This is a genomic window from Candidatus Bathyanammoxibius amoris, assembly GCA_024451685.1.
GTDB classification, from domain to species: domain Bacteria; phylum Planctomycetota; class Brocadiia; order Brocadiales; family Bathyanammoxibiaceae; genus Bathyanammoxibius; species Bathyanammoxibius amoris.
Genome location: JAMXCW010000009.1, coordinates 1 through 57,671, shown reverse-complemented (window position 1 = coordinate 57,671; position 57,671 = coordinate 1). Strand labels below are relative to the sequence as shown.

The following is a 57,671-nucleotide window of genomic DNA, read 5'->3' as shown; positions in this document are numbered from 1 at the left end:
CCTGCTTCTGTTGTTTCGCTTGCTGACGGGCCGCCTGCTTCTGTTGTTTCGCTTGCTGACGGGCCGCCTTTTTCTGCTGTCTCGTTTGCTGGTGAGCCGCCTGCTCCTGTTGTTTCGCTTGCTGACGGGCCGCCTTTTTCTGCTGCATACGCTGCTGACGTTCCGCCTTTTTTTGCTGCTTGTGCTGCTGACGGACCTTTTTTTGTTCCTGTCTAAATCGCCGGCCTGCTTGCTGTTGTGTCCGAGGACCTTGCGCAACAAGGTAAGGAGATTCTTTTTCTGCAATTGCGAGATGTGCTTGTGCATCTTGCAGCAATGTGCCTGCTTTACTCTTAGCGACAGGACCTAGACCTATGAAAAATAATATCGTTACGCTTGCTATAAAAAGGAGGTGTCTTGTTTTCTGTCTTGCTTGATTTCGTTTCATGTCCCTGCTCCTTCCGTTTGAGAATCACTGAGACCCTCAACGAAAAACAAAATCGGTTAACAAATCTTGCATCTTTCGTGTGGCATCTACAGGGCGTATCAAATCTGCTGAGAATGCCGAATCTATTTGGGTGTGTCAAGCCTGCAGGGTGTGCCGAATCTTTGTAGACTGCCTGGTGTGGCTGCATCCTATACTGCCATACAGTTTTATTCCTTGTAAAAGTCTATCTTCTAATAAAAGCTGTTGTCAAGAAGCATTATTTTATCAGCGTTATTCCCCGGCCGGTTTATTAGCTGGATTCGTATGGCGCGTTAAGATGCGCTATACAAACTACAAAAATCCTCTCCAAGGGAACGTTTAATCGGGAAGATTTTTTGCAGGCCGTGCAGTAGCAAATCACATCTTTCCGGGTAGATGCAGACAACAACCTTTACGGTCGTTGACTCAGGTGTTAAACATTCACTGTTCAACGAGGTAAAACCTCTTTGTCTACCAGGATTCCATCCGCAGGAAGGAAATTGTCTCCGGTAGACAACGACCTTTACGGTCGTTGTCTTAATGGAAGTTTTTGTAGCGTCGGGTCTCCGTGCCCGACGTTACAGTCTAGATTGCTTCGCTTTGCTCGCAATGACAAAAAGTACGCCGCAACATGTTCCTACTCCGCGAGTCTGAGGCCCTTCTCCCGGGCGTAGGTGTAGGCGTCGTTAAACTCTTCGCGGGTGATGCGGCGGTCTATCTCGCCAAAAAACTCGCCGGCCTTGTAACAGGGATAATACTGGTCCATTATATTTATGTATGTACTCGGTGATATTTCTCCGGCGATAAAGTCTATGATTTCCCTGCTGCCGGCGACGTTGTTGGGCATGACAAGATGTCTTACCAGCAGACCCCTTACGGCGACGCCGTCCTCTATGACCAGGTCGCCCACCTGCCGGTGCATCTCTTTCAGCGCGGCCCTCATCACCTCCGGGTAGTCCCCGGCCCTTGAGAATTTCTCCGCCCAGCGGGGATGGGCGTATTTCGCGTCCGGCATGTAAATATCTATTGTGCCCTCAAGGAGTTTGAGTGTCTCTACCGACTCATAACCGCCGCAGTTATAGACGGTCGGCACACTCAGGCCCTTTTTGCGGGCAATCCGGGTGGCCTCCATAATCTGGGGGCTTACGTGGGTGGGTGTGACAAAGTTTACGTTATGGCATCCGCGTTCTTCCAGGGCCAGCATTGTAGAGGCGATATATTCGGTCGAGACCTCTTTGCCCGAGCGGAGGTGGCTTATGTCGTAGTTCTGGCAGAACAGGCAGCCGAGGTTGCAGCCCGCGAAGAATATAGTCCCGGAGCCGTGGCGGCCCACCAGGGGTCTTTCCTCCCCGAAGTGGGGCCCGTAGGAGGATACCACCGCCTCCCGTCCTATCCCGCAAAAGCCTGTTTGGCCCTCAAGCCGCATTACCTTGCAGTTCCTGGGGCAGAGCCTGCAGGGTGAGAGCAGTTTGTAGGCCTCCGCCAGACGTGTTGTAGTGGCGGATGAGTCCGTCATAATTGTCAACAACTCCACAGGGCCATCGGGGCAGCCCGGATGGCCGTCCCTACCGGTATTATCTTTATTTCTCTATTCCTTTGCAAACACCCTGAAGATGATCTCTATAGTTGGTTCGGGAAGCTTTCTGGTTATGGTGAGAGATTTTAACAATATAATCTTTTTTTCCTCGACACCGGTGAGGAAACAGCCAAGATTTTTAAGCTTTGAATAAAAGATTAGTTTTACCAAAGACATATCAGCCTCTATATCGGCATATGTTGCGACGTTTTCTTTCTTTTCTTCTCCTTCTTTTTCCGGCGGGGGTACGTAGTTAGGGTCGATTGATATACCGGTTATATTACAGCTTCTGGCTTTCTGCGTCACCCTCGCGTATATCTCATTTCTCGTAAGCAGCTTTTCCTTAAAGGCGTTGATACTCCTTTTTGTTACCTTTATCAGTCCCTGTTCTTCTTTGCTGAGGGGTGCAAAGGTTGCCAGTAGTTGACGTTCTGCCCTGACCATCGATTGTACCTGGCTTATGTCCCTTCGCATGTTTTCTATGTCTCCGGCCTTCGGCTTTACCACCATGAAATAGATTAAACCTGCGGCTACAATGATGGGAATTCCCAGCAGCCATATCCGAACGTGTCTGGAAAGCTTTCCCAGACCCCCCAGTCTATTCTTTAGTGCCACCTTTGGGCTCCTTAGACATTATTTGTGCGGCTACCGTAAATTCGAGTTTACTCGCTAGCGTTCCTCTCGCACCCCCTGCCACAGCGGTTGGACCTATCGTGAAAGATTCTACCACTCCATCGCTTAGAGACGGATTTGTCAGCAACCTGGAAAAGAATTCCCTAAATACCCTCTGCACGAAGGCGGCGTCTGAGCCGACGACCTCTCCACGGATTTCAAGTCTCCAGCCCTTTTCGTCCTCTTTTATGTCAACTGAATCAAGGAGCATCTCGTCAGATACGCATAGACTGATAGTCCTTAGAATCTCACTCCAGGGTGACACGGGACCCAGCATCTTGCCCAGAAAGACACGCCGGGTTCCCAGTAACCCTCTCTCTTTTTCTATTTCCTGCATGTCGCGAGTCTGAGGTCTGAGCGAGGCGATATCGCGGTTCAATCCCTGAAGCTCTTCTTTATATGGCTTCACCTTATGCCGTAACAGGAAGTAGTCTCCGGCAAGAAATATGATAAGCAGGATGCTGGCCGCAATTAAAATCTTCTTTGCCAGAGAGGATTTCCTTTGCTCGGTCAACTGCATCGACATCAAGTTCAGCGTGGAGTGTTCGTGTCCGTTCCATGCCAGCCCCAGCGGGATTGCCAGCGTGGAGAGTGACTCCCTGAACTCACCGACCCTGTCGCCAAGGGGCGAGAGATCGAGATCCAGGGGGGCATATATTTCAGTCTGTATGCCGGTCTCGGAGGATATCGCGTTCGCAAGGGCGTCGGGTTGGGCCCTCTCGCCCAGAAGCAGTATTTTTTCTACCGTAAGTCCTCTTGCCTGTTGTTTTGCAAACAGAAGAGAGCGTTTTAGTTCCGCCACCAGGCGACCGGTACGTTCTGCGGACACGTCGGCCTCCGAGCCGCGCCTTAGTGGAAACTCCCGGGGAAACCGTAGATTCCCCTGGTAGAAGATTACTATCGTTCCCTTTTCGCCACCGTCATGGACCATTGCCACCGTTTCGTCTCCCGCCCCTCCCCTCATCCAGAACAGGTTACGCAGCGCGGCAGGCACTACCGTTAAAGAGCTCAGCTTCAGGCGGGATTCACCGGCTATTGAAAACAGCTCCGCCATGTCCTTCGACTGTGCCCTGGCCACAACGAGCTCTATTTTTTGCAAGCCCTTCTCTTCAGATTCTCCCACTACTTCATAGTCAAAAACGAGTTCATCGGCGGGAAACTTCAGGTCCTTTCTGGCCTCCCTGTCTGCCGCCATCCGCGTGTCGCGTTTGGACATTGGCGGTAAGGAGACCTGGTGATAATCGATGGACGGATACGGTATGATGGCGTTAATGCTCTTTGCTTTGAACCCTCGTTCCTGCAATATTTTACTTAATCGTGGACCAACAAGCTTTAACCCCCCCTGTAGTTCCTCTATTACAAAGTCCGTTACTTCCAGCTTTTCCGCCGAGCTTGTCATCTCCACCAGCTTGATCTGTAGTGTCGACTGCCGCTGGACTACTTCCATTCCTATTACAGGGACGCTTTTTGCCATAAAACCTTCCCGAATAAAATCGAGGGTGCGAGACCGCCTTAATGTCCGAGCTTGCCCAGAGAGCTGTACAGGGGCAGATACATAGAAATGGCCACCAGGAGGACTATCCCGGCCAAAAACACTATCATAATGGGCTCAAAGGCGGCAAAAACCTTTTTGACCGTTTGTGGAATCTCCCGGTCGTAGAATTCGCTTACTTTTTGCAGGGTCTTGTCTAGCTGACCGCTTATCTCGCCGATTTCTACCATCCTTACCACCATGGGCGGGAACTCCTTGCTTGCCCTCAGCGGTTCAGAGAGCCGGTGGCCCGCCTTTACCTGCTCCCGCGCGTTGCGTATCACCCTGGCTATGACCTCGTTTCCAACGACCTTCTCCACCACTGCCAGGGCCTGAAGGATGTCTACACCGGCGGAATAAAGCAGGGCCAGGAAGTGAGCAAAACGCGAGAGGGCTATCTTGCGCAGCAATGTCCCGAAAATGGGTATACTCAATTTAAATCTATCAAAGGCGTATCTCCCCCATGGGAACCGTACGATGATGTTTATGGTGCCTATCACCCCTCCTATACCTATAAGGATTAAGTACCAGTAACTCTGTGTAAAGCTGCTTACGGCTATCACTATAACGGTGGGAAGCGGCAGGGGTACGTCTAACTGTTCAAGAATCTTGATGAACTTTGGAAAGACAAAGGCAAAAAGATATCCCACCAGCAGGACGATTGCAGCAAAAACGATGGCGGGGTAAATGGTTATTTGTTTAATGTTGGCCTTCATATCTTCCTGCCACTCCAGGAACGACGCTATTTCAGTGAGGACCCTGTCTACTTCACCGGAGGCCTCACCGGCCTTGAGGAGGTTTATGTAGAGTTCGGGAAAGGCCTTCGGGTGTTTTGCCATGGCGTTTGAGAGGCTGCTCCCCCCCTGCACGTCATCTCTCACTTCTGCAAGTATGTTTTTGAACCGTGCGTCCTGTGTTTGTTCAACCAGGTCATCAAGACCCTGGATGATGGGGATGCCTGCCGAGAGTACTGTGGAAAGGTGATGGGTGAAGGTTATTACTTCGCTTGACTTTACCCTGCCTATGTAGATTGCTCCCCTGGAGGTCTTTCGCTCCCTCGCCGCCTTCTTTTTTCCTTTTCCGGACTCGGTGGCAGTGAGGAGATAGTAGCCCATTTCGGACAGCTTCGTCGCAAGTTCTTCTTCGTCTCCTGCTCCAAGCGTCCCCTTTACGGTCTTCCCGTAGTCGTCTATGGCAGTGTAGTTGTAAGGTGGCATAGGGCTTTAGAACAACTTAAGGACCTCCTCTATCGTGGTAATACCCTGCGCAATCTTTTCGATACCGTCTTCCTTGAGGGTCTTGAGTCCCTCTTTTACGGCTGTCACCTTGATGGTGTTGCCGTCGGCACGTTTTATTATCAGATCGCTTATTGTGGAAGTTACGCTGAGCATTTCAATAACGGCGATCCTGCCCCGGTAGCCCGTGCCCCTGCAGTAAGCACAGCCCCTACCGTGATAGAATTTCATGCCGCGAGTTACTTCTTCGTCTCCCAGGAGGTCCACCAGTGACGGGTCCGCAGTTATTTCTTCCTTGCAACGCTTGCAGATGGTCCTGACGAGTCTTTGCGCTATAACGGCAACCAGCGAGGAGGACAGGAGGAACGGTTCAACCCCCATGTCCATTAATCTGGGTATGGCGCCAACCGCATCGTTGGTGTGAAGGGTGCTGAAGACCAGGTGGCCCGTCAGGGCAGCCCTCACGGCCATCTCCGCTGTCTCACCATCCCTTATCTCACCGACAAATATCACGTCAGGGTCCTGTCTCAATATTGACCTGAGCCCGACGGCAAAGGTGAGCCCGGCCTTCGGGTTAACCTGCGACTGACGTATTATGGGCAACTCATATTCTACAGGGTCTTCCACGGTGATTATCTTTCTCTCCAGACTGTTGAGATAGGTCAGGGTGGAGTACAGAGTGGTGGTCTTACCTGAGCCGGTAGGCCCCGTGGAAAGGATGATACCGTGGGGTCTGTCTATGGCCTTTTTGAATATTGCCAGATTGCTTTCAGAAAAGCCCAGGCTCTCGAGCCCCCTCACCAGCTTTTCTTTGTCAAGCAATCTCATGGCCATGGTCTCTCCAAACGTGGTGGGAAAGCTGGAGACCCTTAAGTCCATGACTTTGTCACCCATTTGGAATTTTATCCTGCCGTCCTGGGGGAGTCTGGCCTCCGAGATGTTCATGCCGGACATGATTTTTATTCTGACCGTGATCGGGGACAGCAGTTCCTTCGGAATGGACGGGCCCTGATGCAGGATGCCGTCTATCCTGTACCTGGTTCTAATTATCTTTTCGTCCGGTTCTATGTGCAGGTCCGTGGCATCCTGTTTGGCCGCGTAGGTTATAAGCAGGTCTATGAGATTTATAATCGGGGCAACGACGGTAAGGTCCGCCGCGTCTCCCTCTCTGCCTATTTGCGTCTCGGCCAGCCTTATGTTCTCTTCTATAAGGGACTCGATGGGTTGGCCGTCGACCTGGATATCCGAGGCCTCTACCGCCGCAGTCCCCCCGGTGCCGTAGCAACGGCTTATCGCCTCAGTGATATCGTTCTCTGTGCTTGCCGCAACCTCGACGTAATATTCAGTCAGGTCCTGCAGCTCGTCTATAACGGCGACGTCAAAAATGTTTGCCATGGCAACCTTGAGGGTCCCGTTATTTACCGACATCGGGACAAGCTTATGCCTGCGGGCGAAGGCCTCCGGTACAAGCCCTATAGCCTCATCGGAGAACTCATATTCTTTAAGTTTTATGCATTCCACCCCCGCGTCCCGGGCAAGGATTTCTGTAATAACCTCCTGGCTTACGAACCCCAAGGTGTGAAGCACCTCGCCAAGCAGCACACCGGTACTTTTCTGCTCTCTGAGGGCGACCTCGAGCTGTTCTTCCGTTACAAGGCCTTCCTTTATTAATTTTTCACCAAGAAGCACTTCTATCTAACCTCCAAACCGGACGGCACCATGAAAACCCTCACTCTATTGCCCCATCTTCAATGTGGCTCTTCGGGGGCATACGTGTTTTTAAGTCGGAAACGCCGTCTAAACCCCGAACGTGAAAGCCTCGTGTGGCAAAGCATGTTAGCTGGTTGAGGGTTATATGCGCAAAATTATACTATAACAGCGGCCCGCTTACTACAGGAAACACCTCCGGGGTTATCATTTGCCGTGTCCGGGTATCTTTATATTGTATTTTTTTATCCTGTGCCACAGGCTTCTTTCGGTAATGCCCAGGCGCCTGGCGGCCTTTGCCTGAACGCCACCGGACTGCGACAGTGCGTCGAGTATCAGTCTCTTTTCTGTAGAGCTCAGTATTTCTTCTATTGAGCCTTTACTTAACGATTCGGCCTTTTCTCCGGTAACTATGTAAAGCGGCAAACAGTCCTTGGTAATCCAGTCTCCGTTGGAGACCACGGCCGAGCGTTCAATGCAGTTCTCTAATTCTCTCACGTTTCCCGGCCAGTTATAGGCCGCAAGCATGTCAACGGCATCGGGGGTAACGCCGCTAATGTGTTTCTTTACCCTTTCGCCGACCCCTTTGAGGAAATGTTCCACCAGGAGGGGGATGTCCTCTTTTCTTTCTCTCAGTGGCGGGAGATAGATAGGCACTACGTTTAGCCTAAAGTACAGGTCTTCTCTAAATTGTTTCTGCTCCACGGCCTTTTGCAGGTCCTTGTTTGTTGCGGCGATTATCCTCACGTCAACCTGAACGGTCTTTGTGCCCCCGACCCTCTCAAACTCCCTCTCCTGGAGCACTCGCAGTATCTTTGCCTGGGTGGCAAGGGTCATGTCGCCGATTTCGTCCAGGAATATGGTGCCGCCGTTGGCCAGCTCGAATTTTCCTTTCTTTTGTGCAACGGCACCGGTGAAAGAACCCTTTTCATGCCCGAAGAGTTCACTCTCCAGCAGGCCCTCAGGTATGGCCACACAGTTAAGTTTCACGAACGGCTCTTCACGCCTTGTGCTTTGTGCGTGGATGGCCTGGGCGATGAGTTCCTTTCCCGTACCGCTCTCGCCGTATATGATGACGGACGAGTCGGTTCCAGCGACCTTGTGCACTATGGTGAAGACCTCTTGCATGACGCCGCTGGAACCTATGATGTTCTCATACTTGTACTTCTTCTCAATCCTTTCTTCCAGCCGGGAGATTTCCAGTTCGAGCCGTCTCTTTTCTAAGGCCCGCTTGAGGACTATCAGGAATTCGTCCAGTTTGATCGGCTTGGTAAAGAAGTCATACGCCCCCTCCCGGACTGCCCTTATCGCCAGGTCTCTGTTTCCATAGGCGGTCATAATAATTATGGGGACGTGGGGGTCCAGCCCGCGAAACTTCTTTATCGCATCTATACCGCTCATACCCGGCAGCCGTACGTCAAGCACAATGAGGCTGAACGCGTCCTGTTTTACCTTCGAGATGCCCGTCTCGGCGCTGGTGGCGGAGTCGACCTGATAGCCCTTCTTGGTCAAGGCCTCTTTCATAAAGAACAGTATTGACTGTTCGTCATCAACTATAAGTATCTTGTCTGTCATGTCTTAAAAACCTATGCGAAAGTTGGTAACTCGACTTCAAAGGTTGTGCCCTTGTCTCTGCCGCTTTCCACCCGTATCTTCCCCCCATGGGCGGATACGATACGGTGGGTTATAGGCAGCCCGAGGCCCGTGCCGTCGGACTTGGTGGTAAAAAACGGCAGGAATACCCTTTCTATATCTTCCGGTGGTATGAATGAACCGGTATTGGAAAAGCGGACTATGAGCCTTTTTGGCTGCACAGCCCCCTCGTTAAAACCCGGGGTGCCATCCTCCAGGGTGCTGCTTACGCGGACACTTCCGCCCTCAGGTGTCGCTGCTATCGCGTTAACAAGGAGGTTTCCAAAGGCCTGGGTTAGTTTCTCCGGCCGGGCGAGGACGAGTGGCAGTCCTTTCTCCAGGTCTTCTGACACGGTGACCTCTTTTTCCGGTATATGGTATTTGCTCACACTTATTGCCTGTCGGAGGAGGCTGTTTACGTCCACTGGTTCGGGCGCGGCAGACTCCGTCTGGGCGAAGTCCAGCACCTCTTCTACAAGCTTGTTCGCGCGGTCCACCTCGCCGATAATGGTGTCCGCGTATCTCCTCTTGGGGTCTGTCTCATCTAAATCCTCCCTGATAAGCTCCATCAGCCCACGGATAGATGCCAGTGGGTTTCTTATCTCGTGGGCAAAGCCCGCGGCCATTGTGCCAAGTCCTGCCATCTGGTCCGCCTGCCTTATCCAGTCCCGTATGTGTTCTGCCTCGGTCGGGTCCTGGAAGGTAATGACAAGCCCTGCGGGCCTGCCGGTATCGTCGGCTTTCGGGGTTATCCTGCCGTTTAGTTTTACAGAACCCTTTTTCTTGTTGACCTCCATGTCTTCAAAAATCTGGGTGCTGTTGTCTTTTACGGCGTTATCTATGAGGTTTAAGAATATCGTGTTTTCAGGGGTTTCCAGGAATATATCGCGGAAATGAGCGCCCTCGGCCTCTTCAAAACTCGTGTCCAGCGCCCTTTCCGCTACCCTGTTTATATGTGTGACCCTGCCTTCCCCGTCGAGTGTTACCGCTCCCTGGGAAAGCACCTCCATCAATTTGCCTTCCTCCATGTAATGGTCCAGCGAGGAGAACACCTCTTCTATTGTCTTGCTCAGGAGCGACAACTCGTCCGGGGCTTTGATGTCCCTGCCGGGCGCAAGCATTTCGGCCCTTTTACTCAGCTTCTTTAAGGGTTCGGTTATGGCGTAGGCTATCATCGCACCTGAGATTGCGGCGAGACCCGCCAGGGAAAATATCCCTAACAGTATCCATAATGTGCCGACACCCTCGTAGCTGGGACTCCTGGGTGGGAGGAAGAAGTATTTGCTGAAACTCAAGGCAAAATAACCCGATGCGATGGTAAAAAGTGCAAATGTCGCGGGAATTACCCACATCAGCCTGTACCTTACCGCTGTGGGGGGCTTTTGCTCCGGAGGATGAGATCCTTGATGGGAACTATTATTTTTCACAACCTTTTCCCCTCCCTGCCCTTAGGAAGAAAGAGCACGGACAATACAGGCATTATTACCCTTACCCGTCTTCAAGTCAAGTTGCAAATTTACCTTGACCTTTTCGCTATCAGGGGCGTAACTTAAGGCCCTGAAAAACCCACGACTCCAATCTTAAACTATTATAGCAGGTAAAGGCGGTTCTTTTCATGGAAGGAGGAGGACATGTACATTATCTCCAGCAGCTCAGAAAGATATCTGATGTCACTGTCGGTTCTACTGGGCATTTTCATGCTTTTCGGGGGCCGGCCCGCCCTGGGGTGTTCTAATGTCGGGGTTTCGGGTAACGGCTATACGGCCACGGCGCGCACAATGGATTTTCCACTTAGCTCGGGGGGTATTTTTGGCCTGGGGAAGGTGAGCGACAAGAATACCACCGACCTAACCGTACTTCATGGAGGCCAGAAAATCAAGGCATTGACCTGGACTACCGGGCACAACTTTCTGGGGCAGACGTGGCTGGGAAACTCGGCGATTTTCGACGGGGTCAATGACGAAGGTCTGTATACGGGCTATTTTTATCTCCCTCAGTTCACCGAATACCCCAGATACGACCCGGCAGACCCCAGGCCCGCACTAGGAATTATGGAGGTAACAAACTACCTGCTTGCCACGGCCGGCAGTGTTTCGGATGCGCTGGAAAGGCTTAAAAAGGTACAGGTTATAATAAATGCCATGCCGATGTACATGCCGGGTCATGACGGCTTATTCGTAATTTCTCCCCTTCATATAGTCTTGAGGGATAAAAAAGGTGATTCGGCCGTGGTTGAGTGGGTCAAGGGGAAACAGAACATTTATCCCGATTCCGGCCCGGTAATAACCAATTCGCCTCCTTTCGACTGGCAGGTACTCTACGCCCAACAGTTCGACTATGTTACTACGGAAGGTACGGCAGCTAAGTTCGACGGCGTCACTATGAACGGGACGGGCTTCGGCGGCATCCCCGGAGACTGGTCACCCCCAAGCCGGTTCGCGCGCGCATACCAGATAGCAAGGCTTTCACCAGAGCCGGACAGCATGAATGCCGCGCTTAGAACGGCCCTTTCTATACTTGAATCCATGCAGGTCCCATGGGGGACAAACCCCTCGATGACTGTTTGGAAGACCCTGGTAGACCTTAACAACTCGGTCTACTACTTCCAGCCAATGTTTAATGTGATTGATGTTGAGAAAAACAAAATAGTTTCATATAATCCGGCCACGTCCTGGGTGACGGCTGATTTAAATAAGATTGTGCTTGAAGGTGCGCTTCCAAAGGGATGGGTCAGGGTAAACGTCACTCCAACACCTGAAGGGGCTGCGAAAGAATTGGCAGACCTGATTAAGTACCCGGAAGGCGGCCCGGACGCGATTAAGAAATTGGACTAAACGGGCAAGCTCCCCTTGGGAGGGATAAAGTGAGATGAATAAAGCACCGTTTTTTATCACTGTTCTCTGTGTTGCCGTAGTTACGTCGATTATTTCAGCCGTCTCAGCTGAAGAGCCCGCGGGACCGGCTTCGGCCCCGACTAAGCCGCCGGGCAAGAGTGAGGCGTCCGCTGACGCCGGCTCCCCCGCAGCAACACAGCAAAATAAGTCTCTGACCGAAATTAACAAAGAAATGAACAATCCCGTCTCAGACCTGTGGTACCTTACGGTGCAGTACAACCACATCTGGAGCGAAGGAAAACTGGCAGACGGTACCAAGGACGCAGACATAATGGTATTCCAGCCCGTGCTCCCCCTCAAGTTAACAAAGGAGTGGAACCTGATCAATCGTCCAACCGCCTCTTTTGTACTCGGAGAGGCGGCCCCATCGGGCTTCTTAGACGAGGACGGCACCACGAAATTGGATTTCGACCATGTGGGTGGGATGGGTGATACGGTCATTTTGTCTCTCCTCGCTCCTTCTGCGGCACGTAGTTTTCTCTGGGGGTTTGGACCTATACTCACCCTTCCGACGGCCAGCGACAAACGTCTGGGAGCTGGAAAGTGGTCGGCAGGTCCCGCCGGCTTCCTTGGCTACATCGGAGACAGGGGGTTCATCGGCCTTCTTGCGCAACAGCAGTGGTCCTACGCCGGATGGGCCGATGAGCACGTCAGCTTGACAGACTTACAGTATTTCGTTCAGCTTTTCTTACCCGGAGAGTGGCAGGTCGGCCTGGGTAATCCAGATGTACTCATTGACTGGACTGTTGACGATGACGATAAGGTGACCTTTCCCGTTGGCCTTAACGTCGCAAAGATGATAAAGGTCGGTGAGACCCCCGTAAAGCTTTGGCTGAGTGGTTATTACACGCCTGTCAGACCGGACAGTTTCGGGGAGGAGTGGGCCGTTCGTTTCCAGATCAGCCCGACCATCCCGTCTCTTATCAAGGGATACCTGTTTGAGTAACAACGGGCCAGCTGAACGAAACAGCTTGTAATAATATGCGCGTGGGGATATAATTTTCCCATCGTAAGGTCGTCGCATAGCCGACACTTAGGTCTTGTCTTCAGAGCGGCGTTTATTAAATCTTTTGTAGATACTTGGGTCGTGCCACGGGCTAAAAAACCGAAAGATAATTCAAGAGGGGAGCAGAATAGATGGACAATAAGAAGATTATAGATATATTGAATAAGGCCCTTACCGAAGAGATGACAGCGCTCGTACAGTATATGCAGCACCATTACCTGTACAAGGGCTCCAACGCCGAGTGCGTCAAAGAGCTTCTCAAGAAGCTGAGCTTTACGGAGATGGACCACGCCTACAAACTGGGCGAGAGGATAGCCGCCCTGGGCGGTATGCCCACCACAAAACCCAATCCCCCTGATGTGCCGAAAAAGGGTGTGGATATGATAAAAGTGAATCTGAAGGCCGAGCAGGATGCCGTCGTGAGTTACAGGGAATGGATAAAGGTGGTTGACGCGGAAGGCGACCCCACAAGCCGGAACATATTGGAAGGTTTCCTGGCCGACGAGGAGGAGCACGTCGCCGACCTGGAGGCGCTTCTGGGAGATTAGCGCGCCCCCCCCGGTCATGTATAGGAAGAAATATGTCCTGTTACTTCAGACATATGCCCAACGTCCGAAAAGAGGCCTTATATGAAACCCACTAAAGAGGTCCTGGACATAATCGAGTCGGCCATCATTCAAGAGATAAAGGCCAGGGATCTCTACCGTTCCATCGCGTCACAGTTGCCCGATAAGGGCGCATGCCTGAAGCTCAGCGTCATGGCCGATACCGAAGAGGAGCACCGGAAGATCTTGACCAACTGGTACAAGCATCTGGTAGGGCACGAGCCTGACATATCGGAGTTGAACAAGAAGCGCGTAAAGAGGATGGTGAAAGAACCTCCCAAAGACGCCGCCCTTCAAGACGTTGTAAAGATCATATACGAGGCAGAGGAAAGGGCCTACCAGTTCTACAGGAAGGCGGAAGAAAAGACCGCCGACCCGGATTCCAAAAAGGTCTTTGAGAAGCTGGCCAAGATGGAGAAGAAACATGAGGACTTTTTCCGCGGCGAGTATGAGACGCTTGTCGAGGATGCGTCCATCAGGTTCGGCGATGAGGAAATTCCCTGGATGATTGAGGCCATGGAGTGAGCCAGGTCCGGTGAAGGGTGGCAAGGGCGGCGAGGGGGACTTAAAGGAGTACGGGAAACGACGGGATTTCTCAAAGTCTCCGGAACCTGATGGCGGGCATCTAAAAACCGGCAAAAAGAGATTCGTCGTACACGAGCACCACGCGAGGCGGCTGCACTGGGACCTGAGACTTGAGATAGGAGGAGTCCTCAGGAGCTGGGCAGTCCCCAAAGGCCCGCCGCAAGAACCCGGCGTAAAACGCCTGGCCGTCCAGACAGAAGACCATCCCATAGATTACATAGATTTTGAGGGCGAGATCCCCGTGGGGAACTACGGGGCCGGCACCGTTGAGATATGGGACGCGGGAGCCCTGGGGCTTCTGGAGGAAAAGAGAGACACGGAGCTAAAGTTCACGCTCAACGGCAAAAGGCTCCGCGGCACCTACTTCCTCATAAAGATTCACGGCGGTAAGATACCCGGCGAGAAGAACTGGCTGTTGTTTAAGGCCAAAGAGTGATATTGCATAGTGCGACCCGACGCAGTTTGCCGCATTCTGTAGCTGCCCTATTTATGGGGCTTGTGTACGTGGGCTTGACAAATCAAGCAACTACAAAATATATGGTAGAGGCACATGCCTAAAGAATATCCATTTATAAAAGTACCGCCGCCGGGGCCAAAGGCGAGAGAGCTGTTAAGGAAGGACCGGAAATACGTCTCGCCCTCATCCGGCAAGGTCTACCCCCTGATGGTAAAAGGGGCAAGCGGTGCCATGGTTGAGGACGTAGACGGCAACAGATACCTGGACTTTACCGCCGGGATAGCCGTTACCAGCACCGGACACTGCCACCCGGAGGTAGTAAAGGCCATTACCCGGCAGTCAAAGGAACTGCTCCACATGTCCGGGGCGGACTTTTACAACCCCCCGCAAATAGCGCTTGCCGAGAGGCTTGACGCCGTCTGTCCGGGGCCGTCTCCCAAGAAGGTGTTTTTCAGCAACTCGGGCGCGGAATCAATCGAGGCCGCCATAAAGCTCACGCGCCACCACACCCGACGTCCTTATCTTCTCGCCTTCTTAAACGCCTTCCACGGCAGGACCATGGGCGCGCTCTCGCTCACCAACAGTAAGCCCGTCCTGCGCAAGGGTTTCGCGCCGCTTATGCCGGGGGTGGTACACGTGCCCTATGCCGAGTGCTACCGCTGTGCCTACGGACTGACCTATCCCGGCTGCAAGATTGCCTGCGTCAAATGGATTGAAGAGGAATTCTTCGCAACCCACGTGCACCCGGAGGAGGTGGCGGCCGTATTCGTCGAACCCATACAGGGCGAGGGCGGTTACATCGTGCCGCCGAAGGAGTTCCACCAGGAACTCAAGAAGCTCTGCAAGAAGTACGGTATACTGTTCGTGGCCGACGAGGTCCAGTCGGGGATGGGGCGGACGGGCAAGATGCTGGCCATCGAACATTTCGGCGTGACGCCGGACGTAATATGCCTGGCCAAGGGTATCGCCTCCGGCATGCCGCTCGGGGCGACTGTGGCGGGCGGCAAGATAATGGACTGGCCGCCGGGCGCCCACGCGAGCACTTTTGGCGGCAATCCGGTAAGCTGCAGCGCGGCGCTCGCCACAATAGACCTCCTTAAAGGCGGCCTGATAAAAAACGCGGCACAGATGGGCGACTATATCATAAAAGCGTTGCACGTGATAAGCGCCACCAGCCGTCTTATCGGCGACGTGAGGGGCAAGGGGCTTATGATCGCCGTCGAGATGGTCACCGACAAAAATACAAAAAAACGGGCGATAGAAGAAAGGAACAAGGTCGTTGAAGGGGCCTTCCGGAAAGGTCTCCTGCTCCTGGACTGCGGGCGCAACTCAATCCGCTTCTCTCCCCCGCTGACCATCACAAAGAAGGATGCCGATAAGGCGCTGGCCATATTTGAGGAGACACTTCGAGAGGTGGAAAAAGGCATGCGCTGACTAAGCCTTGAGACCTCAGCGGAAGTGTCTTTTTTGTGAGAGTCCAACGACCAATTACCAGCATATATTTATTGGTCGCTTAACCTACACTTCATCTCTCAAAACCCAACAAAATGCCTTGCAAACTCGTAATCATACTGTTGCATTCTCTGGCCGTCAACGGCACCGGTACAGTGGTTATTCGCCCATGTACTGTCACACGGGTGGTCACGGTTTAATGACCAGCCTGACAAAAATTTAATTCCTTTGTCCTTAGACCACTCAACAATCGTGTCCGTGTCGTTTAGTGTAAATCGTTCAGGTGCTGGTGACGGCACGTTACTATAGTACCAAACATCATTCACACCAATCATTGGTGTAAGTCCTATTAACGACCAGATTTCACCATCAGCCTTGTTGGGATACAGCGTCCCTAAGTATTCAAACGTCTTTTGCGCCGAGTCCATGGCATGCTGCGCCATTTTATCCGGCTGATAATCGGTGTTCCATCCACCATAATCCATGGTCATTAAATTCACCAGGCCAAATCGCAGGCCCTTATTAACGGCGTCTCTCAGTACTGCCGCACCGGCCGGATTTAACCCGTCCTTTGGCGCAACCTGTAAGGTAAAACCGATTTTCAGATTCGGATACTCCCCTTGTATCAAGACGAGCGCATCAACCATCCTTTGCATTGCCACCACGTCGGCGACCTGCGTACCTTCAACGTCAAAATCGATATGCTGCGCATTGTACATGTTGATGACTTTTTTGTAGGCATTTACTAATTCCGGCACGTTCGTACACGCCTGAGACAAATACGTCCCAAGAAAGCCGCCAAATGAAATAATCACGTCCCCGCCTTGCACTCTTACGTCCTGGATCGTTTCCCTGCCGAATCCCTGGGCCACGGCGTACTCTGCATAACCACCCCAGGCCGGTTCATGTGACCCATCAGTTGACGCAACCACAAAGGCAAGAACTAAATGTTTTACACCAGACTCCGTCATAAGCCCTGCAAGATCAACCGGGGCCATCCCGCCTGTTGCCGGATCCCAGCGAACGTTTAACGTCAGATCAACATAAGGCGCATAGAAGTTTCCGTTTCCAGAGCCCTCGCCGCTTTTGTATTGAATGGGAATGGTAATACTCTCGCTGATGTTATAAGGATTCGTAATCGACGCACGGTATACCTCACCACCAGATTCATAATCACTGGCTGCCACATTGTATTGGCCCACCGCCACGTAATCAAAGGCGTGGGCACCTGACGAGACTTGATGAGTGTAAACGGTGCCGTCAGTCCCCGTTAACGTGACCGTGACCGCCGCTGAGCTATCCGGCAACCCGGTTACCTCTACGTTAACCGCAACGTCGGAGTATATCGCCTCCTCGTCATAGCTAAGCGTGGCGGTAGCGGGGTTATTTGATGAGGCCAAAAATTCAAGTGGATTCTTTTCCGTGTAATTCGGAGTGTACTCGATACCGTTCGCACTGAAGGACTGTGTCCACACCTTGTAGCCATCGCCCGATGTCAGGTCACTAACTCCCGTTGTCTCCCCCCACCCGGCCTGAACGTTCCTCTGAGCTTCGGTAGTCACGTTTTGTAAATAAATATCTCGTGCCGTTAACCCCGATAAAGGTGCCTCTGGCATCACAATGGATACTTCAGCCGGTATAGGCCTTACATATTGCCAGGTGACATCCGCCGTCTTCTGAGATGTACTGAGCGAGATGCGCTGCTCTGCCGGTTGAGCTTGATAGACGCCCACGTCATTAACATAGACTGTATAATCACCATAAACTAAATTGTCCACCGTCCTTCTTTCCTGCCAATTCAAACTAACGGATGTCTCATAACCGTTAGGACCTTTGATGTCTACGTTTGGACGCTTACCGCTGACATCGCCTGCGGGCATACCGGGCGCAACCAGGTTAATCATGCCGTCACTTCCCCCTGGTGGTAGCACATTACCTAAGAACACTTTGACATTCTTGAGATCCGAAGGACTAACTCCGGCTGAAAGGCCAAACTTTATGGTAATGCTACCGCCGGCCGGTAGCGTTGTATTCACCCAGGAACCGCTGGGAAAAGTCAACACCACAACATTATGAAAGTCGCCGCCGCCTTGTGCCGAATTTACCGCTATGTTAGACGGGTACGACAGGGGCTGGAAATCGCCCCAAACGCTGCCCACATGGGCAGGTGTATCAAATTCTATCGTGCCGTCTGTAAAATCCAGCGGATATACCGCGGCATTCTTTAGATTAATTTCTACGTTACTCCACCACCGGTCGCCCTGAGTCGCTACTGTCACCTCGACGTCAGGACTAGAATCCGGTGAGGTTAAACTTCCCTGGTAATCCGCTGCAAAAGCTGAAACGGCAAAAAGAAACGATACAACCATCACCCACACGTACTTTAGGTTGAACGTCATTGTTGTTTTCTCCCTTCTCCGAAATACAGCAACGGCATCATGAATGACGTACATCTCACAAAGTACACCCTTGCAAAAAACGTACCAAATGATATCGTGGATACAAATACGCTAAAAGCGCATTTATGACGCCACATCGGCAACCGTATCATACTGGCGCATCATTACTTACTTGTAACGCCCTGCCACCGGTAGAACGACCTGCTTTAAACCGGGACACCATGCATACTACAAATTCTGTAGATTTAGCTACAGGATTTGTAGCTGCAATCAGTAGCCCTGGAATGGCGATAGTCCCTTCAACACCTCTCCCCCCGTTCCGCCTCCGGATTATCTTCAAACTTCAGAAACACATTGTCCATGCCACCATCTCACCATTGATAACAATAGAAGTGTTACGTCTTTAGCGTATTTTATCAAGCTGAAATTACGTATATTACGTATGTCCCGGGGCAAGGATTTTCAGTGTAAAGGAAAGATTACAGGAATAGACGCTTTTATATTTTTCTCCCGGGTAGGTTTTAAAATGCAGGGCCTTTTCTAGAGGTCACACTACAACACGAGCAATTAAGAATGTCCGTTAAACGCCTTTGAGGCTATAATATCTTTTCATGACCCCCACGAGAGAGATTTACTGGAATGTCGGGCATCACACGCTGCTCTATGCGGTCTTTGCCCTCGCACTCGTCATCTTCTTATACGGCATGTACCGGCGCGTCAGGCTGTGGTCCGCGGGCCGGAAAGAAGACCCGTTCGGCCAGCTCTCCAGCCGCCTGACGTCCACTTTATGGACGATCTTCAGACACCGCAAAATACTCCGTGAGACCTTTCCCGGCGTGACCCACGCCCTTATGTTCTTCGGCTTCACCGTGCTGTTTATCGGCACGTGTCTTATCGCCCTGCAACTGCATCTGGGATGGAAGATACTCTACGGCAATTTCTATCTCTGCTACTCCTTCACCCTGGACGTCTTCGGGGCATTATTTCTCGTCGGCGTACTGCTTGCCGCCTACAGACACTATCTGTCCGAGGAAGAGTTTCTGGAAAACCGGCGGGACGACGCCATCGTCCTGGGCCTGCTGCTGGTTATACTTATCACAGGTTTCCTGGTCGAAGGGGCAAGGATAGCCGCCACTCAACCCGTGTGGGCCATATACTCCCCGGTGGGGTACGCCTATTCACTCCTCATTATTGCCGTCTTCTCAGGGGGCGACGGCCCCGCCGGCACGATTACGACGGACAAACTGCTTGCGATACACACCGCCCTCTGGTGGCTCCATATGACGCTTGCGATGGTCTTTCTCGCCTACATACCGTACTCAAAACTCCTGCATATATTCACGGCGCCGCTGAACATATTCCTACGTTCAGCTCAGCCGGAAGGCGCCCTCAAACCGCTTGACCTGCCGGATATTGAGACGGAGGCCGCCGGGGACGTAGAAACGGAAACGCAGGTCTTCGGCGTGCTGAGCCCGGAGGATTTTACATGGAAACAGCTACTGGACGTGGACGCCTGTATGAGATGCGGCAGGTGCGATGCCCAGTGCCCGGCCACACTGGCGGAGAAACCCCTGAAACCCCAGAAAATCATCCTGGACATCAGGTCGCAGATGGAAGAGGACATGGCCGGGCGGCTCCCCGGCGGGAAGATAAGCGACGCGGAGATATGGGCGTGCACGACGTGCCGTGCCTGCGTGCGGCACTGCCCGGTAAACATAGAACACCTGCAAAAGATAATAGACCTGCGCAGGGGACCCGGACTAATGGAGGGTAAATACCCCGCCGAGGTTACAGGGACTATCAAGAAGATATGCACCCGGAAAAACCCGTACGGTCTCGATAACGCTCGGAGAGAGGACTGGACGGAGGGGCTTTCTGGGATAAAACGGCTCTCGGAGGGCGGCGGGACAGAGACCCCATTATTATTCTGGGTAGGGTGCGCGGGTGCGTTTGACGACAGGAACAGCCGGACGACACAGGCTTTTGCCAGGGTTTTAAAAGAGATGAAGGTAGACTTTGGCATCCTGGGCGCGGAAGAAATATGCTGCGGCGACCCGCTCAGGAGGTTCGGCGACGAGATGGATTTCCAGCAGTTCGCAAGACAAAACATTGAACTCCTTGAGAAATACAACGTAAAAGACATAGTCACCTGCTGCCCCCACTGTTTCAACACCCTTAAGAACGAATACCCCCAGTTCGGCGGGGATTTTAATGTGCTGCACCACACCGAATTCATCGCTAAAAACCTTGCTCAGACTAAACACCTGCTCACCAAAAAAACCGAGGCTGGCCTCGCGGGCAAGACCGTCACGTACCACGATCCCTGCTATCTCGGCCGGCACAATATTATTTACGATGAGCCGAGAGAGATAATCAGCCATCTCGTCGACACGGGACATTTTAAGGAGATGGAACTCACGAGGTGCAGGAGTTTCTGCTGCGGGGGCGGCGGCGGGCATATGTGGATGGAACAGAAGATTGGCAAGAATCTTAACGAGATGCGCACCGACCAGGCGCTTGAGACCGGGGCCGATATCATAGCCACCGCCTGTCCCTACTGCCTGACCATGCTGTCAAACGGCCTTAAGACAAGAGACAGAGAGGACGTGAAGGTGGTAGACATAATAGAGCTGCTGTCTGGTAGTTAGGAAAATATATACACCCTTGTCATGAACAGCATTGCCGCACATCAGCCACTTGCAGAAGACAACCTGTATCTAAAATATCCTGTCCCGTCTTGAACAATACTGGATAAACATGACCAGGCCGGTCGCGACTATAAAAATAAGCCCCAGCGCCAGTATTATCCCTACATAGTTTGCGGCAATCTCTCAGTTGTGCATACCCTGCAACAGGTTTTTTGTCTCATCGCCGTAAAGTCCGGTCTTTCTGAAGAGCAGTATAATGCCGGTTATGGGAGTAATCAGCAGGAACGGGGTAAAGACTATCGCCACTATTCTGTGTAGTTTTCTTAACATGGAAGCTCGCTCCGTAAAAGAGTTATTTAAGGCCAATTACTCCTTATTATTCTTCTTCTTTAGCCCCTCTATCATCAGGGGAATTACATCAAACAGGTCCGCTACTACGCCGTAATCGGCCACCTTGAAGATGGGCGCGTCGGGGTCTTTGTTTACGGCGACTATACACCTGGACGACATCATCCCCGCCAGGTGCTGCGGGGAGCCGGAGATGCCGCAGGCTATGTATAGCTCAGGGGCAATCGTCTTACCTGTAAGGCCCACCTGTGTGTCCGCGGGTCTCCAGCCCGCATCCACCGCGGCCCTTGAGGCGCCCACCGCTCCGCCTAGAAGGCCCGCCAGCTCCTCGAGTATACCGTAGTTCTCAGGCCCCTTCATGCCCCTGCCGCCTGAGATGACCACCCTGGCCTCGGCGATGTCCATGCCGCGTTCTTTCTCGTACACAACCTCTTTAAGGACCGTCCGCAGGTTGGGCGGTGGTCCGGCCTTTATCCCGGTAACGGCGGTTTCTTTATCAGTAATAATCTCCGCCCTGTCGAAGGTATTTGGCCTGAGCGTGGCGACCTGTGATTCGGGACAGACACTCTTCACTGTGGCGATGACACTGCCACCATACACAAGACGCCTTGCCTCCAACAAATAATCGCCGTCTATATCGAGCGCGATACAGTCGGCGATATAGGCGCCTCCAAGCCGGGCCGCCAGCCGGGGGCCCAGGTCTTTGCCGGTTGCGGTGGCGGGAAGGAGGATGGCCGCGGGTTTTTTCTCACGCCCGGAGATTTCACCCGCCAGGACGTGCGTATAGACCTGGTTATTGTACTCCTTCAAAATCTCAGAATCCGCCACCAGAAGTTCACCGGCACCATAATTGAGCAGGGGCCCGGTTAGCTCATCAATCTTATGGCCCAACAAAAAGACGCTGAAACCCAGCCCGCAGGCATCTGAGAGGCGTTGCGCCTCCCCGATGACCTCAAGGTTTACGTTCTTAAACTCTCCGCCCCTCTGCTCTGTTATGACCAGGATTTCTTGTGGCATATTTTTATCTTCCAAACCTTCTAACAGGCATCCATGAGATTGCTTCGTCTACCTGAGGTGGACTCGCAATGACACAAAATAACATAGTGTGCCTCTGGATGCAGACTGGTTTTAGTTGCAAAGCTAATAAACAAAAGAGGCCCCCGTATACAATATCTCACCCACACAGTAAATCACCTTAACCTCAAACCGTCATTGCGAGCGAAGCGAAGCAATCTCATATTTCCTCGTACAAATCCCTCCATTCTCCGTTAACCCTGTTTATTAAAGCCACCTTCTTTTGTCTTGAGCCGCTTTTGATTTGTTTCTCCCTGCGTATTGCAGTTTCCACACTATCAAAGACCTCACAGTACGCCAATTTACCCACGTTGTACTTTTTGGTGAAGCCGTTAACCAACTTGTTTTTATGCACATAAGTCCGCTTTTTCAGGTTGTTCGTTACCCTGGTATAAAGAACAGTATTTCTTTTGTTGGTCATTATGTAGACGTAATATTGCTTGCTTCCCATTAGACAATTACCCAAAAAACCTCCGAGATTGCTTCGGGCCTTCGTCCCTCGCAATGACATTAAGCAATATTGCGTACCTCGAGACGCAAGCTATTAAACCTATTTATGAAGTTCTACGGTTCTCGTAGGGACAGACCTTTAGGTCTGTCCGCCCACGGACAGGCCCGCCCCACAAATGGGGGGTCTGCCTCAGGCACGATTCAAAAACCCGTCCCTGCACACCAATTCACCGTAAGAACTAAATCACCCTGGCCTCGTCGTGCAGCAGGCGCAGGAGCTCCCCGGTCACCTGCGGGACGTTCCCCTCCAGCTTCCTGCCTGCCTGTCTCCGGGGCAGATTTTCAAGTCTTGTGAGTAATAGTTTCGCCGCCGGCATTTTCGGGTCTGTTATGTCTTCATGCGGTTTCGCGCGCGCCTTCATAATTCCCGGCAGCGGCGGGTAGCGCGGGTCGTTCAGGCCCTTGTGACAGGTAATCACCGCGGGCAGTTGACACTCGACAATCTCCCACGCCGCTTCAATCTGCCTGCGGGCTGTGGCCCTTTTTGTCTCCAAATCTATGTCCAGCCCGGTCACCGCCGCCACGTGGGGCAGCCCCAGAAGCTCGGCCAGTTCTATCCCCACCGCGCCCTGCCGGTCGTCAACGGCCTCCTTCCCGCACAAGATGATATCAAACCCCTTCCCTTTCTCACTAATCGCATCCCTGAGCAGGGACGCGACCGTAAAAGAGTCCAGCCGGTGCGTAATTTCTTCTTTAACGTTTACATGCACGGCCCTGTCCGCGCCCATTGCGAGCGCGTTTAGCAGCATCTGGTCAGCATCCTCAGGCCCCACCGCCACCACGGTCAATTCACCCCCTCCCAGCCTCTCCTTTATCCGTATACCCTCCTCAACCGCGAACTCATCGAACGGGTTGGTCATATACGTCAGGCCGGAACTGTCAATAAACGGGGGAGAGGACTGTGGTTTGATAGTGGATTCAAGTGCAGGCACTTGCCTTGCGCAGGCAATTATGTTCATTAACAGCCGGTCCCTGAGTTATTTGTAATCTCTGAAAAACCCCGCAAAATTGATGTCGTTATGCGGGTGTGAGGCAAATCCAAACGTAGGGGCATAGCTCTTTACGTAAAGTTTTTATTTACCCTTCCCGTCTATCTATGCTTAAACTTGGGGGGGCGCTTTTCCAGGAAGGCCTTAAGCCCTTCTTTACTGTCCCCGGTCGTAAAGACGTCGCCAAAGAGTTTTGATTCCAGTTCAAGCGCCAGTTCAAGGGGCATGTTGCACCCACTCTCCACGGCCTCGACTACAAGGGAAACGGCACGGCCCGGTTTAGCGGCAATCCTTTTTGCAAGAAAGAGGGCCTCGTCCATAAGCGACTCCAGCCTGGTCACACGGCTTACAAGCCCGCAGGCGAAGGCATCATCGGCGTTCAGGGGTTCACCCGTCAGTATCATCTCAAATGCCTTGGCACTGCCCACCACCCTGGGAAGGCGCTGTGTGCCGCCGGCGCCGGGGAAGATGCCCAGGTTTATCTCCGGCAGCCCCAGATGCGCGTTCTCGGACGCTATCCTTATGTGGCAGCAAAGGGCAAGTTCCAGACCACCGCCCAGACAGTGGCCGTTAACGGCGGCAATGACCGGACGCTTAGAACTCTCAAGCCTGCCAAACACCCGATGGCAGCCCTCGCTAAAACGCCTCGCCTCTTCGCCGGACGAGATCCCGGCCAGCTCCTTTATATCGACACCCACGCTGAACAGCTTCCCTCCACCTGTAATGACGATGACCCTGACGTCGTCCAGTTCACTCAACGTCTTATCCAGTTCGTTCATCACCCGCGAGGAAAGGGCGTTTACCGGAGGGTTGTTAAACGTCACTATGGCTACACCGTCTTTTACCACACAATCTACAAGTTGATTCCCCATCAGAGCTTGACCTCCTCCCGCAACACCGGCCTCTCGCCCTCCATCCGCAGATACCCGGCCTCTACCCTTGGGTCGTGCTGGAACACGACCAGCCACTCTTCCTCTACGGCCCGCTTGAGGAGGTGCTTTTTCGCCCTGAGTGTATCACGCGGGACAAGGTCATAGGCCATCATGTAAGGCAGGGGCAGATGACTGGCAGTGGGTACCAAGTCGGCCAGAAAGAGTGCCGCTTCTCCCCCGGACTCCACCTTTACACACTGGTGAAAGGGCGTGTGCCCGCCCGTTACCATGACGGATACGCCGGTAACGACCTCAACCTCCATTCCGTCTATAAACTCTATCGCCCCCTTAAAACCCTCAAGCGGCAGGAAGTCTTCGGCTATGTAAGACCCCCTGCTCCTCTCGTCCGGGTTTGCGGCATCTTCCCACTCGCCCTTTTGGATAACGTATTTCGCGCCGGGGAAGGCCGGGACGATGCCGCCGCCGTCCCCGGTACAGGTGTTGCCCCCGGCGTGGTCCAGATGGAGGTGGGTGTTTATAACAATATCAATGTCTCCCGGTGTAAGGCCGTGTGCAGCAAGCGCGCCCTCAAGCGGCGGGTTCCTGTCAATCATATAGATGTCACGCAATTTCTGGTCACCCTTGCTCCCGATACCGGTGTCTACCAGGATGTTGACCTCTCCCGTCTGAATGAGTAAAGAGCGAAGGGCGAGGAGAATCCTGTTTTTGTCGTCCGGCGGGTCTGTCCTCTCCCACAGCACACGGGGCACAATCCCGAACATAGCGCCGCCGTCGAGGCGAAAGAGACCGTCGGAGCAGCTATGTATGGTGAATTCACCAAGCCTCATTTATATTTATAAAACCCTTCCCCCGATTTCACGCCCAGCTTCCCGGCCCCCACGTATTCCTTCAGGAGCGGGCAGGGCTTATACTTGAAGTCTTTCATCTGCTCGTGAAGGATCTCCATTATGGCCAGGCAGGTGTCCAGGCCCACAAAGTCCGCCAGGGCCAGGGGGCCGATGGGGTGTTTTGTGCCCAGTTTCATGGCCTTATCGATGTCTTCCTTACTGGCGACCCCCTCTTGCAGGAGATAGACGGCCTCGTTTATCATCGGCCCCAGTATCCTGTTGACTACAAAGCCGGGGGAGTCCTTCACCTCTATTGCGGTCTTACCCAGCCGCTCACACAACGACCTTGCAACGGCAAGGGTCTCTTTCGAGGTCTTGGGGCCCGGAATTATCTCCACCAGTTCCATCACAGGCGCGGGGTTCATGAAGTGTATTCCCACAAACTGTTCCTGTCTCATGGTGGCCTCCGCCAGCCTCGCAATAGGTATTGATGACGTGTTTGAGGCAAAGATGGTCTCCGGCGGGCACATCGGGTCGAGCATAGCGAACAGCTCCAGCTTCAACGACTCGTTCTCACTGACCGCCTCGATGATGACGTCCGCGCCGCGCATATCCTTCAGGTTGACGGTACCCGTTATCCTGTCCAATATCTCATCCTGCTGTTCAGGTTTCAGGACGCCCTTTTCGATGAGCTTGTGGATACCCCACGAGGTGTGCTCCATGGCCCTTTTAAGAAGCTTCTCGCTCAGGTCGGTAAGAATTACCTCCATCCCGGCCGTAGCTACCACCTGAGCGATGCCCTGGCCCATCTGCCCGCTGCCCACTACACCTACGCGCTTAATCTCCATCACGTATCTCCATAATAAATGCGGACAAAACCAAATTCTATACAACTACCAATCATAATACAGAATTCCATAGTCTTATACTACACCGCCTCTACCACCACTGTCACGGCCTCACCTCCTCCGATACAAAGAGCGGCCAGGCCCTTCTGCACCTGACGTTCCTTCATGGCATACAGGAGTGTGGTAAGAATCCTCGCGCCGCTGGCGCCTATCGGGTGGCCCAGGGCGATTGCGCCGCCCTTTACGTTGAGCCTGCCGGGGTCTATCGCGAGCTCCTGGGTGATGGCAAGGGCTGTGGAGGCAAAGGCCTCGTTTATCTCGAACAGGTCGATATCATCGATGCTGAGCCCCGTCTTGTTCATAAGCTCCTTTATGGCCGTAACCGGAGCCATAGAAAAAAGTTCAGGCTGCAGCCCCGCCTCGGTATGTGCTACTATCCTGGCCATAGGCTTGAGGCCGAGATTTTTGGCATTCTCCTCCGAGGTCAGCACCAGGGCAGACGCACCGTCACTAATCGCAGATGAATTTCCGGGTGTAAGCCCTCCGTCCTTCTTGAACGCCGGCGGCAGCGTAAACATCCTTTCCCTGTCAAACCGCGCGGGACATTCATCCTCCTTGATAACAACCGGCACCCCGTCCTCCCCCGGTACTTCCACCGGCACCATCTCGTGGTCGAAGCGGCCTTCCTGCTGTGCCCGCAGGGTCTTTTCGTAGCTCTGGACGGCGAAGTCGTCAAGGTCTTCCCTCGAGAACTTGTACCTCTCTGCCAGTTGCTCGGCAGCGGTACCCATATGGTAGTCGTTATATACGTCCCACAGGCCGTCCCTGACTATACTGTCAATGAGATAACTGTGTCCCAGCCGGTAGCCGATGCGTGCCCTGTCCAGTATATATGGCGAGCGGCTCATATTCTCCATACCCCCGGCCACCACCATCCCCGCCTCACCGCTAGACACCAACTGCGCGCCGAGCATGACAGCTTTCAGTCCCGAACCGCAGACCTTGTTCACCGTGAGGGTGGAAACCGCCGGCGGCAGTCCCGCGCCCAGGGCAGCCTGTCTGGCCGGTGCCTGACCCAGTCCGGCAGAAAGGACGTTCCCCATTATGACCTCGTCTACATCCTCCGGTTTTATACCCGCCCTCTTTATGGCCTCTTCAACGACGATGGCACCCATCATAGTGGCCGGGAGAGGGCCGAGAAAACCGTTTAAGGCACCTATTGGGGTCCTGCAGGCACTGAGGATGACACAAGGCGGGCCCATATATATCCCCCTCTGAGATTTGTTACCGGGAAACGACGCAGAGTTATTTTACCCCAAGCCGAACCCATTGCAACGGCTTTTATACATACCACTACTACTGCTACTGTGACGGGTGTAATGCCGGGTTATTCACTAATGTCTCTAAAACTGATGCGCAGGGTCATGTCCTCGTGCCGGATGCCATCCACCTCAACGTAAGGGTAGATAAAATAATTGAGCGGCCCGCCCTTCTGTCTCGGCTCAAGTATGATGTCGCGCCCCATGGTGAATTTTATTCTGTTGGGGTCGTGCGCCCCAAAGAAGTAGTCTTTAAAAACAGGGCGCTTGTCGGCCTCGGAGACGTCAACCGGGACCCATCCCTCTTCCGGGATATAATAATGTGCCCAGCAGTGATAACCCCCGACCGTGCCCTCTGTCTCGCCGGAAGGCAGTGAAAAGCCAATCTCAAAATTGGCGGGAACCCCCATGGCCTGAGACAGGGCGATGAAGAGGGCATGGTAGTCGGTGCAGTTTCCGTATCCCACCCTGCAGGCCCAGGCGGTGTCGCCATGGCCCCATCCCGTTCCCTCCTTCTTATACTCCATATTGTCTATAACGTACTGGTAGGCGGCTTTCAGTCTATCCTGAGGTACCGCCCAGACATCCTCAATGCCTGAGGCGGCCTTACTTACCTCCGGGGTTATGGCGCCGCGGCGTGAGGGTTGCAGGAATTTGTGAACGTCTCCACCGGGCGGTGAAGGGCTGTTGCCTCCCCGGTCCTCGTAGCGTGTCACCTCAAAACTGAGCGATACGGGGATGCTTGGCGGCGGGGCGCCTGTCACGTGTATGTAGCCTATCTTGTTGCCATACACAGGCCCGGTGTGGACCCCGTAACTTTCCGGGGTCTTTATCTCCAGGCGGCTGATTCTCTGGTTCTTATCGGACTGCGGTACCGGGAACCATATCCGGACGTCCTTTGCGGCCATTGGGATATTCGCAATATCCGCCGAATACAAGAACTCAAACCGTCTCTGCGCTCTGGGGGAGTCAGGCTCTGACCCTGACTCTGACACGTAAGGCCCGGCCGCGGGCCTGCCCGCACACCCGCACAGTAAAACAACTGAAAACAACCCAACTATGTAAAAGGTCTTCACACGAAAACCCCCTGTCTCTTTAAGATTGTAGAACATCCTGACGCGAGACCCCTGAAAAAGTATCCTCTTATGGAGTCCCGTCCGCCTCAGGCGGAGACCCGCTTCTGGAAAAGAACTCCAAAATATTGGACTTTGCAGAGGTTTTAATATCAGAGGTCGGGCATGAAAATGCCCCGGCGAGATTCCCCCGGACCAGGGGGTTCAGACGGGCATTCAGGTGAAACCCTGGAAGGAAAACGGCGGCAACGCGGACGGGAACCGTACGGAAAGGTCAAAAGGGATGAAGACAGTCTCAGTCAATATCTTTTGGAAAATCCGCAACTCCAAAAATCCCTTCCCTGTTAGAAACCCATAATCATTTTTGACTACAGCCATTCTATCATATAAAATACCGGTTTCAAGCGGGACGGCACCGCCCCATCCCCGGCGAGGCCCACGTCAAGGAAGGGAAAAAAGAATTAGAGGTAATCGAGAAGAAAAATGGCCATCTATATAGTACCTGGACTGAGGCTAGACCTGACCGATTCCGACACCCCTCATGAAGAGGATATCTGCGACTTCGACGCCCGGCGGGCGGCGGAAATAGAACGGCAGTCGGGCTGCCCTCCCGGTATATTCACCATCTTCGCCCTCTATGAGATATTACTGAATAAGAAGAAACAGAGACAACTGGGCGGCATCCGGATAACCTGCACGGAGGAGACCAAGAGGGCCTCAACCCCGGACAGCCCGACACGCCTCTTCCACGTCGAGACCACTAAAGAAGAGAAGGACGAGGACGTGTTCTTCCTGAACCATAACTGTCCCGGCTTCACGTGGGGCAACTTCCTTCACTACACCACCCTCTTCGGCGCGGACGTACGACGGGTCGCGGGGATACTGAGAAAACACATCATTGCGCGTGACGACCTTATCGAGCGCACAAAGGCGGAATTAAGTAAGGAAAACTGCCGGTACGAGGAGAGTATTAAGATAGTAGGCCACAGCATGGGCCACTGGGTGGTATGGCAGGCCCTGAAGGGCATAAACCTCCACAACCTGGGCCCGGTGATAACGGGCGCCGGCCCGGAGAAACCCTCCTGGATACCCTGGTTCCAGACGTTCGGCGTGCCCGTGGGGCAGGTAACTGCCTACGGCAGGTACAAAGAAGAAACCGACGTAACGGGCCACAGCTGCGTCTTCGACGATAGCGACACAAAACTGCTCCTTGCTCCCTGATAGCTGCACGAAAACCGCCACAAAAAACAAAATACTGTTGAGGACGTTGTCGCTAAAGCTAATCCCCTCTCTAGCGTAACATGAATTATCCCTACATCTTCAAAAAACGTTCCCGGTAGACAACGACCTTTACAGTCGTTGATTTGATGTAGCGTTGGAGCTTGCTCCAACGTTGAACGTGGCAGCAAGCTGCCACGCTACACACAGAATGACAGAGGGGTAGGTTAAGGCCACGTCTTGACAATGATGAATATAGGAGACAGATAAATTAATGTGCGGCCATGGTGAGGCTATGACCTACCTGTTTGGTTAATCGACGTCATTCTGAGCGAGGTAATGTATTCATGAATAATGTTTGATTTCGCCGGTGGGGCGTTGTAAGATTCGTGCAGATTTTCCTACTACCCTCTACGGTGGAGCCATAAACCATGGAGTACTACAAACCGGGATGGTCAATCTTTGCCATTATCTCCCTCGCTATGGGCGTGCTGTCCCTCATCCTCTTCTTCCTGATGGTACACGTCGCCATCATGGTGATTCAGATACTCCTTGCGGTCGGCGCGATAATTACCGGCTATCTTGGGATGAGGGCAACTCGCGCGTATCCGCTCAGAGGCCATTACCTCGCCTACGCCGGCATGGTGTGCGGCGCCAACGGGTTATTCTGGGTCCTCATAAACCTCGTCATCGGCTTGTTCAGGTAGGATACTTGCGGTCGGGCCTGTGCGCCTCCGGCGTATGCCCCTTGATTATCTCGGAAGCTTCTCTTCCTCAATAAACTTGTAACCGTCGAACATGGCCTCTACAAGCCCGTCTCTCTCGCTCATGGCGCACAGAAACACGGAATAGACGTGGTGGACGAGGAACATCAAAAATACCCACGTCAGGAAATGATGGACGAATCTAATCTCCTGGGCGCCAAAGACCGCCACCGCCCAGCCGACACCGCCGCTCCCGTGCATCTCGTAAAGGACGTGGCCCGTGTATATCTCTACAAGACACAGCAAAAAAATCGCCGCATACGCCATGCCGGCAAGGGCGTTGTGGCCGATAGAGCCGGGGCTCCTCATCTTGAGGAAAAAGTACCACTTCAGCGTCTCCAGGGCGTTCTTCCGCCTCTCGGCGTCTACGGGTATCAGGCCCCTCCAGCTCGCGTACTCGTTCCCCACGAAGAGCCAGAGAATCCGGACAAAAACGGCGGTCGAAAACACCAGCGCGGTAACAACGTGTATGAACTTGACGTGGCTCATGATGAGCGCGCCACTTCCGGTGAGCAGCACGGGGTTTCCTATAAGATACCCGGTCGCGGCGAGCACAAGTATACATACGACAATCAACCAGTGGGCCCACCTTACCACCGGTTCCCATACATACGTCGCCACCCTTTTCTCGACCTTCGGGCCCATACTATCCCACCTTTACGAAATTCAATTCCTTTCCCCGGGTGTCGTAGAGGTGAACACCGCATGCCATGCAGGGGTCAAAAGAATGCACGGTCCTCAATATCTCCAGGGGTTGTGCCGGGTCCGCCACCGGTGTACCAATAAGGGCCTTTTCCACGGGGCCTATCTGTCCCCTGTCATCTCTCGGCCCCAGGTTCCAGGTGCTTGGGACCACACACTGGTAGTTGTGGATGCTTCTGTCCTTTATGTGTATCCAGTGTCCCAGCGCGCCGCGGGGGGCCTCGTGGAGACCGTAACCCATCGCTTCGGCAGGCCATTCCGACGGGTCCCACCGCTCACCGGCGTGTATCTGAATTTCGCCCCTGCCCATGTTCACGGCCAGTTCATCCGTCCAGTCAATTATCTTCTCGGCCAGAACCACCGTTTCCACGCCCCGCGCAAGCGTCCTGCCCAGCGTAGAGAACAGGGCCTCGGCCGGGACGTCCAGGGTCTTGAGCGCGCCGTCTACGAGCCCCTTTACCCTTTCATGGCCTGAGGCGTAGGCAACCAGCATCCTGGCAAGCGGTCCTACCTCCATCACCCTCCCTTCATACCGCGGGGCCTTTAACCAGCTGTACTCGCCGTCCGTGCCAATCTCTTTGTAAGGAGGTTTTGGCCCGGTATACCGCGGCTTCGTCTCCCCCTTGAACGGGTGCCTGCCCTCTTTGTCGCCCCCGGAGTACTCAAACCATGAACGGGTCACGTATTCAGCTATCTTTTCCTGGTCAACCGTGTGTACCTTACCCAGATTTTCTTCAAGAATTATCCCGGCGGGTATATACACGTCCCGCGGGTTGTCGCTCATGGGGAATTCGCCGTACGATAGATAGTTCCCGACACCCCTTCCTATCACCCCCCACTCCTTATAGAACGAGGCAATCGCCAGCAAGTCGGGCAGGTAGACCTTTTCCACAAAATCCCGGGCCTTCACGGCCAGGTCTCTTATGGTAGCGATGGTGCCGGCATTCAGGGCGTCCTCGCTATTCGGGTCAACGGGGACAGATACGCCGCCCACGATGAGCGACTGGAGGTGCGGGTTCTTACCGCCCAGGATCGCGTGTATCCTTACAAAATCTTTCTGCCATTCCAGGGCCTCAAGATAATGGGCCACGGCAAGCAGGTTTGCCTCCGGGGGTAGCTTGTACGCGGGATGTCCCCAGTAGGCGTTCGAGAACGGCCCCATCTGCCCGCTCCCCACAAACTTCTTGAGCCTGTCCCGCACACCCCTGAAGTAGGCCGTTCCGGACGGGCTCCAGTCTGAGATAGACTCTGCGAGTGTGGCGGTCCCGGCGGGGTCGGCCTTGAGCGCAGAGGTAATGTCCACCCAGTCCAGGGCATGCAGGTGGTAGAAGTGGATCGTATGGTCGTGGACAAACTGTGTGGCCGTAATTATATTTCTTATGAGACGGGCGGTGGGAGGGATACGGATATCCAGGGCATTCTCCACCGCGCGTATTGACGCCATGGCGTGGACCACGGTGCAGACGCCGCATATCCTCTGCGCAAAGAGCCACGCGTCTCTGGGATCCCTGCCCTTAAGGATTATCTCTATGCCGCGGAACATAGTGGCACACGAGAAGGCGTCTGTGACAAGGTGTTTCTCCGGGTCTACCTCCACCTCTATCCGCAGATGGCCTTCAATCCTGGTTACCGGGTCTACGACTACTCTTGTGATTTTTCTTCCTCCTCGGGTTTAACTTCTTTTATTAAAACGCCGTGTCATGACGTGCTCCGCTACTCCGGTTTTCCGGCCATGAACGTGGCCCCTACCGTATAACGTGAGGTGCGGTAGACCGTCTTACCAATCATCCGGGCATCGACGAATCCCGCCTGCTTCAGTAGTTCCAGGAACGACCTTCCTGGTATCGCACCGCATATTCAGTCGGACCATGTGCCGAGTTTTTCTACCGTGGCCTGGTCTACCCCATCCTCAAGGGTAATGTCTGCCACGTAGAGACGCCCTCCGGGGCGAAGGACACGATAAATTTCCGAAACGACACGTCCTTTATCGGGACAGAGATTTATAACACCATTTGAAAGGACGATATCGACTGAGGTATTTCCCAGAGACAGTTGCTCCGCCGAACCTTGCCGAAATTCTACGTTCTCTACCCCAAGCTTCTGGCCGTTTTCACTTGCCTTGCGCACCATATCGGGTGTCATATCAATCCCTATGACACGCCCCTCCGGGCCCACCCTGCGTGCCGCAAGAAGGCTGTCAAGTCCTGCACCGCAGCCAAGGTCAAGCACCGTCTCTCCCTCGTTTATCGGGCCAAGGGCAATTGGGCAACCAACACCCGCAAAGGACTCGGTTACAGAATCCGGCATTGAATCTATTTCGTCCGCATCATACCCGAGGTGTTTTGCGCTCTCCAGGCCGACGGGGAACCTCTTTTCAGAAGACGGGTCTTTGGCGATGCGCGTAAAACGGGCACGCGTCTTTTGTATGATTTCTTCGGGAGCGTGTGTCTTTTCCATATCTCTTCTTCTTTATTAAATTTTAAACAGAGACTTCCTCCTATTCTTGGCCTTCTTTTTCTTCCTTCTCTTCCTGTTTTCGTATGATTCTATCCCTGACCCAGCTCCCCGCGCCATGGAGCAGGAACAGGGCGGCAGTCGCCGCTACCAGCCCCGCGCCGACCTTGTCCACCGAGGTCGCCACGCCGAAACCGGGTACAGTCGGCAGGTGTTCATAAAAAGGCGACATGCTGTCCCAGAAATTCGGCTCGGCGCAACCAATACAAGGATGTCCGCTGCCGACCGGCCAGCTCGTGCCGCCGTTCCAGCGTACTTTGGGGCAGTTATGGAAGGTCGCAGGGCCCTTGCACCCCATCTTATACAGACACCCGCCCCTCCTGTGACCCTCGTCGCCCCACTTCTCCACAAAATACCCCGCGTCGTAGGAACCGCGCCGCTCACAAGAATCATGTATCCTCCTGCCGTAGGCGAACAGCGGCCGATGTAACCGGTCCTTTGACGGAATGCCGCCGAACGTCAACAGGTGGACAAGTGTGGCCGAGACGTTTACCACGTTTACCGGACAGGCCGGCAGGTTAATCAGGTTCCGAACGCCGGGGATGGCCTCTTCGACACTCTTCGCCCCCGTAGGGTCGGGCCTTGCACTGGGAAGACCGCCAAAACATGCGCACGTTCCGACGTTCACAACCGCCGCGGCATCTTTACAAACCCTTTTGGTCCTCTCAAGGGCCGTCTCCCCGCCGATGGTACAGTAGACACCGCCGTCCGCGGTCGGTATGGAACCCTCTATGACCGCGACATACTTTCCCTTTTCCTCTTCAACCGTCTTCCACAATACCTCTTCAGCCTGATGGCCCGCCGCGGCCATAAGGGTCTCTGAATAGTTTATCGCAAGGACGTCGAGGATAAGTTGAGACGCGGAAGGATTGCTCGCGCGCAGGAAAGACTCGGTATCGGCCGTGCAGCTTTGCAGCTCAAGCCATATGAGAGGAAGCCGTCTGGAGGATTTCAGGGCCTTCTCGACCTTCGCCACCGCATCCCAGGGGAGGGCCAGCGTTCCAACCATCGCGGCGCAGAAACCCAGGAAGTCGCGGCGGGTGAGACCCCTTTCCAGGAACTCTTCGTATATGGATTTCTCCATTCGTACCTCCCCGGTTTTCGTGTACGGCCCCGCATCGGGTCACGGAACGTCACACACAATATAATACTTTTGTCAACCGGAATCAACGACCTGTATTTTTTGTTTGCCCTTTGCAGAAAAAAATAAGACGCCTTTAATATTTTTTACCGGTTTGACACCATATGCACGGCAATGATAATATATAGAGCTTAAGATTGGGGAGACCACAACGTGCGCATCGCGGACTACATATTCAAGAGGCTGAAGGAGGAGGGGGTGGAGTACACCTTCGGCATCCCCGGCGACTTCATCCTGCCCCTTTATGCGGCTCAGGAGAGGTGCGGGATGAAGACGGTGGTGATGACGAACGAACCCTCCGCCGGTTATGCCGCCGACGTCTATGCACGCCTCAAAGGACTGGGAGTGGCAATCGTCACCCAGGGTGTCGGCGCGTTAAGCATGGTCAACCCCATCGCCCTCGCCTACGCGGAAAAATCTCCCGTCATCGTGCTGACCGGCGCCCCTGAGATAGCCGGTAGAGATCCGGACGCGCTCTTCCATCACAGGGTAAAGCGCTACGAGTCACAACACAAGATATACCAAGAGGTTACGGCATCCACGGCCGTCCTGAACGACGAACTAAGCGCTATTTCTGAGATAGACAGGGTAATAGATACCACAAAAAAACTCTCCCGTCCGGGCTACATTGAGATACCCAGGGATATGGTCAATGTCGATGCGCCGCCCAGGTGCGTCACTAAACGCGAGAAGACCGGCAACAAGGACCCGGTACTGAAAGAGGCCCTTGGGGAGATAATCAACAGACTCAACACCAGTCGCCGTCCGGTCATATACGCAGGCGTCGAGATTGAACGCTTTGGTCTGATGAAAGACCTGGCGAGGCTGGCAGAAAAACTGAACATGCCCGTGGCCACAACCCTTCTGGGCAAATCCGTACTACCCGAGAGTCACCCGAATTTCATCGGCAATTATATCGGCAAGCTCAGCCCAAAACACGTAAGGGACTATGTTGAGGGGTCTGACTGCATACTCTCACTCGGCTCGTTACCCATAGACTTCGGCGTGGCGGATGTATTCGCCTCCTACACACCACACATAATACAGGCGACCTCGGAGCAGGTATGTGTGAGCCACCACTGCTACAAGGACGTAAACCTTCAAGACGTGATGAAGGGCCTGTTAAAGACAAAGACACTAAAAAGGCGCTCGTTTAAACCCCCGAGGAAAGAGACCGTCAGAAAGAAGAAGGCACGTGCAGCAAAGAAGCTCACTGTAGCAACTATCATCGATGAGCTGAACAATTTTCTAACGAACAAACACCTGGTAATTAGCGACGTTGGCGACCCGTTGTTTGCCTCTGTTGAATTGAAGACGGACATCTTTATCGGACCCGCATACTACGCGAGCATGGGCTTCGCCACACCCGGCGCAATAGGCGCCCAACTGGCCCTGCCCTCCCGGAGACCCGTTGTGCTGGTGGGCGACGGGTGTTTCCAGATGACGGGGGTTGAACTTTCAACCGCAAAGAAGATGGGCCTCAACCCTATCGTCATTGTGTTTGACAACAGCAGCTTTGCTACACTTAAGGTGCTGGACAAGGAGAGGGATTATCTCCACGTCCACCCATGGGACTACGTGGGTCTGGCCAGGAGCCTTGGGGGAAACGGCACGCAAGTCTCTACCTCAACAGACTTTACAAAAGCACTCCGCACGGCAACCAACAGCAAAGACTTCTATCTGATAGACGCCATAATCGACGAAGACGATATCTCGCCCACGCTGGGCCGCCTGGCAAAGGATTTCCGCCCCCGCATTCAATCATTGATGAAATGAAGCAGCGCTTTACAAGAAAGTATTGCGAGACTTGATGTGTTACTCACGTGTGTCATTGTGGCCCGCCTGAGGGGGAGAAGAATCTGACACGCATTGTCAGATTCTTCGGTCACTTCGTTCCCTCAGAACGACACCTACTAGAGTCTTTCGTACGCGCGAAAACAAACTCTGTACGCGATGGTTCAGCATACTATAAGACAATACATATACGAACAGGGGGCATCACTGGTCGGTTTTGCAAGACTCCGGGGCCTCGACCTCCCGGGGACCATGGGTTTCCCCTACGCCATATCCATAGCCTGCAGCCTGCCGCTTGAGGTAATAGAGTCCATACATAACGGGCCGAACTGGGCCTACTATCTCCAGTACAGGGAGAAGAACGCCCTCCTGAACCGGATAGGGCACGGCGTGGAGGTCATGATAAGGTCCGCAGGTTACAGGGCTCAAATAGTGCAAGCTACCATCGAGGACACGGGACGCAAAAAGTATCTTAAATGGTTTGACGGAAAATTCCCACATAAGACGGCCGCCACGCTTGCGGGACTCGGATGGATAGGCAAGTCGTCCCTGTTTGTGTCCTCGACATATGGCCCCGGGGTGCGGTTAGGGACCGTGCTGACGGACATGCCACTTGAGACGGGAATTGCTGTAAGTGTTGGCAACTGCAATAGTTGCGTGGAGTGCGTGAAAGCCTGCCCGGTCAACGCCATAAGGGACAGGGAGTGGCGTGTCGGCATGCCGCGTGAGGAGTTGCTGGACGTCTACACGTGCAGGAAGAAGGCCCTGGAATTTGGTATTAGTTTGGGGATAGAGGACTCCCTCTGCGGTATATGCATTTCTGTTTGTCCTGTATGCAAGGGTGATGTATAAAACGCGTCGTGATCATTTTTGACCCCGCTTCATCTAGCGCACTCACCGCTTAAGACTAAGACGAGAACGAGAAACCGGCCATCGGGATAGATCTGTTACGACGGGCGCAGGGAAGGCCGTCTGGTGGCAAAGCGCCCAGGTAACGCAAGGCCACCAGATTGGTATTGTCTATAACCACTGCCTGTCAAAGAAGTTACGGTGTGACACCCGCCCGGTAAACGACACTCATCCTTAAACAGGGTGGGACGCTTCTATCTATCCCCCACAGAGCCGGCTCATAAGGTCTTCAAACTGGGGATTTCCGTTGAAGTGGATGACCACCTTACCTTTACTGCCGCTGTGGCGTATCTGAACCTTTGTCCCCAGGGCCATGCTCAATCTGTCTTCATGTTCACGGGCATTATGGTTGTTGCCATTTCTGCCATTTTGCCGCTTCCGCCGGGCATTTTTACTTACGCTGGCGGCCAGGGCCTCCGTCTGTCTTACCGTAAGCCCCTCGTCAATTACCCTCTGACACAATCTCTGCTGAAGCGATTCACCCTTGGCCGCGAGCAATGCCCTGGCATGCCCTTGTGAGATTGTTCCACGTGAAACATGCTCCTGGATTTCTATCGACAATTCTAACAGCCGCAGGGTGTTAGCAACAGAAGAGCGGTCCATGCCGACATACTTTCCAACCTGCTCCTGTGTAAGCCCGAAGACCTCCATAAGCTCCCAGAAGGCCTTGGCCCTCTCTATGGGGTTCAGGTCCTCACGCTGCAGGTTCTCTACTAATGCAATCCCCAGGGATTGCTTTGACGTGGCCTCCTTCACAATGGCGGGTATACTGCCCAACCCGAGTTCCTTTGCGGCGCGCCACCTCCTCTCTCCCGCCAGGAGCTGGTAACCGTCCTTGGCTGGCCGGACCAGTATCGGCTGGAGCATGCCATGTTCTCGTATAGATTCTACAAGCGAGCCTATGGCCTGTGGTGAAAATTCCCTTCGCGGCTGATGAGGATTGGGTTGAATGCTTTCCGGACTAATCTGCAGGATACTATCGGTTGGTTCTACCTCAGCAATATTTCCGAGGAGCGAGTCTAGGCTCCTGCCTAGTTTTCCCCTGTCCAACATAATCTCTTTTACCTCCGGCATCAATCTGAGCCGCCCCTCGAATGGAGGGATTATAGCAAAAGTCCGCTAAACGTCAACAAAGAAACATCAATGTTTATATAAATAAATGTTTGTCATTCAATATGTTGTGGTCTTTTATGATATACCTGCTACATGTTGATTCTGCGAGGCCTGAACTTTTTGACTTGAAAAGATGTGGGTTTATGCTAAACTTGTATTTCTTAACCAAACCTAGGGGGGGGCGCAACCAACAGTGGAAAAAATGATAACCAGCACAGAAAATGGAAAAACACTCGAACAAGTTGAACGTGAGGTAAGGGGGAGATTGGAAAAATGGTTGGAGACCACTCCCTACCTGTTTAATCCCGAGACCGATGTTGCCAACACGATAATCCGCGGTATCGCCATAAGAAAAATAAAAGCGGGTGGTGAATACTGCCCCTGCAGGGTACTCAGCGGTAATCCCAAAGAGGATTCCAAGATTGTCTGCCCCTGTATCTATTCTAAGAACGAGCTGGAAAATGACGGGATATGCCTTTGTAAGCTCTTCGTAGGGCCTAGTTACAAGGAATAGCCGCGTTTCAGTCCCATCCCATAAGCTCCCTTATATCTCTCTCAATATCTTCTGACTGTACCAGGGCCTCTCCCACGAGTATTGCGTCTACCCCTGCGTCTTCTAAACGCCTTACATCACCCCTCGATTTGATACCGCTTTCGCTGACGACCGTCCTGTCCTCAGGAACAAGCGGCCTGAGTCTGATGGTGGTCTCGAGGTCGGTCTTGAACGTATGGAGGTCCCTGTTGTTTATCCCTACTAATGTCGCCGGCGTATCGAGCACTTTTTTAAGCTCTCCCTCCGTATGCACCTCCACCAGGCAATTGAGGCCCAACCGGCCGGCACTGCTCAGAAGCGCCTCCAGTTTTTTCTCATCGAGAATAGCCGCAATAAGGAGTACGGCATCCGCGCCGCTCGTCCTGGCCTCAACGAGCTGGTACTCGTCTATGATAAAGTCCTTGCGAAGAAGGGGCAGCCTTACCACCCTTCTAACGTCTTCGAGGTGAGCAAGTCTTCCGTGAAAGAATTTTTCGTCAGTAAGAACAGATATTGCGGTGGCGCCACCTTCTTGGTACTCTAAAGCGATTTGCGAGGGATTCATATCGTGACGCAGAATGCCCTTTGACGGCGAGGCCGCCTTCACCTCGGCTATCAGCCCGAGACCGCTGGACGTCTTCAACGCGCCCTCTAAGTCCTTGGTGCCGGCCATGTTAGGGAGGGCCGCCTCAAGTTGTTCCAGGGGACGTCGCTCCTTGCACCGGGAAAGTTCAAGGAGTTTGTGTTTGTAGATTTCATCGAGTATCACGAGACAAATTCTATCACCAGGCACATCGCAAGGCAATGTAAAACGATACGGACTATACTAACTATGCGGAATTACATCAGATCGTTCTGCCTTACAATAACCCTCCTGTCCTCTCTGCTGCTTTCATCCGCAACGGGTGTTGCGTCAACCGGCGTCCCCGGCCAGAGTGGTTTACCGGAGGGTCACATGGTTAACGCGGTCTTTTCCTGCATCGGAAGGTACTACATAGATTTTAACAGCCTGAAGGTCCACGAGGTGCTGCGCGACGCGATGAGGGGGGTGGAGAGGGTTGTTCCCAATTTAAGGGCCTCGGTGGACACGCACGCGGTGAGGGTCCAGGTGGACGGGAGCGAAGAGGTCTTTGGGATTGGCGGCATTGAGTATTGGGCGGACCTCAGGGACATGTTGAAGGATATCCTGCGCTTTATCGAGTCAAGCGGAAAGTGTACCGTGCCCTTCCGGGAGTTGGAGTTTGCGTCGCTGAGCAGCATACTGAGAGGATTTGACCCGTATTGCAAGCTTTACCAGCCAAAAGACTTTGAGAGGGCCGAGAGCCTGGGCGCAAGCAGCTTCATAGGGCTGGGGATGGATATCGAGTTCAGGGAGGGCGCCCTTGCGATTATTGAGGTTTATGAAAACTCTCCCGCCTACCGCGCGGGGCTGATGCCGGGGGACAGGATCATCGAGATAGACGGGGAGTCCGCGCGGAAGATGAGCCTCAGGGAGGCCCTGGAAAGGCTCACCGGCGCCGAAGGTACGAAAGTGACACTCTCCATCGTAAGAGACGGCATAGTAACTAGTTACACTCTGCAACGGGAGCGTGTCACGGTGAAAAACGTCACGTCCGTTATGTTAGAGGGCGACGTCGGGTACATAAGGATAAGCAACTTTCAGGACGGTACGTTTAAGTCCACGCTTGATGCATTGGAAGGGCTGAAAAAGACTGCCGACCTGAACGGCCTGGTTATAGATTTTCGTGGGAACTACGGTGGGGTGCTGGATGAAATCATACGCGTAGGGGACCTGTTGCTTTCATCCGGTATCCTGAATATAAAGGTAAGTTCGGGAAAGGGGTACCCGAAATTTGTAAGGGCGCGGCCCTCCGGCAATAGAGAAGAAGGTTATCCTCTGGTGGTCTTGATCGACGAGGGCAGCGCGTCGGGCGCGGAGATACTGGCCGCGGCTTTTAAGGAAAACGACAGGGCGGTCGTGATGGGCGAGCAGTCCTTCGGCAAGGCATGTATCCAGCAGGTCTTCGGCCTGAAGGGAAAGTATGCGGTCAAGCTGACGACGGCCAAATATTACACCCCCGGCGGGCGATACATCCAATTCATCGGGCTTGCGCCTAACGTGCTCCTCATACCGATAAAGGTCGACGGGGACAACCCCACGCTTACCCGGCGTGTACACTACCTGAACGAGGGGCTCATACGGGAAAGGATAGAGAGGCCCACCGGTGAGGAAAAGCCCTCTGCCAGTCTTGTTTACCTCGATGAGGGTGTTTCAACCGGCAGGCCGGACCCCGCGCGTGACTATCCGGTGCGGCTGGCAGTGAGACTCATAGAGGAGGGGGGCCTGGCCGGTGGCGGTGTGAGGTGGAACGTCTGCGAGCGAGTCCTGCGGCGGGCGCAGAAGGAGCAAGAAAAGAAGATAGTACAGGCACTGAAAGGGCAGGGGATAGACTGGTCATCGGGGCTGCCTGAAGGCGTGCCGGCACCGGTGGCCAGGATAAACCTTGACAAGGAAATTAACGAGGTAGACGCGGGGGGGACAATTGACGTCGCCGTCACCGTGGAGAACCGCGGCGACGGCACGCTCTACAGGGTGCTGGGCAGGAGCACCTCTACCAACCCGGTCTTTGACGGCCTCGAATTCCCTATCGGCGAGATAGCCCCGGGCCGGAGCGAATCTTACACCCTGAAGGTAAACGTGCCGGAGGACTCGCTCGACAGGCGGGACGAGATGGTCGTCAAGTTCACCGAGGACAACGACTATACGCCGGAATACCTCATGGCGTGGATTACTACCTGGGCACAGCCCACTCCCGTCTTTGCGTATTCCTTTCAGGTCCTGGACGGCACGGGTAGCGCGGGCGACGGTCTTATTGAGGCGGGCGAAAACGTCAGGCTCGCGCTGTCGGTCAAAAACATAGGTGAGGGCAACTCCAGGGACACGGTCGTTATGCTCAAGGCGCTGAACCCCGATGGAATAACCATACACAACCCCAGGCTGAAACAGGGAATGCTCCGGACCAATGGCGAAAAGACCGCAACGTTTGACATTTCCATTAGCGAGATACCGCCTGATGACCTCAGGCTCGAAGTGGTCATCGCCGACATCAACCTGGGAGTCAACCTCTTCAGCAAGCTCCTGCTCCCCATAGAGAAGAAACACATCGACGTCGACATAAAACCGTATCACACTGCGCTCAAGATATCCGGCAAGGGCGCCCGTGTATATGGCGGCAGGTCAGACCTATCGCCCGTGCTTGCGCCGCTCCTTGCCGAGAGTGTAATCAAGGCCGACGGGCAGGCGGACGGCTGGTACCGCGTGCCGCTAAGCGGCGGCTACAGGGGCTGGGTAAAGGCACAAGACGTCAGTGAGGTCTACAGATACGCCCCGGAGCATAATGAAGCGGTCAGGGATATCATACCCGTATCGTTCCTACCCTTAAGGCCGCCCATAATAACGCTAAAGGAAGGCGTGCTCACAACAAGAAGCGGCGACGTCGACATCGAGTTCCACGTGGAAGACGACCAGGACGTAAGGGGTGTGTACGTCATGGTGAACGACGCCAAGGTTTTTTATGAATACAACAAAAACCGCACCAGCGAGCGCGACTTCACCGCCCGGATACCCATAATCAGGGGGCTGAACCTTGTACGCATAGTCGCCTACGACGACCAGGGCCTCAGCACCGAAAAACCCTTCGTGATTACGGGGGTATAATCAGTTGTAATCGCCCGTTCAGTTTGCCAGCAACACTGTAGCTGCCCGATTTATCGGGCTATTTATTTTTGCCCCATGAATGGGGCAGCTACATTTATTTTCCTTGTAGCCGCCTGATTTATCAGGCTATTAATACAAACGCCCCATAAATGGGGCAGCTACAAACAAATTAGACAACAAGACTAATGAAAAACATTAAAGACATCAGATTAAAGCATTACAACTACTCCGCTAACGGCCCCTACTTTGTAACCATCTGTTCTAGACACAATAAACCACACCTTGTAGGCCTTGAAGGTATTATTAGGGCAGCTATGAAGAGGCTATATCGTATTGAAGGTACAGAGGTGGACTACTTTTGTATCATGCCCAACCATTTACATCTAATTATAATTTTAAATGGTTGTTCCATTCCACTGGGTGAGATAGTACGGCGGCTGAAAGCTCAAGTAAGTAAAGAAGCAGGATTTAGGGTCTGGCAACCCAACTACTATGAACATGTCATTAGAAACGAGAAAGCCCTGAACAAGATTAGAGAATATATTAAGAACAATCCTGTTAAAGAAATAATAGAATTTGAACAGTTTTACAAACTGTAGCTGCCTGATTTATCAGGCTATCAATACAAACGCCCCATAAATGGGGCAGCTACAAACCCAAAAGCATAACTACCATTGTAGTTGCCCGGGCCATTTACAACCAACACTGTAGCTGCCTGATTTATCAGGCTATTTATCTTCGCCCCATAAATGGGGCGGCTACAAATCAAATCGCCCAATAACACCCTTGTAGTTGCCCGGTCTATTTACAACCAACATTGTAGCCGCCTGATTTATCAGGCTGAAGGAAAGGCGTGCGCCTGCGCGGGTGGGTTTGTGCTAACGGCTAGCGTCTTGCCGCCGCGTGTTTTTTGCCGCTGCCGCTAACGTCCACAAGCTCGTAGTCCGTTGAGCCCAGCCCTATCTTCTCGGCGTGGTCCATCTGTATGGTGTAGTCAATGTCGGGCCAGCTCTTATGGAAAAAGTCCTCGCCCACCGACTCGCGTATCATGTCAACTGCGGCCCTGTCAACGGCAAGGGGGTCGCGTGAGGCGAGTATGCCTATATCGTCAAAGGCCGCCTTGTAGGCCTTGTCCATGCAGTCGCACTGCTCGGTCACGTGTATTATAAAGTTGAAGAATACGGACTTTTTCTCCTTGCCCTTTAGTATGGCCACACAGTATTCGGCTATCTTTTTCTGCACGTTCTCGGTGTCTTCGCCCCAGTCAATCTTCACGGCCTCGAAGGGACAGACCGCCAGGCACTCGCCGCAGCCGATACACTGTTTCGGGTCGATAATGGCGTAGTCCTTTATGGTGATGGCCCTGGGGCTGCAGAACTCGGCGCAGATTCCGCAGGCCGTGCAGTCCGGCTCTATTATCTGGGGCACTACGCCGGAGTGCATGGCCAGTTTCCCGCCGCGGGAGGCGAGACCCATACCGATATTTTTCAGCGTGGCGCCCATGCCGGTAAGCATGTGCCCCGTGACGTGGGTCAGGAACACAAGGCCCTGTGCGGCCTTGGCCCCGCCCGCGATATGCGCCATCCTGCAGAGACCGCCGGGCAGGTCGAGGGGCATGGTGTAGTCGTTCTCGCCCATCAGGCCGTCGGCGATGATTATGGGCGCGCCGACCGTCTCCACCGTAAACCCGTGGTTATTGGCGTGGAGCAGGTGGTTGACGGCGTTCGTCCTCTGTCCGATGTAGAGCGTGTTTGTCTCCATCACAAACGGCTTGGCCCCCGTAGAGCGTATTTTATCCACGGCGGCGCGCACCACCGGCGGTTTCAGGTAGCCGATGCAGTTCTTCTCCCCGAACGTGGTCTTTACGCCGACCAGGTCTCCCCGCTTGACAGTCGAAGAAAACTTGACGGAGTCGAACAGTTTTTTTGTCTTTTCAGCAAGGCTTTCAAGGGCCTCGCCCGTCCTGGTTTCTATGAAATATACTTTGGGCTTCATCGCCGCGGCTCCGGAACAAGTATCAGGTCTCACGCATCATTATAATTATAATTTTAATACAGGGAAGGCGGGTGTCAAGTGCGTGCTCTGACGCGGCTCACCGGTTTAAATAAGGAGGGCTGTCGCGCCCCCGCAAAAGACATAAAAAAACGTGCCAGCCTTACGCTGGCACGCGGCGTTAAACATACGCCTTATATCCTATCAGGTTATGTACATACATCGGCAGTCAGGCAGGCAATGAGTTCATCCAGCTTGGTCTTATCAAAACCCCTGATGACCATCTCGCCTGCAACGATACAAGGCACCGTCATAGCCCCCAGCCTCTTCAGTTCTTCTATGGCCTCCTCGTCCTTGCATATGTCAAGTTCCTTGAATTCAATGTCTGCCTTTTGCAAATATTTCTTTACCTGTTTGCATGAGCCACAACCTGAACTTGTATATACCTTTACCTCGGTCATGGTTGTTCCTCCTTAGTCTTACATCCTGTAGCGGTCGAGCCTTCGGTGTCCCATCGCCGGCAGCTAAGGACACCTTCGGCGAAGGATTACCTAGGCCTACACCACTACGCAGACTTCCTTTATCTTTATTCTATGCGTATTGCAGACGAGTGCAAGCCCTTAGGAAGGATGTGTGGCGCGCCATGATTAATACGAAAGACAAGGCCCCTGGAGAGGCGGGCTCCCCAGGGGCTTTATCTGCGCCGATATCTACGTCCGTCCGTCTCGAAGCGTTGAAGGACAGGCCGCGTGAAAGTCCCTATACGCGGTTACTCCGTCTTGCTCTCCTTCTCTATATATTCGTCGGCCTCTTTGTCGCTCTTTAATATCTGGTCACCTTCTATTTTGCCGCTTTCTATTCTTACCGAATACCCTTCCGGCAGCTTATTGTCCCTGATGTCCGTAAACGCTATCGTCTTTTTGATGACCTTGTCCTTCGGGACCTTTACGTGATATTCATAGTCGCCGGCGCTGACCACGAACGAGGTTATGTTTCTGTCGCTGAGCATCAGTGTATTGCCGGGTATGATCTGACGGCCGATAAAATCCTTATCCGCGTACATGGCCACAACCACGGGCATACCCTCGGTAGGGTCCATGGGGATGTCATTCTTGACCCATATCTGGGCGGCGAGGGCGGGCGACGACATGCTGACCACCGCGCCCAGAGCCAGCGAGCATAGAAATATTGCGTGTCTTTTCATAGTCATAACGTTTTCCTCTTTGTTTCCTGGCCTCTTACAACCAATTGTTTCTTGCCATAAATATTCGTACCCTCAAGAATAAAAGGTTACACAAAAGCGTATAGAAATTCAAGGGGTGATAGCCCAGACACGGGCCTGGCCGCCTGAGCCGCCTTCTATCTTTATGGGCGCCACGATAAGCATGGCTCCTTTGGGTGGGAGTTTTCCTACGTTGTCAAGGTTCTCAAGCATCCACCTGCCCCTGGAATTAAACACGTGATGCACGGGGTAGTCCTTGGACGGCCCGTTGTCCACGCTCAGCGTGTCAACCCCGATGGCCTTTACGTCCCTCTCTTCGGCGAGTAAGAGTGCGGCTTCCTCTGAAAAGCCGGGAGCGTGCAGGGTTCCGGAGGGGTCTGCATTCTTGTACCTGTCACCATCTGCCCACCTCTCCCCCCAGCCGGAGTGCATGAGCACTATGGCGCCATTCGGTATACGGCCGTTTTGCGCCTCCCATTTCTTGATATCGTCCACGGAGAGCCGGTAGTCCGGGTCTGAGGCCGCCTGTTTACGTATGTCTATTACCGCGGCGGGACCCATGAGCTGGTCGAGGGGCAACTGGTCCACGGACGGTTGATTGAGTCCGAAGTGGTTGGGCGCGTCCACGTGTGTGCCCAGGTGTTCGGGGGTGGAGTAGCTGCCGGAATATACCCCATCGGTCTCAAGCCTGGAAATCACCTCGTACTTAAAAGGCCGGTACCGGGGACCCGGCCAGTAAGGGTTTTTCCCGTTTAACGGATACGTGAGGTCTATCACCCGTGCCCGGCCCTCTATGACCGACTCAAGCAGGCCCCGTTCATTGTCCGCGAAAGAATGCGGCCACAGGAACAGTGTAAGGATTACGATAAGGATACCGAGGCATATAAAGCAAAAATTCCTCACCACAGGGTCTCCGTCAGGGTGAGTGTACACTCCTGAGTCAAAAAGGTCCGGGCATATATGTAAGGCGCCGGCTGCTTACGGTGCGTTGCTCGGGCGACAGTCCCACATGGTCCAGCGGCCCCAGTCCACCACCTTTTTACTGTTAGGCAGGTAATATAATACGCCCGTCCGCGTCCTGAAACACTTGGCAAAATCTGTCTTACGCACCTGCCTCTGCGTGATATTCCTCCGGTCGTAGTAATCCACCTGACCCCAGTGATACGGGGGCTTTTCCTCGTCCGAGAGCGCCGTGATTTCGAGTTCTCTTGCAAAGACGGTGCCATCGTCGAGGCGTTCTTTTTTTACCATAACCTTGTAAGTATAGGAGTCGGTAACCTCCACCTCTGCCAGTTCGGGTACGTCTTCCAACGTTTTTTCTTTGGCATCTTCCCTGGGTATGTTGAAGACGTCTATGTGCTGGGCGCTGGTCGGATTATACGGCAGCAGCAATAACGTCAAGAATGATAAGACGGCAATTGCGCAACAGAGTTTTATCGTAAAATTGTTGTTTATCGTCACGGTCCGGTTCTCCTAAAAGACAGCAGGTAACAGATGGATGCTTCGAGGATACATGAGAAGGCGGGTTGTGTCAACGGGTGTGTCCCGGATACTGGAACGGCCCGGTAAATTAAGTAACGGTATTTTTAATCAAAAAGCCTTGAAACCTCTTCCAGGCCCGGAAAGATGCCGTCGGCCTCGCTCAGGTGTTTCCCGGGCAGGGACGTGGTCAGGGCCAGGCACACGAGACCCGCCCGCTTGGCGGACGTGATACCGGCCGGGGAGTTCTCTATTACCAGGCAGTGTTCTTTGTCAATCCCTAAGAGCTCCACGCCCTTCAGGTAGGGTTCGGGGTCGGGCTTTTTGTGCGAGGCGGTAGCTGCCGTCACCACCACGTCAAAGTAGTCTTTCAAGGCCTTTTCCTCGTGAAGAATCCTATCCACGACGTCCTCATTCGTGCCGGTTACAAGCGCCAGTTTAAGCCCAAGGTGTTTAAGCCGGGAGAGAAATTCTTTAATGTTGGGGATGAGACGGACCTTGAATATGGAATTGAGGATATGGTTCTTGAGGTCGATTACCTTTCTCATGTCTTCGTCGCTCATAGAGACCCCCTTTCCCCCACAAAGCTCTACAACGGTCTCCAGTTGGTCCATGCCTTCCTTCAGGTATATGTCGGTGTCTGTGACCTCCATCGCCACCGTGGCAAATGCCTCTTTCCACGCCCTCTGGTGATACGGCATACCGTCTATCACCACCCCGTCCATGTCGAGCATAACGGCCCTTATGTCTCCGGGCATCTTAAAAGCGTTCATACGGAACCCCTGTCACCACCAAAGTCTCCGAAATGAGTATAGACACGTATTTCGCCGCGCGAGATCTTTTCCTCGAGTTTTCTCCTGAGCCAGGATTTGAACCTCCGTCTGGTCCAGGGTATGAGGAGTAACAGGCCGAGGCAGTCGGTTATAAGACCGGGGGTGATAAGCATCGTGGCTGCTAACAATATAAGTGCCCCGTCAAAGAGGCTTTCGGCGGGTATCCTCCCCAGGTCTAATTCCCCTTGCGCCTGACGGAGGACGGCCAGCCCCTGGCTCTTTGCCAGCAGCCCGCCCGCTATCCCCGTACCTATTACCACCCCGACCGTGGCAACGGCGCCGATATAGCCCCCCAATTTGAGCAAAAGATACAACTCTATCAGGGGCACGATTGTAAACAGCAAAAAAAGTCTAAGGAACATGACTGTCACTCCTGGAGAGGTCTGATGGTTGACCTTGCTTTGTGAGCCATACAAAACCCGCGACGACCGCACCGGTGGTGTCGGCCATCCAGTCCGCCACCTCCGGCGTCCTCTCGGGCGTGAAGCTCTGGTGGTATTCGTCCAGGGCACCGTAGACGGAAGTCATTAATACGGCACGCCACATGATTCTTCTAAAATTTTGGCCGGATGGCCCCTGCGCATGACATATCGAGTAGCAAAGGATGAAGAACTCCGTGAAGTGGATGCCCTTGTCCGCATGAGGAATGGGTATAAGGGGTATGGGAGAGGTGGACCTCGAAGAGCACCAGAATATGACGGCGGCCCATATTATGGCGGGGAGCCAGCGCAGCAATTTTATACGGGTATGGTCAGAGTCTGATGTCACCGTGGCGCCTTATTCCTTTTCCCGTTTCGCCTTAAACACTTTTAGCCAGTAATCCACCTGTTCTTCAGGTACTTCCCGGTACTTAACCAGTGGTTCGCCGCGCGTCGAGGCGCGCCCTTTTTTGGGGGCCGGTGTTATCTTTTTATAAAACTCTCCGGGTTCGGCGAGCTTGCAGCCTGAAGACCTGGCCGTTTGGATAATACTCTTGTCCGAGGTAACTATGCACATATTTTTCGTATTGGGCGAGGAGTTGATAATATCCTTTATGTCCTCATCGGCGGTGGTACCCTTTGAGAAGATGACGTTTACACCCCCGTGGTGCTGCTTCTGTGAAATGGCCATGTATTCATCGCCCTCCTTATCCCTGCCGTCGAATACCACGGTGACCTTCTGACGGCTCTTGCCCTCATAATCTGACAGCGCCGCCAGCAGGACCTCCCTGGCCGTCTCCATTTTCCCTTTGTCCATGACCTCTACGAGTTCAGGAACGGCAAAGATAAGGTTATATCCGTCTATTATTATGTGCATTATTATACGAGTTCCCCGTCCCTCATCACAATCCGCCCGCCGACTATTACCGCCACTGACCGGCCGTGGAGCTTCCATCCCTCGAAGGGGCAGTTTCTGGATAGAGACTCGAATTTACCGGTATCCACCGTCCATTCCGCGCCGGGGTCTATTATGCTGACGTCCGCCCCTGCAACCCCCTTCTCCAGGGAGCCGCCGTTCAGGTGGAAGATGGCGGAGGGCGCCGTTGACATCATCCTGACCGCGTGCATGAGCGAGATTATACCCGGCCGCACAAGCCCTGTGAGCACCAGTCCCAGCGTGGTCTCCAGTCCGATAAGGCCGGGGGCGCCGGCCTTCTTGTCCTCTTCCCTGTGCGGCGCGTGGTCAGAGGCAATTGCGTCTATTATACCCTCCTTTAGCGCCTCCAGTAAGGCCATTCTGTCCTCCTTCGGACGTAGCGGAGGGTTGACGACGGCGCGCAGGCCGAGGGGGTCCCTGAAACCGTCTTCAAGGAGAAGGTGGTGCGGCGTTGCTTCACACGTGATACGTGTACGGCCGTGGGTCTTCGCCCGGCGTATGACGTCCAGAGAATCTCTCATACTCACGTGCGAGATGTGTATCTGCGCATGATGCGCCTCCGCCAGAAGGATGTCGCGCGCGATGAAATTGGGCTCGTTTTGAAAATCCTCTCCAGGTCTGAAGCCGACCCTCCTGCTCCTTTTAGAGAGGGTGAAGCCTGAGTCTTCACTGTGGCAGCTTAACGCCAAGTTGTTCTCGGCGGCAGACCGGCAGACCTCATCCATCAGCTCCTTTTCAATTATCGGGTTGCCATCCTCGGACAGGGCCTTTACCAGCGGGTGACCACTCAGCCTCGCTACGTCTACCAGCTCCTCCCCCCGCATGCCCCGTGTCATTGATGCTTTTATGTAAGTCTTTACAAGGCCCGTACTTGTTATGCGTTCCTGGAGTTCGTCCACACGTTCGGGGGAGTCTATGGGCGGCGTGGTGTTCGGCTCGCAGATGACGGTGGTGTACCCGCCCTTTGCGGCGGCACGGGTGCCGCTTGCGACGGTTTCTCTAGACTTCCCTGTCTCCAAAAAATCCTCCCCCTCCCTGCCTGACTCCCTCAGGTGGACGTGGCAGTCAACCAGACCCGGGGTGACTATGCAGCCGCGGGCGTCCAGCACCTCGGTATCTCCCCGGGGTTTTATATCAGCCCCGACCCCGGTGATTTCCCCGTCCTCTATCAGTATGTCCACCTGTTCATCGAGGTTGGCGGAGGGGTCGATTACGCGGCCGTTTTTGATTAAAATGTTTTGTGTCATTTTTTAAGGTCTTGATCCCTCTGCGAAAATACAAAAGAAAGCACAATCCGCCTGATGTGGACTACTTAGTGTCATTGCGAGCGAAGCGAAGCAATCTCAGAGATTGCCACGGGGTTGCGCCCCTCGCAATGACAGCTTTGCCTTGCATTTTTCAGAGGTCTCGTTTTATAGAAATTCATTAAGCGGACAGTCCTCGCACGACGGCTCCCGTGGTTTGCAGTACCTTTTGCCCACCTGCACAAGGAGCGCGTGGTATTCGTTGTACATGGCAATATCCTCCGGCAGGTTGTCCTCGAAAAACGATTTTATGTCGTCATACGTACTCTCTTCAAATATAAGCTGATGCCGCACCAGCACGCGGTAGGTATAAGTGTCCACCACAAAACTGGGCAGGTTGCCGGCGTAGAGCAGGATGGAATCGGCCGTTTCGGGCCCCACCCCTTTTACCGACAGGAGTTCCTCTCTCAGGCCCTGCAAATCCTGCGAGAACATTTTTTGTATATCCCCGTCAAAACGGTCGACAAACCATTTTATGAGACCTTTCAGGCGCTTCGCCTTTATGTTGAAATAGCCGGAGGGGCGGATGAGCCGGGCCAGTTTGTCCTGCCTCATCTTGTATATTGCCGTGGGACTCAGCTCCCCGGCCTCTTTCAGGTTGTTTATGGCCTTCTCCACGTTCCCCCAGTTGGTATTTTGCGTGAGCACCGCACCCACCATCACTTCAAACGGGCCGTCTCCCGGCCACCAGTGCTGCGGCCCGAAGTTCTGGCGGAGTTTATCATAGTACCTCTTAAGTGTCTTTGAATCGCTCATAGGAAACTACGTTATCAGATGTTCATGGTGAAATCAATAAGGACTAAATCCCACAGAAAATGGCAAACCGCAGAAAAAGTACGTTTCCGGGCATCCGGCCCGGTCCATAAGGCTGAGGGCAAGAATTAGTTAATCCTCCCGCAGAAAGGTGTTATAATTGCCCGGTATATCGTGGGGGAACGCGGGGTGCGTATGAACGCACCACGTCTGTTTGTAGCGGCAGAGTTTACTCTGCTTGTACATGATGGTGCAGCGTGTGACCTTGTGTCGCACGTGCGAGATAAACTCGCACGTTACATGTCGAGCAAGCCGTGCCGGAGGCGGACAGGCCTAAGATACGGCCCGATATTGGGTTAGGCGGGTGCCGCAGGGCTTTGGCCCTGCGATACTGCGGATGCTCGCACGTGACCCTGTTTCTGAAACAAAATGCCATGACGAAAAAGCTGAAGCTGATAGTCAACCCCATAGCGGGCGGCGGTTATGCTCTAAAAATTCTGCCCCGTGTGGTCGGGATACTGGAGCAGCGGGGCTGCGAGGTGGACGTCTTCAAGACATCGACGCGTGGCGACGCACAGCGGGCTGCCGCCGAGCTGCCGCGTGACTGCTCAGCCGTGGCGGCGATGGGCGGCGACGGAACGATAAACGAGGTGGTGCACGGTCTCCTGAATTCCGGCAGGGACATACCCGTTGGGCTCATCCCCCTGGGCACGGCCAACGTGCTTGCACGTGAGCTCAGGGTGCCGTTTGACTACGTACAGGCCTGTTACGTAATCGCCGGGGGCAACACACGGAGGATAGACGTTGGCAGGGATGAGAGCAAATATTTCGTGCTTATGGCCGGTGTGGGCTTCGATGCGGAGGTGGTGCGGATAATCGCGTCTAACCGCATGGGCGGCATCTCTGCGCTTACCTACGCCATCCCTATATTAAAGGCCTTCTGGAACTACGACTACCCGCGGTTCTCGGTGGAGGTTGACGGCAGGCCGCTGGGCGAGGGGGCGGGTTCGGTCTTTATAAGCAATACCCGCAGGTATACGGGGCCTATGGTAATAACCAACCGGGCGAAGGTTGACGACGGCGAGCTCGACGTCTTCATATTCAGGGACAGCGGCAAAATGAAGCTGTTAAAATATGCGATGGGGGCAATCTTCTGGGTTGCCGACAGATTTTATGACACCACGTACGTGCGGGGCAAAGAGGTGGTGGTGAAACCCGCCGGAAAGACGAAACAGATTACCTATCAGATAGACGGTGATTTAGCCGGCAAGCTGCCACAAAAATTCACCGTAGTCCCCGCCGCATTATCCGTCCTTGTGCCTTAGCCCGAAGCCCTTTTTGGTATCTGTTCAACGAGGTAAAACCTCGTTGTCTACCGTTAATTTCAAATGTTTCTGGTAGACAACGACCTTTATGGTCGTTGATTTAAGGAGGTCTCACTGGGGGTATGTATGCTTCTGGTGTGGATAGCTAGCATTCTTAAAGTGCGCTACACTAGTAAGCAGCTACGGGACTTTTTTTAATAATTACCCTGTCGGCGGATTTCTCAAATAAATCATACCCGGAGCCGCCTTCGGTCAGTACGTTCATTACCCGGTCGGCGTCGGTGACGCGGATGCCGCCCATTATGGTGACGCCGCGCCTGAAAAACGGCTCAGGGTAGAGACTGGCCGTCGGCCCCACAAGCACCACCTCCCGTGCCCCCTTGCCGCACTCAAGAATAGGCCCAAGCGTGTGGTTTACTATGGTAACGCCGGTGATTATCAGTACGTCGCACCCCGGCAGGACTTCCTTCTCAAGCGTCTCAGGCTGCAACTCCACCCCCTCCTCCCGCTTTAGCCAGGGGTTTTTTTCGAAGACATGGAGTTTTTTACAGGCCCCTTTAAGCTGCTTGATAAATGGCGGGAACGCGCCTATCATCCCCACCGTGTCGTTCTTGTTTATCTTAACCATATCTAGTGCGTTGCCCAGCGCGGCTACCTTGTAGGGACATTCCTCTTTCTCAAGCAGTATGGCCGAGAGTGCGTTCAGGGCGGCCACGCCTATCGCGGCCTTGAGCGGGCTCTTTTCCTCGAGGGAATAATTTATGAGCGTGTCTATGTCCTGGTCTAGTAATTCCCCCGCCTGGGGCATCTTCGCGTGGGACCTGGGACAGCATACGGCATCGGGCAGGTCGTGTATCGGCGTGTAGGCGATTCCCGCGTGCCCCGTGCTCAGCTTGACGCCCGTGTAAAATACCCCCACACGCACGTCAGCCGGGCGGGGCTTAAGCTCATCTATGACGCCACTGTCTTTTATAATCCCTATAAGTTCCCTCAGAATCTCCATGACTGCGTGTATCTCTATTAATTCTTATGTCATTCTTAGTGAAACGAAGAATGACGTTTGTATGTAATTTTGTGAAGGACTATATTTACTTTACGTATTTCCCGATAATCAGTTCAAGCTCCTTCTTTCTCTTTTCAGGGATGGCGTCGGGTCTTGTGATTATCGCGTCCTTTAGCGCCGTGGCGCAGGGGCACTTCCTCGCGCTGGGGAGTTCGGGTATGCCCACCTTGATTATCTTCTTCGCGGTCTCCACGTTCTTCATAAGGTTCGCGACTATCATCTCCACGGTGACGTCTTCCTCGCCCACGCGCCAGCAGTCATAGTCGGTCAAGAGCGCGAGCGTGGCGTAACATATCTCCGCCTCTCTGGCCAGTTTCGCCTCCTGCAGGTTGGTCATGCCTATGACGGAGGCCCCCAGTCTCCTGTAGGTCTCTGATTCCGCGCGGGTAGAGAAATGCGGGCCTTCCATGCAGACGTAGATACCGCCCCTGTGCACGCGGGCCCCTACCTGTTGCGCGGCCCTGTGCAGTGCGTCGCCCATCGCGCCGCATAACGGGTCCGCGAAACCCACGTGGGCCACTATGCCGCCGCCGAAGAACGTGTTTTCACGCGCCTTGGTGCGGTCAAAGAACTGGTCCGGTATCATGATGTCAAGCGGCCTTATCTCCTCCTTCAGGCTTCCGACCGCGCTGACCGCGATTATCTGCTCCACACCCAGCTTCTTCATGGCGTAGACGTTCGCCCTGAAAGGGAGTTCTGAGGGCATTATGGTGTGGCCGCTGCCGTGCCTGGGCAGGAAGACCACATCCCGCCCCGCCAGCTTCCCCGTGGTAAAGCTGCCGGACGGCTTGCCGAAGGGTGTATCAACATCCACCTTCTCGACGTCCTTTATTCCCTCTATGTCATAAAGACCGCTGCCGCCGATTATCCCTATGCGTGACATGCCGAATCTCCCCTTTCCTTTCAGAAGCCGTGTGTGTTGGGCTATTTTACAGACGCGTACCATATTCAGCAAGGGCAAAGACCCCTTACGGACGTCTTGCGGCGGCCTTTTGTCCTTGACGAGGGTTAAGGAGCCATGTAAACTTTTTTTGGCCAGAGGGGGAATTCCAAGTTCACCCTTTTTCAGCCTCCCGGCAGGTGGAACCCGCCGGACGCAGAGGACGGCATCGGGGGTAGCATAGAGAACAGCATGAAAAAGCTTCCACTACATCCTGCGTTTATCGTGGCGCCGATTGGTGTCGCGTTCCTCATCGGAACCGTCGGCGGCGCTATCAACCTGCCGTTCTTTCCTATACTGTTTCTCTGGAGTATTCCCGCGGCTATCGGCTGGGTCGTTCTTCAGACGATATTCCTGTACCAGTTATGGGTTTTGGCTCAGCCCAGCGACCTGAACAGAAAAAAACCAACCCCCACTAAGGCAATCTGTTATTGGTTCATCCCGTTTTTCAGTTTCTACTGGATATTTATTCTATGGAGAAATCTCGCGCTGCACCTCAACCACCTGACGAGACAGCAGAAGACCCCCGTGCTGTTAGTCATAGTCGGGTGCGGGCTCTTTATCGCCAGCTTTTTCGGTCCGCTCAATGCGACGACGCCGGGCCAAAGATTTTTAAGCGGTTTTTCCGACCTCCTGAGTTTTGCGGGCGTGGTGATTTTTCTGATTATCAACTTCTACTTTTACGGGGCCGCTAAAGAGATCTGCGGGCCGCATCGCCATCACGTAGAACAGCCCGTTGCAGAGCCTGTCGTGCCAGAGGTCTAAAAAAACTCTAAAATTACCCGTATATAGTTTGCGCCGTTTACGCCAACGCTCACCCGGCCCACTTATTTTGCGTGCCCACAGATTACAAACACCCGTTACGTGGAAACAACGATATAAAAAAACTTCCGCTGCATCCCGTGATTGTGCTGGCTCCGATGGTGGTCGTATTCATCCAGATTGCATGTGCCGGCGTCCTTAACATACCCCTGGTCCCCGACGCGCTTATATATTCCCTCCCCGCCCGGATAGGCTGGTTTGCCCTTGAGGCAATATTCGTGTATCAGCTGTGGACACTGGCACAGCCCAGCGACCTTAAGATAAAAAAACCTACCCCCGGCAGGGCGGTAGGGTATTGGTTTATCCCGTTTTTTGGCTTATACTGGACGTTCGTAATGTTAACCAACGTCGCAAAACACCTGAACCACATGACGAGGCGCAGGAAGGTCCCCGTAAAACTGGTCACAATCGGGTGCGCGCTGTTCGTCGCGGGTCTTTTCGCCCCGTTTAATCCGGTTACGCCAACCAATACGGCTATAAGAACCCTTCTTGACCTGTCAGGCCTTGCGGGGTCGGTTATCATGCTTATTAACAATTTCTTTTTTTACAACGCGGCGAAAGAAATCGTTGAGACGTCGTTTAAAAATGACGACGGTGGGGTAGTCTCATATGCCTGACGAAGAAACGGGAAGCGCATCGGGAAATTTTCCGAAGAGGAGACACAAGTTTGCCCTCGTGGCGTTCATCCTGGGGATAATAAGTATTGTAATGCCCATTCTTGTGCCCTGCGCCATCGCCGCCCTGGTCCTCGGCTCTATCGCAATTCACCAGGTGAGCAAAGACCCTGAACGCCTGCGCGGCAAGGGGCTTGCGATCGTGGGAGTGGCAACGGCCGGCACGAGCATCCTTTACGGTATACCCCTGATGGCAGCCATTATGATCCCTTACTACATGGGGGCCATTGAAAAAGCGAAGGCAAAAAAAATTAACGTGGACATAAGGTACATGCAGCCTGCGGACGTGCGCGGCAATGGCAATAACGTCGCCCTCCGCGTAGAGTAGGTCTCCCCCCAAAACCTCTCTCATCATACGGAACCCGTCCGGGTTATGGTTTATACCCGCAAAAAACCCCCTTCTGCGTTGACACCTTAAATTCTGGCCTGATATAATCGCGTAGTAGTAGGGGCACGGCATGCCGTGCCCCTACTGAGGGACCTCAATACATGAAAAACGCAGAGATAGCCGCCATGTTCGAGAAGATAGCAGATGTCCTGGAACTCAGGGACGAGAACCGCTTCCGCATCAACTCCTACCGCAAGGTGGCCCGGGTAATCGGCGACCTTACCGATAACATAGAAGATATGGCGCGACAGGACAGGTTAAAGGACATTCCCGGCGTGGGCGAAGGCCATGCGGAGAGGATAGGGGAATTCCTGCGCACGGGCCACATGCACAAATACGACGAGGTCATGGCGGCTATCTCTGCGTTTTTCATGTATTGAGGTCCCTCAG

At 53.6% G+C, this 57,671-nt stretch carries 56 protein-coding genes (1 of these 56 running past the window's edge); 19 read left to right on the top strand and 37 right to left on the bottom strand.

What is annotated here, in order from left to right; genetic code table 11:
* The 8 genes from NOU37_06565 to NOU37_06530 form a co-directional block, all read right to left on the bottom strand.
* Window positions 1-427, bottom strand: the 5' portion of a protein-coding gene (locus NOU37_06565) for a hypothetical protein (protein MCQ4574896.1). It extends 80 nt beyond the left edge of the window; 427 of the gene's 507 nt are visible here — the first part of the coding sequence; the start codon lies at window positions 425-427; its stop codon lies beyond the left edge, outside the window.
* A gap of 655 nt (window positions 428-1,082) precedes the next feature.
* Window positions 1,083-1,961 carry a radical SAM protein gene (locus NOU37_06560; protein ID MCQ4574895.1) on the bottom strand — a complete coding sequence of 293 codons (879 nt, stop codon included), beginning with the start codon at window positions 1,959-1,961 and terminating at the stop codon, window positions 1,083-1,085.
* Between the two features lie 72 nt (window positions 1,962-2,033).
* Window positions 2,034-2,636: a hypothetical protein gene (locus tag NOU37_06555; GenBank protein ID MCQ4574894.1), complete on the bottom strand. Its 603-nt coding sequence runs from the start codon at window positions 2,634-2,636 to the stop codon at window positions 2,034-2,036.
* Window positions 2,620-4,167, bottom strand: a complete 1,548-nt coding sequence (locus NOU37_06550) for a hypothetical protein (GenBank protein ID MCQ4574893.1) — start codon at window positions 4,165-4,167, stop codon at window positions 2,620-2,622. The genes NOU37_06555 and NOU37_06550 overlap by 17 nt, the downstream gene beginning before the upstream one ends.
* A gap of 38 nt (window positions 4,168-4,205) precedes the next feature.
* The gene (locus tag NOU37_06545) at window positions 4,206-5,441 is read right to left on the bottom strand and encodes a type II secretion system F family protein (protein ID MCQ4574892.1); all 1,236 of its coding nucleotides are present in this window, start codon (window positions 5,439-5,441) and stop codon (window positions 4,206-4,208) included.
* A gap of 6 nt (window positions 5,442-5,447) precedes the next feature.
* Window positions 5,448-7,148 carry an ATPase, T2SS/T4P/T4SS family gene (locus NOU37_06540; protein MCQ4574891.1) on the bottom strand — a complete coding sequence of 567 codons (1,701 nt, stop codon included), beginning with the start codon at window positions 7,146-7,148 and terminating at the stop codon, window positions 5,448-5,450.
* 225 nt (window positions 7,149-7,373) lie between these two features.
* Entirely contained in the window at window positions 7,374-8,741 is a 1,368-nt protein-coding gene (locus tag NOU37_06535) for a sigma-54 dependent transcriptional regulator (GenBank protein MCQ4574890.1), read from the bottom strand.
* Between the two features lie 11 nt (window positions 8,742-8,752).
* Window positions 8,753-10,150: an ATP-binding protein gene (locus tag NOU37_06530; protein ID MCQ4574889.1), complete on the bottom strand. Its 1,398-nt coding sequence runs from the start codon at window positions 10,148-10,150 to the stop codon at window positions 8,753-8,755.
* Window positions 10,151-10,429: 279 nt separating this feature from the next.
* On the opposite strand from NOU37_06530, the gene NOU37_06525 reads away from it, so the two are divergent.
* The 6 genes from NOU37_06525 (at window position 10,430) to NOU37_06500 (ending at window position 15,779) form a co-directional block, all read left to right on the top strand.
* On the top strand, window positions 10,430-11,632 hold the full coding sequence (locus NOU37_06525; GenBank protein MCQ4574888.1) for a linear amide C-N hydrolase: 1,203 nt from the start codon (window positions 10,430-10,432) through the stop codon (window positions 11,630-11,632).
* 34 nt (window positions 11,633-11,666) lie between these two features.
* Window positions 11,667-12,638, top strand: coding sequence for a hypothetical protein (locus NOU37_06520; GenBank protein ID MCQ4574887.1), 972 nt, complete (start codon window positions 11,667-11,669; stop codon window positions 12,636-12,638).
* Between the two features lie 191 nt (window positions 12,639-12,829).
* Window positions 12,830-13,246 carry a ferritin-like domain-containing protein gene (locus NOU37_06515; protein ID MCQ4574886.1) on the top strand — a complete coding sequence of 139 codons (417 nt, stop codon included), beginning with the start codon at window positions 12,830-12,832 and terminating at the stop codon, window positions 13,244-13,246.
* A gap of 81 nt (window positions 13,247-13,327) precedes the next feature.
* Window positions 13,328-13,828 carry a ferritin family protein gene (locus NOU37_06510; protein MCQ4574885.1) on the top strand — a complete coding sequence of 167 codons (501 nt, stop codon included), beginning with the start codon at window positions 13,328-13,330 and terminating at the stop codon, window positions 13,826-13,828.
* Between the two features lie 10 nt (window positions 13,829-13,838).
* Window positions 13,839-14,324 (top strand): hypothetical protein, encoded by a 486-nt coding sequence (locus NOU37_06505; protein ID MCQ4574884.1) that lies wholly within the window; start codon window positions 13,839-13,841, stop codon window positions 14,322-14,324.
* Window positions 14,325-14,438: 114 nt separating this feature from the next.
* Window positions 14,439-15,779, top strand: coding sequence for an acetyl ornithine aminotransferase family protein (locus NOU37_06500; protein ID MCQ4574883.1), 1,341 nt, complete (start codon window positions 14,439-14,441; stop codon window positions 15,777-15,779).
* 98 nt (window positions 15,780-15,877) lie between these two features.
* Here the strand turns inward: NOU37_06500 and NOU37_06495 are convergent, their stop codons facing one another.
* Window positions 15,878-18,196, bottom strand: coding sequence for a chitinase (locus NOU37_06495; protein MCQ4574882.1), 2,319 nt, complete (start codon window positions 18,194-18,196; stop codon window positions 15,878-15,880).
* A gap of 611 nt (window positions 18,197-18,807) precedes the next feature.
* Between NOU37_06495 and NOU37_06490 the strand changes: the two genes are divergently transcribed.
* Window positions 18,808-20,844 (top strand): heterodisulfide reductase-related iron-sulfur binding cluster, encoded by a 2,037-nt coding sequence (locus tag NOU37_06490; protein MCQ4574881.1) that lies wholly within the window; start codon window positions 18,808-18,810, stop codon window positions 20,842-20,844.
* A 183-nt stretch (window positions 20,845-21,027) separates the two neighbouring features.
* Here the strand turns inward: NOU37_06490 and NOU37_06485 are convergent, their stop codons facing one another.
* The 9 genes from NOU37_06485 to NOU37_06445 all read right to left on the bottom strand — a co-directional run bounded on the left by NOU37_06485 (window position 21,028) and on the right by NOU37_06445 (window position 28,728).
* Window positions 21,028-21,174 (bottom strand): PepSY domain-containing protein, encoded by a 147-nt coding sequence (locus NOU37_06485; protein ID MCQ4574880.1) that lies wholly within the window; start codon window positions 21,172-21,174, stop codon window positions 21,028-21,030.
* Window positions 21,175-21,210: 36 nt separating this feature from the next.
* Window positions 21,211-22,209: an electron transfer flavoprotein subunit alpha/FixB family protein gene (locus tag NOU37_06480; GenBank protein MCQ4574879.1), complete on the bottom strand. Its 999-nt coding sequence runs from the start codon at window positions 22,207-22,209 to the stop codon at window positions 21,211-21,213.
* A 217-nt stretch (window positions 22,210-22,426) separates the two neighbouring features.
* Complete coding sequence (locus NOU37_06475) at window positions 22,427-22,717, bottom strand: GIY-YIG nuclease family protein (GenBank protein ID MCQ4574878.1); 291 nt, start codon at window positions 22,715-22,717, stop codon at window positions 22,427-22,429.
* A 238-nt stretch (window positions 22,718-22,955) separates the two neighbouring features.
* Complete coding sequence (locus NOU37_06470) at window positions 22,956-23,735, bottom strand: electron transfer flavoprotein subunit beta/FixA family protein (protein MCQ4574877.1); 780 nt, start codon at window positions 23,733-23,735, stop codon at window positions 22,956-22,958.
* Between the two features lie 131 nt (window positions 23,736-23,866).
* Window positions 23,867-24,637 (bottom strand): enoyl-CoA hydratase-related protein, encoded by a 771-nt coding sequence (locus NOU37_06465; GenBank protein MCQ4574876.1) that lies wholly within the window; start codon window positions 24,635-24,637, stop codon window positions 23,867-23,869.
* Window positions 24,637-25,485, bottom strand: a complete 849-nt coding sequence (locus tag NOU37_06460; GenBank protein MCQ4574875.1) for an MBL fold metallo-hydrolase — start codon at window positions 25,483-25,485, stop codon at window positions 24,637-24,639. Before NOU37_06460 ends, NOU37_06465 begins: the two co-directional genes overlap by 1 nt.
* A complete protein-coding gene (locus NOU37_06455) occupies window positions 25,482-26,333 on the bottom strand; it encodes a 3-hydroxyacyl-CoA dehydrogenase NAD-binding domain-containing protein (GenBank protein MCQ4574874.1) in 852 nt (283 codons plus the stop codon). Before NOU37_06455 ends, NOU37_06460 begins: the two co-directional genes overlap by 4 nt.
* 80 nt (window positions 26,334-26,413) lie before the next feature.
* Window positions 26,414-27,595: an acetyl-CoA C-acetyltransferase gene (locus NOU37_06450; GenBank protein ID MCQ4574873.1), complete on the bottom strand. Its 1,182-nt coding sequence runs from the start codon at window positions 27,593-27,595 to the stop codon at window positions 26,414-26,416.
* 125 nt (window positions 27,596-27,720) lie between these two features.
* Window positions 27,721-28,728 (bottom strand): transglutaminase domain-containing protein, encoded by a 1,008-nt coding sequence (locus tag NOU37_06445; GenBank protein ID MCQ4574872.1) that lies wholly within the window; start codon window positions 28,726-28,728, stop codon window positions 27,721-27,723.
* Between the two features lie 480 nt (window positions 28,729-29,208).
* Between NOU37_06445 and NOU37_06440 the strand changes: the two genes are divergently transcribed.
* On the top strand, window positions 29,209-29,946 hold the full coding sequence (locus NOU37_06440; protein MCQ4574871.1) for a hypothetical protein: 738 nt from the start codon (window positions 29,209-29,211) through the stop codon (window positions 29,944-29,946).
* A 428-nt stretch (window positions 29,947-30,374) separates the two neighbouring features.
* Window positions 30,375-30,650: a hypothetical protein gene (locus tag NOU37_06435; protein MCQ4574870.1), complete on the top strand. Its 276-nt coding sequence runs from the start codon at window positions 30,375-30,377 to the stop codon at window positions 30,648-30,650.
* Between the two features lie 45 nt (window positions 30,651-30,695).
* On the opposite strand, the gene cybH is transcribed toward NOU37_06435, so the two are convergent.
* The 4 genes from cybH to NOU37_06415 form a co-directional block, all read right to left on the bottom strand.
* Complete coding sequence (gene cybH, locus NOU37_06430; GenBank protein MCQ4574869.1) at window positions 30,696-31,352, bottom strand: Ni/Fe-hydrogenase, b-type cytochrome subunit; 657 nt, start codon at window positions 31,350-31,352, stop codon at window positions 30,696-30,698.
* A gap of 1 nt (window position 31,353) precedes the next feature.
* On the bottom strand, window positions 31,354-33,006 hold the full coding sequence (locus NOU37_06425; protein ID MCQ4574868.1) for a nickel-dependent hydrogenase large subunit: 1,653 nt from the start codon (window positions 33,004-33,006) through the stop codon (window positions 31,354-31,356).
* 260 nt (window positions 33,007-33,266) lie between these two features.
* The gene (locus NOU37_06420) at window positions 33,267-33,866 is read right to left on the bottom strand and encodes a methyltransferase domain-containing protein (protein ID MCQ4574867.1); all 600 of its coding nucleotides are present in this window, start codon (window positions 33,864-33,866) and stop codon (window positions 33,267-33,269) included.
* A gap of 40 nt (window positions 33,867-33,906) precedes the next feature.
* On the bottom strand, window positions 33,907-35,007 hold the full coding sequence (locus NOU37_06415) for a hydrogenase small subunit (GenBank protein ID MCQ4574866.1): 1,101 nt from the start codon (window positions 35,005-35,007) through the stop codon (window positions 33,907-33,909).
* A 210-nt stretch (window positions 35,008-35,217) separates the two neighbouring features.
* Here NOU37_06415 and NOU37_06410 point away from each other — a divergent pair, with 210 nt between their 5' ends.
* A complete protein-coding gene (locus NOU37_06410) occupies window positions 35,218-36,840 on the top strand; it encodes a thiamine pyrophosphate-binding protein (protein ID MCQ4574865.1) in 1,623 nt (540 codons plus the stop codon).
* Between the two features lie 177 nt (window positions 36,841-37,017).
* A complete protein-coding gene (locus NOU37_06405) occupies window positions 37,018-37,710 on the top strand; it encodes a hypothetical protein (GenBank protein ID MCQ4574864.1) in 693 nt (230 codons plus the stop codon).
* A gap of 255 nt (window positions 37,711-37,965) precedes the next feature.
* On the opposite strand, the gene NOU37_06400 is transcribed toward NOU37_06405, so the two are convergent.
* Window positions 37,966-38,841 carry a ParB/RepB/Spo0J family partition protein gene (locus NOU37_06400; protein MCQ4574863.1) on the bottom strand — a complete coding sequence of 292 codons (876 nt, stop codon included), beginning with the start codon at window positions 38,839-38,841 and terminating at the stop codon, window positions 37,966-37,968.
* 241 nt (window positions 38,842-39,082) lie between these two features.
* On the opposite strand from NOU37_06400, the gene NOU37_06395 reads away from it, so the two are divergent.
* Window positions 39,083-39,394 carry a hypothetical protein gene (locus tag NOU37_06395; GenBank protein ID MCQ4574862.1) on the top strand — a complete coding sequence of 104 codons (312 nt, stop codon included), beginning with the start codon at window positions 39,083-39,085 and terminating at the stop codon, window positions 39,392-39,394.
* Between the two features lie 7 nt (window positions 39,395-39,401).
* Here NOU37_06395 and trpC read toward each other — a convergent pair whose 3' ends face one another.
* On the bottom strand, window positions 39,402-40,181 hold the full coding sequence (trpC, locus tag NOU37_06390; protein MCQ4574861.1) for an indole-3-glycerol phosphate synthase TrpC: 780 nt from the start codon (window positions 40,179-40,181) through the stop codon (window positions 39,402-39,404).
* Window positions 40,182-40,244: 63 nt separating this feature from the next.
* Here trpC and NOU37_06385 point away from each other — a divergent pair, with 63 nt between their 5' ends.
* Window positions 40,245-43,130 carry a S41 family peptidase gene (locus NOU37_06385; GenBank protein ID MCQ4574860.1) on the top strand — a complete coding sequence of 962 codons (2,886 nt, stop codon included), beginning with the start codon at window positions 40,245-40,247 and terminating at the stop codon, window positions 43,128-43,130.
* Window positions 43,131-43,315: 185 nt separating this feature from the next.
* Entirely contained in the window at window positions 43,316-43,729 is a 414-nt protein-coding gene (locus NOU37_06380) for a transposase (GenBank protein MCQ4574859.1), read from the top strand.
* A gap of 286 nt (window positions 43,730-44,015) precedes the next feature.
* On the opposite strand, the gene NOU37_06375 is transcribed toward NOU37_06380, so the two are convergent.
* The 11 genes from NOU37_06375 to NOU37_06325 all read right to left on the bottom strand — a co-directional run bounded on the left by NOU37_06375 (window position 44,016) and on the right by NOU37_06325 (window position 52,072).
* Window positions 44,016-45,125 carry a DUF362 domain-containing protein gene (locus NOU37_06375; GenBank protein MCQ4574858.1) on the bottom strand — a complete coding sequence of 370 codons (1,110 nt, stop codon included), beginning with the start codon at window positions 45,123-45,125 and terminating at the stop codon, window positions 44,016-44,018.
* 206 nt (window positions 45,126-45,331) lie between these two features.
* A complete protein-coding gene (locus tag NOU37_06370) occupies window positions 45,332-45,583 on the bottom strand; it encodes a glutaredoxin family protein (GenBank protein ID MCQ4574857.1) in 252 nt (83 codons plus the stop codon).
* A 308-nt stretch (window positions 45,584-45,891) separates the two neighbouring features.
* Window positions 45,892-46,332, bottom strand: a complete 441-nt coding sequence (locus NOU37_06365; GenBank protein ID MCQ4574856.1) for a hypothetical protein — start codon at window positions 46,330-46,332, stop codon at window positions 45,892-45,894.
* A 102-nt stretch (window positions 46,333-46,434) separates the two neighbouring features.
* Complete coding sequence (locus NOU37_06360; GenBank protein MCQ4574855.1) at window positions 46,435-47,250, bottom strand: cyclase family protein; 816 nt, start codon at window positions 47,248-47,250, stop codon at window positions 46,435-46,437.
* A gap of 72 nt (window positions 47,251-47,322) precedes the next feature.
* A complete protein-coding gene (locus NOU37_06355; GenBank protein MCQ4574854.1) occupies window positions 47,323-47,805 on the bottom strand; it encodes a hypothetical protein in 483 nt (160 codons plus the stop codon).
* A 125-nt stretch (window positions 47,806-47,930) separates the two neighbouring features.
* A complete protein-coding gene (locus tag NOU37_06350) occupies window positions 47,931-48,596 on the bottom strand; it encodes an HAD family phosphatase (protein MCQ4574853.1) in 666 nt (221 codons plus the stop codon).
* Window positions 48,593-49,018, bottom strand: coding sequence for an FxsA family protein (locus NOU37_06345; protein ID MCQ4574852.1), 426 nt, complete (start codon window positions 49,016-49,018; stop codon window positions 48,593-48,595). The genes NOU37_06350 and NOU37_06345 overlap by 4 nt, the downstream gene beginning before the upstream one ends.
* The gene (locus NOU37_06340) at window positions 49,008-49,424 is read right to left on the bottom strand and encodes a VanZ family protein (protein MCQ4574851.1); all 417 of its coding nucleotides are present in this window, start codon (window positions 49,422-49,424) and stop codon (window positions 49,008-49,010) included. Before NOU37_06340 ends, NOU37_06345 begins: the two co-directional genes overlap by 11 nt.
* 9 nt (window positions 49,425-49,433) lie before the next feature.
* A complete protein-coding gene (locus tag NOU37_06335; GenBank protein MCQ4574850.1) occupies window positions 49,434-49,952 on the bottom strand; it encodes an NYN domain-containing protein in 519 nt (172 codons plus the stop codon).
* A gap of 2 nt (window positions 49,953-49,954) precedes the next feature.
* The gene (locus NOU37_06330) at window positions 49,955-51,259 is read right to left on the bottom strand and encodes a dihydroorotase (GenBank protein ID MCQ4574849.1); all 1,305 of its coding nucleotides are present in this window, start codon (window positions 51,257-51,259) and stop codon (window positions 49,955-49,957) included.
* 165 nt (window positions 51,260-51,424) lie between these two features.
* Entirely contained in the window at window positions 51,425-52,072 is a 648-nt protein-coding gene (locus NOU37_06325; protein MCQ4574848.1) for an endonuclease III domain-containing protein, read from the bottom strand.
* Between the two features lie 431 nt (window positions 52,073-52,503).
* Between NOU37_06325 and NOU37_06320 the strand changes: the two genes are divergently transcribed.
* Window positions 52,504-53,394 (top strand): diacylglycerol kinase family lipid kinase, encoded by an 891-nt coding sequence (locus tag NOU37_06320; GenBank protein ID MCQ4574847.1) that lies wholly within the window; start codon window positions 52,504-52,506, stop codon window positions 53,392-53,394.
* A 169-nt stretch (window positions 53,395-53,563) separates the two neighbouring features.
* Here NOU37_06320 and NOU37_06315 read toward each other — a convergent pair whose 3' ends face one another.
* Window positions 53,564-54,397, bottom strand: coding sequence for a DUF364 domain-containing protein (locus tag NOU37_06315; protein MCQ4574846.1), 834 nt, complete (start codon window positions 54,395-54,397; stop codon window positions 53,564-53,566).
* Between the two features lie 85 nt (window positions 54,398-54,482).
* Window positions 54,483-55,340 (bottom strand): S-methyl-5'-thioadenosine phosphorylase, encoded by an 858-nt coding sequence (gene mtnP / locus NOU37_06310; protein ID MCQ4574845.1) that lies wholly within the window; start codon window positions 55,338-55,340, stop codon window positions 54,483-54,485.
* Between the two features lie 249 nt (window positions 55,341-55,589).
* On the opposite strand from mtnP, the gene NOU37_06305 reads away from it, so the two are divergent.
* From NOU37_06305 to NOU37_06290, 4 genes are all read left to right on the top strand, one after another.
* Window positions 55,590-56,162 (top strand): hypothetical protein, encoded by a 573-nt coding sequence (locus NOU37_06305; protein MCQ4574844.1) that lies wholly within the window; start codon window positions 55,590-55,592, stop codon window positions 56,160-56,162.
* A gap of 71 nt (window positions 56,163-56,233) precedes the next feature.
* A complete protein-coding gene (locus tag NOU37_06300) occupies window positions 56,234-56,836 on the top strand; it encodes a hypothetical protein (protein ID MCQ4574843.1) in 603 nt (200 codons plus the stop codon).
* Entirely contained in the window at window positions 56,829-57,221 is a 393-nt protein-coding gene (locus NOU37_06295; GenBank protein ID MCQ4574842.1) for a DUF4190 domain-containing protein, read from the top strand. Before NOU37_06300 ends, NOU37_06295 begins: the two co-directional genes overlap by 8 nt.
* Before the next feature lie 161 nt (window positions 57,222-57,382).
* Complete coding sequence (locus NOU37_06290) at window positions 57,383-57,661, top strand: hypothetical protein (protein ID MCQ4574841.1); 279 nt, start codon at window positions 57,383-57,385, stop codon at window positions 57,659-57,661.
* Window positions 57,662-57,671: the final 10 nt, after the last annotated feature.

What these genes read in the sequence shown, in the direction of transcription:
- NOU37_06415 (MCQ4574866.1), bottom strand. Translation starts at nt 35,007, where the DNA reads ATGGAGAAATCCATATACGAAGAGTTCCTGGAAAGGGGTCTCACCCGC.
- NOU37_06475 (MCQ4574878.1), bottom strand. Translation starts at nt 22,717, where the DNA reads ATGGGAAGCAAGCAATATTACGTCTACATAATGACCAACAAAAGAAAT.
- NOU37_06295 (MCQ4574842.1), top strand. Translation starts at nt 56,829, where the DNA reads ATGCCTGACGAAGAAACGGGAAGCGCATCGGGAAATTTTCCGAAGAGG.
- cybH (MCQ4574869.1), bottom strand. Translation starts at nt 31,352, where the DNA reads ATGGGCCCGAAGGTCGAGAAAAGGGTGGCGACGTATGTATGGGAACCG.
- NOU37_06365 (MCQ4574856.1), bottom strand. Translation starts at nt 46,332, where the DNA reads ATGACTATGAAAAGACACGCAATATTTCTATGCTCGCTGGCTCTGGGC.
- NOU37_06305 (MCQ4574844.1), top strand. Translation starts at nt 55,590, where the DNA reads ATGAAAAAGCTTCCACTACATCCTGCGTTTATCGTGGCGCCGATTGGT.
- NOU37_06435 (MCQ4574870.1), top strand. Translation starts at nt 30,375, where the DNA reads ATGGAGTACTACAAACCGGGATGGTCAATCTTTGCCATTATCTCCCTC.
- NOU37_06385 (MCQ4574860.1), top strand. Translation starts at nt 40,245, where the DNA reads ATGCGGAATTACATCAGATCGTTCTGCCTTACAATAACCCTCCTGTCC.
- NOU37_06380 (MCQ4574859.1), top strand. Translation starts at nt 43,316, where the DNA reads ATGAAAAACATTAAAGACATCAGATTAAAGCATTACAACTACTCCGCT.
- NOU37_06530 (MCQ4574889.1), bottom strand. Translation starts at nt 10,150, where the DNA reads ATGTGGGTAATTCCCGCGACATTTGCACTTTTTACCATCGCATCGGGT.
- NOU37_06470 (MCQ4574877.1), bottom strand. Translation starts at nt 23,735, where the DNA reads ATGAACATAATTGCCTGCGCAAGGCAAGTGCCTGCACTTGAATCCACT.
- NOU37_06375 (MCQ4574858.1), bottom strand. Translation starts at nt 45,125, where the DNA reads ATGAAGCCCAAAGTATATTTCATAGAAACCAGGACGGGCGAGGCCCTT.
- NOU37_06400 (MCQ4574863.1), bottom strand. Translation starts at nt 38,841, where the DNA reads ATGCCGGAGGTAAAAGAGATTATGTTGGACAGGGGAAAACTAGGCAGG.
- NOU37_06465 (MCQ4574876.1), bottom strand. Translation starts at nt 24,637, where the DNA reads ATGGGGAATCAACTTGTAGATTGTGTGGTAAAAGACGGTGTAGCCATA.
- NOU37_06500 (MCQ4574883.1), top strand. Translation starts at nt 14,439, where the DNA reads ATGCCTAAAGAATATCCATTTATAAAAGTACCGCCGCCGGGGCCAAAG.
- NOU37_06545 (MCQ4574892.1), bottom strand. Translation starts at nt 5,441, where the DNA reads ATGCCACCTTACAACTACACTGCCATAGACGACTACGGGAAGACCGTA.
- NOU37_06535 (MCQ4574890.1), bottom strand. Translation starts at nt 8,741, where the DNA reads ATGACAGACAAGATACTTATAGTTGATGACGAACAGTCAATACTGTTC.
- NOU37_06290 (MCQ4574841.1), top strand. Translation starts at nt 57,383, where the DNA reads ATGAAAAACGCAGAGATAGCCGCCATGTTCGAGAAGATAGCAGATGTC.
- NOU37_06485 (MCQ4574880.1), bottom strand. Translation starts at nt 21,174, where the DNA reads ATGTTAAGAAAACTACACAGAATAGTGGCGATAGTCTTTACCCCGTTC.
- NOU37_06370 (MCQ4574857.1), bottom strand. Translation starts at nt 45,583, where the DNA reads ATGACCGAGGTAAAGGTATATACAAGTTCAGGTTGTGGCTCATGCAAA.
- NOU37_06525 (MCQ4574888.1), top strand. Translation starts at nt 10,430, where the DNA reads ATGTACATTATCTCCAGCAGCTCAGAAAGATATCTGATGTCACTGTCG.
- mtnP (MCQ4574845.1), bottom strand. Translation starts at nt 55,340, where the DNA reads ATGTCACGCATAGGGATAATCGGCGGCAGCGGTCTTTATGACATAGAG.
- NOU37_06315 (MCQ4574846.1), bottom strand. Translation starts at nt 54,397, where the DNA reads ATGGAGATTCTGAGGGAACTTATAGGGATTATAAAAGACAGTGGCGTC.
- NOU37_06520 (MCQ4574887.1), top strand. Translation starts at nt 11,667, where the DNA reads ATGAATAAAGCACCGTTTTTTATCACTGTTCTCTGTGTTGCCGTAGTT.
- NOU37_06345 (MCQ4574852.1), bottom strand. Translation starts at nt 49,018, where the DNA reads ATGTTCCTTAGACTTTTTTTGCTGTTTACAATCGTGCCCCTGATAGAG.
- NOU37_06450 (MCQ4574873.1), bottom strand. Translation starts at nt 27,595, where the DNA reads ATGGGCCCGCCTTGTGTCATCCTCAGTGCCTGCAGGACCCCAATAGGT.
- NOU37_06560 (MCQ4574895.1), bottom strand. Translation starts at nt 1,961, where the DNA reads ATGACGGACTCATCCGCCACTACAACACGTCTGGCGGAGGCCTACAAA.
- NOU37_06440 (MCQ4574871.1), top strand. Translation starts at nt 29,209, where the DNA reads ATGGCCATCTATATAGTACCTGGACTGAGGCTAGACCTGACCGATTCC.
- NOU37_06480 (MCQ4574879.1), bottom strand. Translation starts at nt 22,209, where the DNA reads ATGCCACAAGAAATCCTGGTCATAACAGAGCAGAGGGGCGGAGAGTTT.
- NOU37_06350 (MCQ4574853.1), bottom strand. Translation starts at nt 48,596, where the DNA reads ATGAACGCTTTTAAGATGCCCGGAGACATAAGGGCCGTTATGCTCGAC.
- NOU37_06395 (MCQ4574862.1), top strand. Translation starts at nt 39,083, where the DNA reads ATGATAACCAGCACAGAAAATGGAAAAACACTCGAACAAGTTGAACGT.
- NOU37_06490 (MCQ4574881.1), top strand. Translation starts at nt 18,808, where the DNA reads ATGACCCCCACGAGAGAGATTTACTGGAATGTCGGGCATCACACGCTG.
- NOU37_06550 (MCQ4574893.1), bottom strand. Translation starts at nt 4,167, where the DNA reads ATGGCAAAAAGCGTCCCTGTAATAGGAATGGAAGTAGTCCAGCGGCAG.
- NOU37_06515 (MCQ4574886.1), top strand. Translation starts at nt 12,830, where the DNA reads ATGGACAATAAGAAGATTATAGATATATTGAATAAGGCCCTTACCGAA.
- NOU37_06405 (MCQ4574864.1), top strand. Translation starts at nt 37,018, where the DNA reads ATGGTTCAGCATACTATAAGACAATACATATACGAACAGGGGGCATCA.
- NOU37_06495 (MCQ4574882.1), bottom strand. Translation starts at nt 18,196, where the DNA reads ATGACGTTCAACCTAAAGTACGTGTGGGTGATGGTTGTATCGTTTCTT.
- NOU37_06330 (MCQ4574849.1), bottom strand. Translation starts at nt 51,259, where the DNA reads ATGACACAAAACATTTTAATCAAAAACGGCCGCGTAATCGACCCCTCC.
- NOU37_06460 (MCQ4574875.1), bottom strand. Translation starts at nt 25,485, where the DNA reads ATGAGGCTTGGTGAATTCACCATACATAGCTGCTCCGACGGTCTCTTT.
- NOU37_06320 (MCQ4574847.1), top strand. Translation starts at nt 52,504, where the DNA reads ATGACGAAAAAGCTGAAGCTGATAGTCAACCCCATAGCGGGCGGCGGT.
- NOU37_06510 (MCQ4574885.1), top strand. Translation starts at nt 13,328, where the DNA reads ATGAAACCCACTAAAGAGGTCCTGGACATAATCGAGTCGGCCATCATT.
- NOU37_06325 (MCQ4574848.1), bottom strand. Translation starts at nt 52,072, where the DNA reads ATGAGCGATTCAAAGACACTTAAGAGGTACTATGATAAACTCCGCCAG.
- NOU37_06420 (MCQ4574867.1), bottom strand. Translation starts at nt 33,866, where the DNA reads ATGGAAAAGACACACGCTCCCGAAGAAATCATACAAAAGACGCGTGCC.
- NOU37_06335 (MCQ4574850.1), bottom strand. Translation starts at nt 49,952, where the DNA reads ATGCACATAATAATAGACGGATATAACCTTATCTTTGCCGTTCCTGAA.
- NOU37_06455 (MCQ4574874.1), bottom strand. Translation starts at nt 26,333, where the DNA reads ATGGAGATTAAGCGCGTAGGTGTAGTGGGCAGCGGGCAGATGGGCCAG.